The organism is Oceanobacillus sp. NCCP-135, assembly GCF_059698015.1.
This window is the reverse complement of sequence record NZ_BAAKSZ010000008.1, coordinates 1-57,671: the sequence shown is the minus strand read 5'-3', so window position 1 is coordinate 57,671 and position 57,671 is coordinate 1. Positions and strand designations below refer to the sequence as shown.

Annotated in this window: 60 protein-coding genes, 1 other RNA gene and 1 other annotated feature (1 of these 62 running past the window's edge); of the genes, 13 read left to right on the top strand and 48 right to left on the bottom strand. The window is 35.0% G+C overall.

What is annotated here, in order from left to right:
• A protein-coding gene (locus AC6HVZ_RS07730; RefSeq protein ID WP_497557579.1) for an acyl-CoA thioester hydrolase/BAAT C-terminal domain-containing protein crosses the window boundary here: on the top strand, window positions 1-618 show its final stretch. It extends 645 nt beyond the left edge of the window; only the last 618 of its 1,263 coding nucleotides appear in the window; its start codon lies off the left edge, out of view; its stop codon occupies window positions 616-618.
• An 89-nt stretch (window positions 619-707) separates the two neighbouring features.
• Here the strand turns inward: AC6HVZ_RS07730 and AC6HVZ_RS07725 are convergent, their stop codons facing one another.
• On the bottom strand, window positions 708-914 hold the full coding sequence (locus AC6HVZ_RS07725; RefSeq protein ID WP_497557578.1) for an alpha/beta fold hydrolase: 207 nt from the start codon (window positions 912-914) through the stop codon (window positions 708-710).
• Between the two features lie 450 nt (window positions 915-1,364).
• Here AC6HVZ_RS07725 and AC6HVZ_RS07720 point away from each other — a divergent pair, with 450 nt between their 5' ends.
• Complete coding sequence (locus AC6HVZ_RS07720; RefSeq protein ID WP_497557577.1) at window positions 1,365-1,676, top strand: hypothetical protein; 312 nt, start codon at window positions 1,365-1,367, stop codon at window positions 1,674-1,676.
• 297 nt (window positions 1,677-1,973) lie between these two features.
• Here the strand turns inward: AC6HVZ_RS07720 and AC6HVZ_RS07715 are convergent, their stop codons facing one another.
• The 12 genes from AC6HVZ_RS07715 to AC6HVZ_RS07660 all read right to left on the bottom strand — a co-directional run bounded on the left by AC6HVZ_RS07715 (window position 1,974) and on the right by AC6HVZ_RS07660 (window position 13,141).
• Window positions 1,974-3,914 (bottom strand): SEC-C metal-binding domain-containing protein, encoded by a 1,941-nt coding sequence (locus tag AC6HVZ_RS07715; RefSeq protein WP_497557576.1) that lies wholly within the window; start codon window positions 3,912-3,914, stop codon window positions 1,974-1,976.
• Between the two features lie 221 nt (window positions 3,915-4,135).
• Window positions 4,136-6,418 carry a DNA internalization-related competence protein ComEC/Rec2 gene (locus AC6HVZ_RS07710; protein ID WP_497557575.1) on the bottom strand — a complete coding sequence of 761 codons (2,283 nt, stop codon included), beginning with the start codon at window positions 6,416-6,418 and terminating at the stop codon, window positions 4,136-4,138.
• A gap of 15 nt (window positions 6,419-6,433) precedes the next feature.
• Window positions 6,434-7,000, bottom strand: a complete 567-nt coding sequence (locus AC6HVZ_RS07705) for a ComE operon protein 2 (RefSeq protein WP_497557574.1) — start codon at window positions 6,998-7,000, stop codon at window positions 6,434-6,436.
• A gap of 339 nt (window positions 7,001-7,339) precedes the next feature.
• Window positions 7,340-7,936, bottom strand: coding sequence for a helix-hairpin-helix domain-containing protein (locus AC6HVZ_RS07700; RefSeq protein ID WP_497557573.1), 597 nt, complete (start codon window positions 7,934-7,936; stop codon window positions 7,340-7,342).
• A gap of 119 nt (window positions 7,937-8,055) precedes the next feature.
• Complete coding sequence (locus AC6HVZ_RS07695; protein ID WP_497557572.1) at window positions 8,056-8,808, bottom strand: class I SAM-dependent DNA methyltransferase; 753 nt, start codon at window positions 8,806-8,808, stop codon at window positions 8,056-8,058.
• Window positions 8,809-8,811: 3 nt separating this feature from the next.
• Window positions 8,812-9,168 carry a ribosome silencing factor gene (gene rsfS / locus AC6HVZ_RS07690; protein WP_497557571.1) on the bottom strand — a complete coding sequence of 119 codons (357 nt, stop codon included), beginning with the start codon at window positions 9,166-9,168 and terminating at the stop codon, window positions 8,812-8,814.
• 59 nt (window positions 9,169-9,227) lie between these two features.
• The gene (gene yqeK, locus AC6HVZ_RS07685) at window positions 9,228-9,794 is read right to left on the bottom strand and encodes a bis(5'-nucleosyl)-tetraphosphatase (symmetrical) YqeK (RefSeq protein WP_497557570.1); all 567 of its coding nucleotides are present in this window, start codon (window positions 9,792-9,794) and stop codon (window positions 9,228-9,230) included.
• Window positions 9,781-10,350 carry a nicotinate-nucleotide adenylyltransferase gene (locus AC6HVZ_RS07680; RefSeq protein ID WP_497557569.1) on the bottom strand — a complete coding sequence of 190 codons (570 nt, stop codon included), beginning with the start codon at window positions 10,348-10,350 and terminating at the stop codon, window positions 9,781-9,783. The genes yqeK and AC6HVZ_RS07680 overlap by 14 nt, the downstream gene beginning before the upstream one ends.
• Before the next feature lie 24 nt (window positions 10,351-10,374).
• Window positions 10,375-10,665, bottom strand: a complete 291-nt coding sequence (yhbY, locus tag AC6HVZ_RS07675) for a ribosome assembly RNA-binding protein YhbY (RefSeq protein WP_497557568.1) — start codon at window positions 10,663-10,665, stop codon at window positions 10,375-10,377.
• A gap of 1 nt (window position 10,666) precedes the next feature.
• Window positions 10,667-11,512, bottom strand: a complete 846-nt coding sequence (gene aroE / locus AC6HVZ_RS07670; protein ID WP_497557567.1) for a shikimate dehydrogenase — start codon at window positions 11,510-11,512, stop codon at window positions 10,667-10,669.
• A gap of 10 nt (window positions 11,513-11,522) precedes the next feature.
• Window positions 11,523-12,623 (bottom strand): ribosome biogenesis GTPase YqeH, encoded by a 1,101-nt coding sequence (gene yqeH, locus AC6HVZ_RS07665; RefSeq protein ID WP_497557566.1) that lies wholly within the window; start codon window positions 12,621-12,623, stop codon window positions 11,523-11,525.
• 2 nt (window positions 12,624-12,625) lie between these two features.
• Window positions 12,626-13,141 (bottom strand): YqeG family HAD IIIA-type phosphatase, encoded by a 516-nt coding sequence (locus AC6HVZ_RS07660; protein WP_497557565.1) that lies wholly within the window; start codon window positions 13,139-13,141, stop codon window positions 12,626-12,628.
• Window positions 13,142-13,580: 439 nt separating this feature from the next.
• Here AC6HVZ_RS07660 and AC6HVZ_RS07655 point away from each other — a divergent pair, with 439 nt between their 5' ends.
• From AC6HVZ_RS07655 to sigK, 8 genes are all read left to right on the top strand, one after another.
• A complete protein-coding gene (locus tag AC6HVZ_RS07655; protein ID WP_497557564.1) occupies window positions 13,581-13,727 on the top strand; it encodes a sporulation histidine kinase inhibitor Sda in 147 nt (48 codons plus the stop codon).
• 233 nt (window positions 13,728-13,960) lie between these two features.
• Window positions 13,961-16,279, top strand: coding sequence for a Na+/H+ antiporter subunit A (locus tag AC6HVZ_RS07650; protein WP_497557563.1), 2,319 nt, complete (start codon window positions 13,961-13,963; stop codon window positions 16,277-16,279).
• Window positions 16,280-16,618 (top strand): Na(+)/H(+) antiporter subunit C, encoded by a 339-nt coding sequence (locus tag AC6HVZ_RS07645; protein WP_497557562.1) that lies wholly within the window; start codon window positions 16,280-16,282, stop codon window positions 16,616-16,618.
• Window positions 16,611-18,092 carry a Na+/H+ antiporter subunit D gene (locus tag AC6HVZ_RS07640; RefSeq protein WP_497557561.1) on the top strand — a complete coding sequence of 494 codons (1,482 nt, stop codon included), beginning with the start codon at window positions 16,611-16,613 and terminating at the stop codon, window positions 18,090-18,092. Before AC6HVZ_RS07645 ends, AC6HVZ_RS07640 begins: the two co-directional genes overlap by 8 nt.
• A gap of 6 nt (window positions 18,093-18,098) precedes the next feature.
• Window positions 18,099-18,575, top strand: coding sequence for a Na+/H+ antiporter subunit E (locus AC6HVZ_RS07635; protein ID WP_497557560.1), 477 nt, complete (start codon window positions 18,099-18,101; stop codon window positions 18,573-18,575).
• The gene (locus tag AC6HVZ_RS07630; protein WP_497557559.1) at window positions 18,572-18,883 is read left to right on the top strand and encodes a Na(+)/H(+) antiporter subunit F1; all 312 of its coding nucleotides are present in this window, start codon (window positions 18,572-18,574) and stop codon (window positions 18,881-18,883) included. The genes AC6HVZ_RS07635 and AC6HVZ_RS07630 overlap by 4 nt, the downstream gene beginning before the upstream one ends.
• A complete protein-coding gene (gene mnhG / locus AC6HVZ_RS07625) occupies window positions 18,864-19,244 on the top strand; it encodes a monovalent cation/H(+) antiporter subunit G (RefSeq protein ID WP_497557558.1) in 381 nt (126 codons plus the stop codon). Before AC6HVZ_RS07630 ends, mnhG begins: the two co-directional genes overlap by 20 nt.
• A 145-nt stretch (window positions 19,245-19,389) precedes the next feature.
• Complete coding sequence (gene sigK / locus AC6HVZ_RS07620) at window positions 19,390-20,097, top strand: RNA polymerase sporulation sigma factor SigK (protein ID WP_497557557.1); 708 nt, start codon at window positions 19,390-19,392, stop codon at window positions 20,095-20,097.
• Window positions 20,098-20,218: 121 nt separating this feature from the next.
• Here the strand turns inward: sigK and mtnN are convergent, their stop codons facing one another.
• From mtnN to AC6HVZ_RS07525, 19 genes are all read right to left on the bottom strand, one after another.
• Window positions 20,219-20,908, bottom strand: coding sequence for a 5'-methylthioadenosine/S-adenosylhomocysteine nucleosidase (gene mtnN / locus AC6HVZ_RS07615; RefSeq protein WP_497557556.1), 690 nt, complete (start codon window positions 20,906-20,908; stop codon window positions 20,219-20,221).
• 24 nt (window positions 20,909-20,932) lie between these two features.
• Window positions 20,933-21,631 (bottom strand): YrrS family protein, encoded by a 699-nt coding sequence (locus AC6HVZ_RS07610; protein WP_497557555.1) that lies wholly within the window; start codon window positions 21,629-21,631, stop codon window positions 20,933-20,935.
• 430 nt (window positions 21,632-22,061) lie between these two features.
• The gene (locus AC6HVZ_RS07605) at window positions 22,062-23,435 is read right to left on the bottom strand and encodes a type VII secretion protein EssB/YukC (RefSeq protein ID WP_497557554.1); all 1,374 of its coding nucleotides are present in this window, start codon (window positions 23,433-23,435) and stop codon (window positions 22,062-22,064) included.
• A gap of 24 nt (window positions 23,436-23,459) precedes the next feature.
• Window positions 23,460-24,272, bottom strand: a complete 813-nt coding sequence (locus AC6HVZ_RS07600) for a serine/threonine-protein kinase (protein WP_497557553.1) — start codon at window positions 24,270-24,272, stop codon at window positions 23,460-23,462.
• A gap of 2 nt (window positions 24,273-24,274) precedes the next feature.
• On the bottom strand, window positions 24,275-25,135 hold the full coding sequence (locus AC6HVZ_RS07595; RefSeq protein WP_497557552.1) for a PP2C family protein-serine/threonine phosphatase: 861 nt from the start codon (window positions 25,133-25,135) through the stop codon (window positions 24,275-24,277).
• Window positions 25,135-26,589, bottom strand: a complete 1,455-nt coding sequence (locus AC6HVZ_RS07590; protein WP_497557551.1) for a DUF6382 domain-containing protein — start codon at window positions 26,587-26,589, stop codon at window positions 25,135-25,137. The genes AC6HVZ_RS07595 and AC6HVZ_RS07590 overlap by 1 nt, the downstream gene beginning before the upstream one ends.
• Window positions 26,590-26,664: 75 nt before the next feature.
• Window positions 26,665-27,240 carry a DUF4352 domain-containing protein gene (locus tag AC6HVZ_RS07585; RefSeq protein WP_497557550.1) on the bottom strand — a complete coding sequence of 192 codons (576 nt, stop codon included), beginning with the start codon at window positions 27,238-27,240 and terminating at the stop codon, window positions 26,665-26,667.
• Between the two features lie 91 nt (window positions 27,241-27,331).
• Complete coding sequence (locus AC6HVZ_RS07580) at window positions 27,332-27,850, bottom strand: A24 family peptidase (RefSeq protein ID WP_497557549.1); 519 nt, start codon at window positions 27,848-27,850, stop codon at window positions 27,332-27,334.
• A gap of 11 nt (window positions 27,851-27,861) precedes the next feature.
• Window positions 27,862-28,461, bottom strand: coding sequence for a TadE/TadG family type IV pilus assembly protein (locus AC6HVZ_RS07575; RefSeq protein WP_497557548.1), 600 nt, complete (start codon window positions 28,459-28,461; stop codon window positions 27,862-27,864).
• A gap of 137 nt (window positions 28,462-28,598) precedes the next feature.
• Complete coding sequence (locus AC6HVZ_RS07570) at window positions 28,599-29,186, bottom strand: DUF4352 domain-containing protein (protein WP_497557547.1); 588 nt, start codon at window positions 29,184-29,186, stop codon at window positions 28,599-28,601.
• Between the two features lie 15 nt (window positions 29,187-29,201).
• Entirely contained in the window at window positions 29,202-31,439 is a 2,238-nt protein-coding gene (locus AC6HVZ_RS07565; protein WP_497557546.1) for a hypothetical protein, read from the bottom strand.
• Between the two features lie 69 nt (window positions 31,440-31,508).
• A complete protein-coding gene (locus AC6HVZ_RS07560) occupies window positions 31,509-32,156 on the bottom strand; it encodes a DUF4352 domain-containing protein (RefSeq protein ID WP_497557545.1) in 648 nt (215 codons plus the stop codon).
• A gap of 15 nt (window positions 32,157-32,171) precedes the next feature.
• Window positions 32,172-32,807: a TadE family protein gene (locus tag AC6HVZ_RS07555; protein WP_497557544.1), complete on the bottom strand. Its 636-nt coding sequence runs from the start codon at window positions 32,805-32,807 to the stop codon at window positions 32,172-32,174.
• Between the two features lie 222 nt (window positions 32,808-33,029).
• Window positions 33,030-33,251, bottom strand: a complete 222-nt coding sequence (locus AC6HVZ_RS07550) for a TadE/TadG family type IV pilus assembly protein (RefSeq protein ID WP_497557543.1) — start codon at window positions 33,249-33,251, stop codon at window positions 33,030-33,032.
• Between the two features lie 19 nt (window positions 33,252-33,270).
• Window positions 33,271-33,450, bottom strand: a complete 180-nt coding sequence (locus tag AC6HVZ_RS07545) for a Flp1 family type IVb pilin (RefSeq protein WP_497557542.1) — start codon at window positions 33,448-33,450, stop codon at window positions 33,271-33,273.
• Window positions 33,451-33,479: 29 nt separating this feature from the next.
• Window positions 33,480-34,346: a type II secretion system F family protein gene (locus tag AC6HVZ_RS07540; RefSeq protein ID WP_497557541.1), complete on the bottom strand. Its 867-nt coding sequence runs from the start codon at window positions 34,344-34,346 to the stop codon at window positions 33,480-33,482.
• Between the two features lie 27 nt (window positions 34,347-34,373).
• Complete coding sequence (locus AC6HVZ_RS07535; RefSeq protein WP_497557540.1) at window positions 34,374-35,303, bottom strand: type II secretion system F family protein; 930 nt, start codon at window positions 35,301-35,303, stop codon at window positions 34,374-34,376.
• A gap of 17 nt (window positions 35,304-35,320) precedes the next feature.
• Window positions 35,321-36,505: a TadA family conjugal transfer-associated ATPase gene (locus AC6HVZ_RS07530; RefSeq protein WP_497557680.1), complete on the bottom strand. Its 1,185-nt coding sequence runs from the start codon at window positions 36,503-36,505 to the stop codon at window positions 35,321-35,323.
• 109 nt (window positions 36,506-36,614) lie between these two features.
• On the bottom strand, window positions 36,615-37,718 hold the full coding sequence (locus AC6HVZ_RS07525) for an AAA family ATPase (RefSeq protein ID WP_497557539.1): 1,104 nt from the start codon (window positions 37,716-37,718) through the stop codon (window positions 36,615-36,617).
• Between the two features lie 610 nt (window positions 37,719-38,328).
• On the opposite strand from AC6HVZ_RS07525, the gene AC6HVZ_RS07520 reads away from it, so the two are divergent.
• On the top strand, window positions 38,329-39,762 hold the full coding sequence (locus AC6HVZ_RS07520; RefSeq protein ID WP_497557538.1) for a TcaA second domain-containing protein: 1,434 nt from the start codon (window positions 38,329-38,331) through the stop codon (window positions 39,760-39,762).
• Window positions 39,763-39,938: 176 nt separating this feature from the next.
• On the opposite strand, the gene greA is transcribed toward AC6HVZ_RS07520, so the two are convergent.
• The 15 genes from greA to cymR form a co-directional block, all read right to left on the bottom strand.
• The gene (gene greA, locus AC6HVZ_RS07515) at window positions 39,939-40,415 is read right to left on the bottom strand and encodes a transcription elongation factor GreA (protein WP_497557537.1); all 477 of its coding nucleotides are present in this window, start codon (window positions 40,413-40,415) and stop codon (window positions 39,939-39,941) included.
• 140 nt (window positions 40,416-40,555) lie between these two features.
• The gene (udk, locus tag AC6HVZ_RS07510) at window positions 40,556-41,191 is read right to left on the bottom strand and encodes a uridine kinase (RefSeq protein WP_497557536.1); all 636 of its coding nucleotides are present in this window, start codon (window positions 41,189-41,191) and stop codon (window positions 40,556-40,558) included.
• 17 nt (window positions 41,192-41,208) lie between these two features.
• Window positions 41,209-41,850 (bottom strand): O-methyltransferase, encoded by a 642-nt coding sequence (locus AC6HVZ_RS07505; protein WP_497557535.1) that lies wholly within the window; start codon window positions 41,848-41,850, stop codon window positions 41,209-41,211.
• A gap of 68 nt (window positions 41,851-41,918) precedes the next feature.
• The gene (gene mltG, locus AC6HVZ_RS07500) at window positions 41,919-43,037 is read right to left on the bottom strand and encodes an endolytic transglycosylase MltG (protein ID WP_497557534.1); all 1,119 of its coding nucleotides are present in this window, start codon (window positions 43,035-43,037) and stop codon (window positions 41,919-41,921) included.
• Between the two features lie 254 nt (window positions 43,038-43,291).
• Window positions 43,292-43,579, bottom strand: a complete 288-nt coding sequence (locus tag AC6HVZ_RS07495; RefSeq protein ID WP_497557533.1) for a DUF1292 domain-containing protein — start codon at window positions 43,577-43,579, stop codon at window positions 43,292-43,294.
• Between the two features lie 12 nt (window positions 43,580-43,591).
• Window positions 43,592-44,005, bottom strand: coding sequence for a Holliday junction resolvase RuvX (ruvX, locus tag AC6HVZ_RS07490; RefSeq protein WP_497557532.1), 414 nt, complete (start codon window positions 44,003-44,005; stop codon window positions 43,592-43,594).
• Window positions 44,006-44,275 carry an IreB family regulatory phosphoprotein gene (locus AC6HVZ_RS07485; RefSeq protein WP_497557531.1) on the bottom strand — a complete coding sequence of 90 codons (270 nt, stop codon included), beginning with the start codon at window positions 44,273-44,275 and terminating at the stop codon, window positions 44,006-44,008.
• Window positions 44,276-44,439: 164 nt separating this feature from the next.
• Window positions 44,440-47,082, bottom strand: coding sequence for an alanine--tRNA ligase (gene alaS, locus AC6HVZ_RS07480; protein ID WP_497557530.1), 2,643 nt, complete (start codon window positions 47,080-47,082; stop codon window positions 44,440-44,442).
• 194 nt (window positions 47,083-47,276) lie between these two features.
• Window positions 47,277-47,485: a binding site (T-box leader), on the bottom strand.
• Window positions 47,486-47,537: 52 nt separating this feature from the next.
• Window positions 47,538-48,605, bottom strand: coding sequence for an AI-2E family transporter (locus tag AC6HVZ_RS07475; protein ID WP_497557529.1), 1,068 nt, complete (start codon window positions 48,603-48,605; stop codon window positions 47,538-47,540).
• Between the two features lie 52 nt (window positions 48,606-48,657).
• Window positions 48,658-48,849, bottom strand: coding sequence for a YrzR-like zinc ribbon domain (locus tag AC6HVZ_RS07470; RefSeq protein WP_497557528.1), 192 nt, complete (start codon window positions 48,847-48,849; stop codon window positions 48,658-48,660).
• A 106-nt stretch (window positions 48,850-48,955) separates the two neighbouring features.
• Window positions 48,956-51,277 (bottom strand): SF1B family DNA helicase RecD2, encoded by a 2,322-nt coding sequence (gene recD2 / locus AC6HVZ_RS07465; RefSeq protein WP_497557527.1) that lies wholly within the window; start codon window positions 51,275-51,277, stop codon window positions 48,956-48,958.
• 22 nt (window positions 51,278-51,299) lie between these two features.
• Entirely contained in the window at window positions 51,300-51,965 is a 666-nt protein-coding gene (locus AC6HVZ_RS07460; RefSeq protein ID WP_497557526.1) for a tetratricopeptide repeat protein, read from the bottom strand.
• 38 nt (window positions 51,966-52,003) lie between these two features.
• Window positions 52,004-53,116, bottom strand: a complete 1,113-nt coding sequence (mnmA, locus tag AC6HVZ_RS07455) for a tRNA 2-thiouridine(34) synthase MnmA (protein WP_497557525.1) — start codon at window positions 53,114-53,116, stop codon at window positions 52,004-52,006.
• A 16-nt stretch (window positions 53,117-53,132) separates the two neighbouring features.
• Window positions 53,133-54,275, bottom strand: a complete 1,143-nt coding sequence (locus AC6HVZ_RS07450) for a cysteine desulfurase family protein (protein ID WP_497557524.1) — start codon at window positions 54,273-54,275, stop codon at window positions 53,133-53,135.
• Window positions 54,276-54,496: 221 nt separating this feature from the next.
• Window positions 54,497-54,916, bottom strand: a complete 420-nt coding sequence (gene cymR, locus AC6HVZ_RS07445) for a cysteine metabolism transcriptional regulator CymR (protein ID WP_497557523.1) — start codon at window positions 54,914-54,916, stop codon at window positions 54,497-54,499.
• Window positions 54,917-55,109: 193 nt separating this feature from the next.
• Between cymR and AC6HVZ_RS07440 the strand changes: the two genes are divergently transcribed.
• Together AC6HVZ_RS07440 and AC6HVZ_RS07435 are read left to right on the top strand one after the other, a co-directional pair.
• Window positions 55,110-56,393: a replication-associated recombination protein A gene (locus tag AC6HVZ_RS07440; protein WP_497557522.1), complete on the top strand. Its 1,284-nt coding sequence runs from the start codon at window positions 55,110-55,112 to the stop codon at window positions 56,391-56,393.
• Between the two features lie 77 nt (window positions 56,394-56,470).
• Window positions 56,471-57,136 (top strand): RsfA family transcriptional regulator, encoded by a 666-nt coding sequence (locus AC6HVZ_RS07435; protein WP_497557521.1) that lies wholly within the window; start codon window positions 56,471-56,473, stop codon window positions 57,134-57,136.
• A 185-nt stretch (window positions 57,137-57,321) separates the two neighbouring features.
• Here AC6HVZ_RS07435 and ssrS read toward each other — a convergent pair.
• Window positions 57,322-57,515: non-coding RNA, 6S RNA (gene ssrS, locus AC6HVZ_RS07430), on the bottom strand.
• Window positions 57,516-57,671: the final 156 nt, after the last annotated feature.

Here is a 57,671-nt window from a genome sequence, read left to right as displayed (position 1 = left end):
ACAGACAGACTTGGTATAATGGGGACTTCAAAAGGAGGAGAACTTGCTCTCTTAAGTGCTTCGATGTTTCCGAGCATTAAAGCTGTCGTGGGTTATGTACCTAGCTCCGTTGTTTATCCTGGAATTGGAAAAAAAGGACTGAAGCTCTCGTCATGGACTTATAAAGGCGTTGAAATTCCCTTTGCAGCTGGGAAAGTTTCAAATGATGAACTACAACAATCACCAAAAGAATCGAAAAGGGATCGTCTGATTACATATAAAAATTTCTATTTACAAGTAGCAGAAGGGGAAGAACAAGCCGAGATTCCTATAGAAAAAATCAATGGATCAATTCTATTACTATCAGGTGGAGATGATCAGCTCTGGCCTTCTACTGAGCTTTCTGACAGAGCCATTGATCGTTTAAAGAAATATGGACATCATTTTGCTTATGAGCATATCACCTATCCTCTTGCTGGTCACTCGATTGGCACACCTGGTTTGCCGACGACAAAGTCAACGAAAACTCCATTTGGTCAAGGAGTGAAATTATTACTTGGTGGAACACCGAAAGAAAATGCCCATGCACAGGCAGATGCCTGGGAGAAAGTGAAGGCGTTTTTTAAAGAAAACCTTTAGTCTGAATTTATTTTGTTTAGGAAAAGGGTGGGAGTGAACAGCAGCTAAAAACAGGCATATGTCTCTCCCCTTCTGGATAAAAAACTATCTTATAATACTAACTGCTGACTGCTGACAAAATTAAGGATTGCCTTCCTAAATTCCAGTTGATTTTCGATATATGGATGATGGCTGCCTTTTAATACGCATACTTCAGCGTTTCTAAATTTAAACAACTGATGATGATTTGGACCAACGGCATTATCATATTCTCCTACTATAACTAACACTGGTTTGTCAGTATATACTGGCTTCATATGGTTGGTGTGGACGTAGAATAGTATGTCTGAGACCATATGCCAATTCTGGTTTAATTTTACTAACCTTTAACATTTTTTCCTCCTAATTAAAGGGAATTATTTGCTATTCATTCAATCTAACAATATCTAACTGATCTGTTGTAGACAAATCTATTGTATGATTTCTGTTATAATATATTCTCCACAAAATACAGATTATCCTTCTTTAATCAATATTTAGGGGATTATAGTATCAGTATGATTGAATAGGAAAGATAATTTTAAAAAAGTTTATATCTAAAATAAAAGGTTTTTACTTATTTTTTCATCTCAAAATTTAATTTTCAATCTCTGTTTTACTAATATACAAGACTTTTCACCATTAAAAAAACAATTTTCACACTATTCGCCTACTCTTCCCCAAAAATTTGTTATCATTTATACTGTTTGTATGAGGAGGTGAAAAGTATGGAACAAGAAACCATTTTAAAAGAAATGTTAAACGCTTTTAAACTTCATGGAGAACATATGGATAGAAAATTTGAAGCTATGAACAGGAAGTTTGATACCAAATTTGAAGCTATTGATAAGAAATTTGATGATTTGAATTCCAAGATGGATGAGGGATTTTCCAATGTCAACCTGAGATTAGACCGCTTAGAAAAAAAGGGGGATGGTATGAGAGTGGAATTAACCGAAAATCAGGAAAATATGGATTTTGTCTTAAAAAAAACGGTGCAACACGAGGAAAAACTTCGCAAATTTGCTGAACAGTGTTAGTGAAATCCACATAGTTACTTAAAAATCCCATAATGTACTGTAATCATACTACCGAACAGTGCATAACACTGTTCGGTTTTACTTGTCATTCTCTAAAATTTGAATATATCCTAAAATGTATTACCAAGCAGAACAAAGCCCGTTAAATCTCCTTGGGAAAAGGGGTAAGATTTCTTGATCTATTTCCCAATTTTATATTGAACCGAAACAAGATACCTGTGACCATCCCAATCTTATCGTTCACATTTTTTTTTATGTTATTTACCACTTTTGTCAGCCAGTTTGCATACCCATGCTTCATCGTTTTAATAATGCTTTCGCTTTTTTCCATAAATGGATATGTTCCTGTGCGTACACGATAGCTTCTGTTTCATCACCAATACCCATATAGTTATACTTGCGTTTTGGAATTGGTTTCCTTCCGGTCAAATAATCTATTACAAATGGATTCTGTTTTTCAGCCTTTGTTAACAAGGATTTTGTTTTGGATGTGATCCCGTCTCTGAGATAGTGTAATAATACATTATTAAAAAGGAAGTTGGCTGTAATCTCTTCTTCAAATTGGTGAAGCAATTCTATAGCCGCTTCATATTCTCCTTCTTCCAAATATACAGGTAATAACTGATACCTGATTCCCTGATTATCATTTGGATTTAGCTCCAATAATTCTTCGTACTGCTCGATTGCAGCGGTTTTGTCACCTATATTATATAGGATGGTTGCATAATCAGCTTTTGCCCGCATATAGGGCCTAGTTTCGGTCATTAGCCAGAAATGCCCTTTGTTCTCTCTAAAGAATTCTTTACCCAAATCCTTTTCTCCAGCCAAGACTGCCTGATGGTAAAGTTGATATTGTTCATTAATCGTTTTGGCATCTTCAGCCATTAATGTGTAAGCATCAGGACTGTTCGGATAAATTTCCAACGCTTCCTTCACCAGTTTTTTTCGTTTGGCTCCTTTTACTTGCTGTGCCTCATAAAGCTTGTCCTGTGCAATGTCATGGGATGAGGTAGAAACAGGTAAATCGAATTCTTGGTTCATTAGCAGATCATCCAGAAATTGCTGTAATTCTTCGTCGGAATCAAAATCTTGCTCTTCAACTGCCTTTTGAATATCTCGCATTTTCTTCTCCATAGATAAAGGACTTTTACCAAGTATTTCTTCATTCATACCAACATCATCACCCAAAAAATCATCTGCTTCTTCAGGCCCCCCTTCTTCCATCATTTCAGCAACAAGCTTTTCTAAATCCTCATCCATTATTGTTTCTCTAATTTTTCGCACATTTTTTGATACAGAACTGGGAGTTGTATCATATTCTTTCGCTAGTTCACTTTGTGATCGAAATGTATTTCTTAAAAGGGTGTTGTGAACAACGTATTCGAGTGCTGCTGCATAGGGCCCGATCTTTTTGATGGAAGGATTGGCCATTTCACTATATATTTTCCAAATAAGACTACCTGTTGTGATTATTTCCTCATCCGTTCCTTTTTCCCGCATATGTATTGCGAAAAGCTCAGAAACCATTCCATGCACTGGATTTTCCCATTCCAGTTCCAAAGTTTTCATTTCCATGGTCAGTGCTTTTGCTAAATAGTCCGGGTAGTCTTCTGTAAATTCTTCATCATTAAGCGCTACCATCATATCCATCAATTCTTCATTTACATTGGATAATTCAACTGCTGAAAGCAAAAATTCATGTTGATGTATAAATGGGAGCAAAATTCCAATCACCATATTTCCTTCCTCGAAATCACTTTCTTCATAAACACTGATACTGTATTTTTCCTTTGTTGAAACATCTTCTATGATTGCTTTTTCTTCAGAAACAGATAGAATCTCGTAAACAGAAGGGGTAGCACTTGTCCATGCTGCAAATGCTTTTCTTACTCTTTCATGCCTGATTTTTCTTTGTTGCTTTTTATAAAACATATCAAATATCGTTTCGCCATCCATTATTGGTTCATACAAGATAATCCAGGCAGTTAAGCCTGCCATATAGGAATCCATTCGTTCCTCATCATTATGCAATGATGGTTGTCGATGTTGGACGATTACTTTTTCAAATTCAAATTGGAATTCATCAATTGCAAAAGCAAGAAGGGCCGAATGAAGGCGCTCCAATTCAGCATTATACCGATCTGGACTAATTTCAACCACATTTGATGCACCATGGCATTTCTTGTATTTTTTTCCACTTCCACATGGACATGGATCATTTCTTCCTACTTTATCCATAAACATTCTCCTCGTATAAACGTGTATTTTCTATTTATTATGGAGGCAATATATATATTATTCAAACATTATACACATAATACAAGGTGTTAGGTTCCTACCTGTCTCTGTGAATTTATACGAAAATCTTAAAAACACTATTCAGTTTTTTGAAAATAGGAAAGAATAATTAAAAGTAACCGAAAGAAACTGTAACTACAGTCTCTTTCTTACTTCAGTTCCTAAGGCAAAAATTTAAAAAATGATCCATCACCATCCTTAAACCGAAATTGCACGGCACCATCCTTATCTGTTCGCAGTATATGCACATTTTCTGATGTAAGTATTTCAATCACTTCTGCATTAGGGTGGCCATATGAGTTTTTCTCTCCAACCGAGATTAACCCATAGGCTGGTTTTAATTGATTCACAAATTCTTTATCAGTGGATGTTTTACTGCCATGATGGGCAACTTTGAGAATATCAACCGTTAAATTCGGATAGGTTTTTAGTATTTCTTTTTCTTCATTTACTCCGATATCACCAGTAAATAACCAGTCTCTTCCTCCTAAACTTGTGTGTAGCACGAGTGAATTTTCATTTGCAGAATTATTATCTTTATAGGGGGCCAATATAGTAAAGGATTGACCTCCAATAATCAAATTTTCATTTCTCTCCACTTGCAGTAATTCAATATCATTCTTTTTCCATAATAGTTTCGTTTCATCTGCTGTCTCATAGAAATCGCTTGTTATTATTTTTCCAATATTCAATTCCTGTACCATGTAAGATACACTACCATCATGATCCATATCCTCATGTGTTAAAAATAATGCATCGACATCACTGATTCCCCTTGAATATAAATATGGCTTAATAACCTGTTTAAACACATTATCCGTTGGTTCCATGTTTTCAAAAGAAAACCTGGCACCTGCGTCAATAAATATCACAGCTTTACGATAAGGCAGTTCGATCACAAAGGCATCTCCCTGTCCTATATCCAGCATAGTAACAAACCCAACCGGAGAGAGATATGGGCGAATTGCAAAACACATCATAAAAATAGTTATTCCAATACCATATTTTAATGCCTTTTCCAATTGCTCCTTTTGCAGTTTATTCATAAATATTAAGAATAATAAATAATACAAACCAACCAGTAAAACAGGTAATGGGCCAATAATCAAAGGATAACTGAGGATGCTGTCAATCCATTCAATAAACTGAATAACAGCTTGGTGAATTTGGATAAATATAATATCAAAAGCCTTCGTTACTACTGGTAATGGGGAAAAAATTAATAACAGAAACATGAACGGAATTACAATTAGTGAAAAATACGGGACAATAATAACATTCAACAATATAGATAGTGGCTGAAATAAAGAAAAATAAGCGAGTTGAAGTGGTAAAATCATCATTTGTGCAACAAAGCTGATTTTTAGAACCTGGATTAACCTTGAACTTGGTGAGGAAATCCACTTTTTGGAAAGGATTAAACCAAATGTAACGATAAATGATAACTGAAACCCTACATGATATACGATATATTTATCAAACAAGATTAGTAGCATGAATACAATACTGAAAATATCAGTTAGACTGAAATTCAGTTTGCTCTTCCTTAATAGGATAAAGATGAGCACCATCGTACTTGCCCGCCAGACAGATGGTTCTCCCCCTGCAATTAGTGCATAGACTGGTAGAAATAAAATCATGATCCATTCTGCTTTTTCTTTCGTAAATATAGTTAGCTTGATGAGCAAGAAATAAATTAAGCTGACGACCAAACCAACATGCAAGCCTGAAATCGCTAGTATATGCGAGAGGCTCCATCGTTGAAATAATTCAACGGTCTCCTCGTCTAAAAGGGAATCATCTCCGAGAACTAAGGCACTTAACCAGGCTCCAGTCTCCTTACTTACATTTTCCTGCACATAATTCAGCAGATAATTTCTTGTAGTGAAAATTCTATTTAAAAATGTTGCTCCCTCGCACTGGACATCATGCAAGGAATCGACAATTATCTGGTGGGTAATTCCTTTTGTTAATAAATAATTTCGATAATCAAACTGCCCAGGATTGCGACTTTTGTCAGGCAGTCCTATTTCTCCATTGATAACACATGATGCACCATATTTTATATTAGGGTGATTTTCTATTGGATTTTCTTCTTTATTAGGAAAGTAAATAACGAGCAGTTTAGTTTCTGATGAATAATCATGAAGTATGAAGTCCAGTTTTTCACTTGAGGAATTAATATTTCCAATAATCTGTCCGGTAAGCTGATTCGCACCAGGTACATAGGTTTCAACAGTTTCCCCATCAATTACAGGTATATAATTCATAAAAAAGAGGGAAAAGGTTAAGGAAAGTATTATCGGAATTTTCCCTAACCGTTCATAATAATATAAATAAAATAACCATACCAGCAAGGCAAACAGGACCAAATAATTGTTATAATAGAGGCTTAAAAATCCGCTTGCTACTGAAATTGCAGTAAAGTGCCAATATCCTTTCACTTTTCATTTCACCTTTTATTTTAATTTAAATAACGCTTCTGCTTCATTTTTCAATAAGGCAAGTTCCTTTTCACTAGCTGAAGTTGATTCCATTTTATTTAGTAAATTTTTTACAAAGTCTGTTTTTTTCTGATAATTTGTATCAACAGCTAAATAATTTAATTCCACTTTTTTTGTCTCAACACCTGCTTCTTTAAATAATTGAACAGCATATTCATGATTTTTATAATCCTCAGCATAATATACTGTATTTATTCCACTTTGTATCAGTTGTTTACAGCACTGCAAACATGGATAATGTGTTACATAGATGTCGGCGTTTTCTGTCGGTACTCCAAATTTCGCACATTGCAGTAAAGCATTTGCTTCTGCATGAACAGTACGTACACAATGCCCATCAATTACATAACAGCCCTCATCAATACAATGAACACTTCCTGAAACACTCCCATTATAGCCACCTGCTATAATTCGCTTGTCACGTACGATAGTTGCACCTACCATAAGTCTCATGCAAGTACTTCTCAATGCCAATAAATGGCTCTGCGCCATAAAATATTGATCCCAGGATATTCTTTCCATCTTCCAATCCCCCAGTAGTAAATGTTCAAAAGTCCGGTAAAAATGACCCATCGATGTGTTTCTAATTGGCGACTTTGGTGATTGCGAATCTTCTAAGATCACCCACGTCCTGGGATTACGGGTCAATAGTTCCTCCTCCCATCAAACAGATTTGTTGAGCAACGTAGAAGTCAGCACAACAAGCACAAGCCAGTTCCTCATGTATTAAAAGCATACATTCCAGTACCGAAAACTATGCCGCCTCGAACTTCTCGATCCTTTTTATCCCCCTTTTGAACACGTTTTTTATAATAGTATAAACTCTAGTTTACATTTCCTATTTCCACTTCGTCAATGCTCCTAAGGAACCTGTATCTCATCTTTAAGTGTTTCAAGTGTTTTCTCCCCAATCCCAGATACTTCCAGCAAATCTTCCACCGTTCTAAATAATCCATTCTCTTCCCTGTATTGAAGAATTGCCTGTGCTTTAGATGGACCAATACCTGTAATACTTTCAATTTCCTCTTGCGTTGCATAGTTTATTCTTACTTTTCCTGAACTATCAGAAATGCCAACCACTCCCAGTCCTTGCTCCACGGCTCCGGCTTTTGGTATAAGTATAATCATCTCATCCTGTACTTTTTGGGCAAGATTTACCTGTGACTGATCTGCATTTTCCGAAAATCCACCAGCAATTTGGATCACATCATTTACACGGGCATCCGGATCAATATCATATACCCCTGGCTTTGCCACTTCTCCTTTTACATCCACAATTACTTTCATATCGCTTTTTAAGCTTTCATTTTGTTCTGTTTTATCTAAAGCTGATACTTCTACAGAATTAAGCTCGGAACTGCCTTTTTCAATATTTTCATCACGGCTTACAAATAAAAAAATAACTATGCCAGCTCCTAGCACTATAAAGAAAGAACTTTTCTTGAGTAAATCAAACAATGGGGGATCACATCCTCATAAATTGTAGTAAGTAATACGGGGCAATTAGCTGTGTTATATTATATTTCGACATAAATCATTTAATTCCTTTTTAAAAATTAAAGATCGGGAATTTTATATTATCCCGATCTTTTTTTTGCTATAAAGAAAATTCTCTCTGCTTGATCATGTAGACTTTCCTCTTTCGTAGAAAAATCTGCTGTTATTTTTGGTTTTTCGAATCCAGTATCTATTAATAATTGCCGATAAAAATCAATTGTATAGGTTCGCTGATGATGATATTCATCAAATCTTTGATAATTATTTCCTTCTAAAGAAAAAAATGTTAAGTCGTGGAACATTTCCCCAGGTTCTTCCCCTTCCATACAGAACCATATAAAGGAAGCATCTTCGGTAACATCAGCAAATGTTTGATTTATAAAATGATGCTCGACATGAAACATTGAATGAATATCAAAAAGAAATAATCCTCCAGTTTTTAAGGAATCAGCTATTCGTTTGAAAACATTTCTCAATTCTTCTTCTAAAGTAATGTAGTTTATTACGTCACAGTAGCTGATAGCAGCATCAAGGTTCGAAAGTCCCTCGAGTTCCCTTAAATCCTGATGAAGCAATTGAATCGATGCTTTTCTTTGATCAGCTTTATGTGCTGCATATGTGAGCATTTCCTCAGAGTAGTCGACGCCAGTTATTTCATATCCTTCATGTGCCAATTTTGTGGTAATTTCACCAGTACCACATCCCAAATCAGCAATTCGCTCTATTTTTTTGCCTGATTTTCGAAAAGTCTCTAACGTGAATTCTATCCACTGATCATACGGAGCATCTGCCATCAACCTATCATATAGATTAGCCATTTGTTCGTAAGCCATATTTTATCCTTCTTGACTAATCTGCAAGGAAACACGTACGGCGTCTCCCCATAGTCGCTCCAGGTTGTAATAACTCCGTTCATCCTTATGGAAGATATGGCAGACGATATCCCCCAAATCGACCAAGACCCAACGTGCCTGATCAAATCCTTCAATCCGTTTAACATGTAATTTTTTTTCATCCATAGCCTCTTTAATACCTCTTGCAATTGCCTGAACTTGACGTTCATTACTTGCATGACAGATTAAAAAATAATCTGCTACTAAAGAAACGTCATTCATGTCCAAGACCACAATATCTTCGGCTCTTTTGTCGTCACATGCTTCTGCCACGAATTGAATAATTTCTTTATTTTCCATCTATAAATTACCTCCAATAAATTGTTTTAATAAAGTAACCTAGCCTTAAAGTAAAATAGTCACTGCCTATTTAATCGAGTTAAATCATTATATGCATAAAATGTATCCGGGTATATTACTGCATTTTTTTGCATTAAAAATTGAATTGTATTTCTAGATGCCATTAAACACGCATGGATTAAATCCTGTTTAGCCATTTCTCTTACTTCTTCTACCCCTGGAAAACTTCTTCCCGGTTCAATATAATCAGCTAAAAATATAATTTTTTCCAATTTACTCATATGTGCTCTTCCAGTTGTGTGATAACGAATAGCACTTTGAATTTCAGGATCTTTTATACCATATTCCTTTTCAATTAATATTGCTGCAACTGGACCATGCCATAACTCATGATGATACTGCAGCAAATCTTTTGACAGACGACTGCTTACGATCCATCTTTCCATTTCATCCAATGGACGATATTTTGCATAATCATGAAATAGTGCCGCCAGTTGCGCTTTCTCCTTTGATTCATGATATAATTCTGCAAGGTTTACCGCTGTATCTGTAACCCTCAACGTATGCTCAAAGCGCTCCTTCGTTAAATGTGCTTTCACATGCTCGATGGCTTCATTTATTTTCATATAATTGCTTCCCCTTCATATAAGAATAAACCGATTCAGGTACCAAATATCGGATTGACTGCTTGTTAGCTACTCGATTTCTAATACATGTGGAAGAGATTTCAATCATGGGTACTTCAACCTTTATAATCGGATAAATAGTATGCAATTCATAACCAGGCCTTCCAACACCAACAAATTGAACAAGATTTATAAGTTCATCGATTTTGTTCCAATGAGGCAAATATTCAACCATATCTGCACCAATGATAAAATAAAAATCATTTCCTGGAAAGTCTTTGCGTAGTGTGTTGATTGTATCATATGTATATGATACTCCTAACCGTTCTATTTCAATTGTATTCATTTGAAATAAGGGATTATTCTTAATTGCTATCTGAAGCATTGTCATTCGATCTGTAGCACTAGTTCGAGCTTGCTCCTTATGTGGAGGTGTAAAGGAAGGTATAAACCATATCTCCTCCAAGTCGAGAGTTAGTCGAACTTCTTCAGCTATAATCAAGTGTCCCAAATGAGGCGGGTCAAATGTTCCCCCTAAAATTCCGACACGTTTCATAATAAACTCCTTTATCAGCAACAATTATGGTAATTGAATTTTCTTATTATTCTCCGATCTCTTGTACAGAACAATATTTTTTCCAATAATTTGAGGAACCTCCGCCCCAGTTCCCTCAGCTAACTGCTTAGCAACCGTTTCTTTATCCTCCGAACAATTTTGCAGGATGCTTACTTTTATAAGTTCACGTTTTTCCAAGGCTTCATTTATTTGTGTAAGCATATTTTCGTTTACACCATCTTTTCCAACCTGAAAAATAGCATTTAAATGATGTGCTTCAGCACGTAAAAAACTTTTCTGTTTACCTGTTAACATATTATCTTCCTTCCAGAATGAGTTGTAACTTTTGATCCATATCATCGATTGGTACTTTCTTGTTTGTCCAGATTTCAAATGCATATTGCGCTTGATATAAAAGCATTGTATGCCCAAAATGAATCAATGCACCAGAAGCCTTAGCCTGTTGTAAAGCCTTTGTTTTTAACGGCTGATAAATAATGTCGCTTACAATACTTTTCTGTTTGACATATGCTAAGTTAATTATAGACTGATCCATAGCTGGTTTCATTCCGACAGAAGTAGTTTGAATAATAAGATCATACTCCTGAATATTCTGTTCAGCTTCTTTCAATGACAAAATAGCTGTATTTGTATCTGGACTTTTAAGCATCGCTATTTCCGATGCACTCTGAGCAGTTCTATTGGTAATATCTATCTGCTTAAAACCAACTAAATCCAGTGCACAAAAGATTCCTCTAGCAGCACCACCAGCACCGATCACTAAGATTCGGTTCTGCTTATTTAAAAACAAAGCAGGAAATTTACTTTCCAATGACCGCAAATAACCTACTCCATCTGTATTATAGCCTACCCATTTTCCGGCTTTGTTAGCTACAGTATTAACTGCTCCCATCTTTCTTGCCATCCCATCTATTTCATCTAGATGTGAAATGATTTTTTGTTTATAAGGTACCGTAACATTAAATCCATTAATTTGGGCTTCTTTTAACTCACTTATTTTTTCTTTTAAAGAAATAGCTGGATGTATTTCATTTATCGTGTACGTCCCTTGTAATTTAGTTTTCTTTAAAAATTGTTCATGTATCCATGGTGATAATGAATGTTCTATTGGATAACCAATAAGAGAAAAATGATAGTCCATAAACTCCCCCCTAAAGCAACGATTTTCTAACAGATACAGCTACTTTCTTTGGACTGTGTGCAACGACTGTTATATCTTTTCCAGAAATACTGACCCATCCTAATCCCGGAAAAACAATATCTGTTTTCTCCTCCGTAATCCGAAATGAATTCTGTGTGAATTCGGGTAATATTTCGAGTGTTTTTTCGTTCGGTGGTGATAATAGCTTAGCAATTTGATTGTTATATAACTCATCTGCGTTTTCCAATTTAGTTCGGTGAATTGGGAGCTGATTAGAGAAATAACAAACAAATGACTGCCTGTCTCCTTTGATAAAATCGAGTCGCGCTAAACCTCCAAAGAATAAAGTTTGTTGATTATTCAATTGATAAATTCTTGCTTTAATCTCTTTATTCGGTGAGATTAACTTTAAATCCTGTTCACTTATATAATGAGCTATTTGCTGTTTGTTCACAATTCCCGGCGTATCAATTAAAGAAGCGCCATCATCTAATGGTATTTCAATAAAGCCTAATGTTGTGCCAGGAAAATAGGATGTTGTAATCACATCACTGTGGCCGGTTGCTTGTTTTATTAAGCGATTAATAAATGTGGATTTACCAACATTGGTAGTACCAACGATATAAACGTCCTGATCATTTCTTAATTCTTCTATTTTTTCTGTTAGTTCCGCCATCCCATGTCCTTTTATGGAGGAAATTAAAAATACATCTTTCACTTTAATACCTGCTTCTTTAGCAGATAATCTCAACCATTGTATAAGTTTATTTTTATTCGTGGATTTCGGTAATAAATCTACTTTATTACCCACGAGGACAATTGGATTATTACCGGTAATTCTCGGAAGACTTTTAATAAGACTCCCATTTACATCAAAAATATCAATTATATGCACGACTAAACCATCCGCATCTCTTATACTACTTACCATCTGCAGGAAATCATCATCCGTCATGGAAACATCCTGAATCTCATTGTAATGCTTCAATCTAAAGCATCTTTGACAAAGAATATCTTCTTTTTCGAGTGAAGATTTCGGAGTATATCCGAGTTCCTCGCGGGATGATGTTTGGATAAGAACACCACAGCCCTGGCAATTTATTTTTTCCAACCTTATTCCTCCCAGCTTATCTTACCTTTTCTACGCATATAATTTAAGATCCTTCTTTCTATCTTCCGGTTTATCTTTGTTATTTTACCATCAGTCTGTACAATTGGAACAACTAAAATCGTATAAAAACCAGCAAAATTTCCTCCAAGAACATCTGTTAATAGCTGGTCTCCAATTACAACAACCTCTTCTTTTTTTAACTCCATCTGCTTAGCTACCGTTTTAAAAGCACGGCTTAGCGGTTTTCTTGCACTAAATACAAATGGGGTACCCAATGGCTCTGAAAAGATTTTAACGCGCTCTTGTTTATTATTTGAAATAATCGTTACTTTAATATCATTTTCCTTCATAAGTCTAAACCACTGCGTTACTTCCGGTGTAGCATCTTTTACATCCCATGCTACAAGTGTGTTATCCAAATCCGTAATAATGCCTGTAATTCCTCTTTGTTTTAAATTTGCAGGCTGAATATCAAACACACTCTTAACATGTTCATTTGGCAAAAATAATTTCAACAACCATCACACCTCATTACAATCAATCAATAACTTATTAACTAGATTATCATTCTAATCCTATCCTATAATAATCTTCTTTAATAATAAAGCAATTATAAATACATGAAAAGAAGAATCAATAGTTATAGGTACTAATTTTAACGATAATCAATAAAAATGACAAAAAATAACAATTATATGCTTTTAAATAGTAAAATGATGCATGAATCCGATAACTTTTACAAGAATCGTTCGACAAATAATCGCATTTTTCGCACTGTGGATAACTTTATTCACAATTTCAATGCTGCTATATTAGTCATAACATTATTATTTCAAAGAATATACACAAGTTATCTACAGCTGCCTGTAGATAACTTATCCCTTGTCCAGCATGGTTTATCGTGTTATTTTATAAATAACTTCAAAATATGAAGGAATTTTTAGGAGGGCAGTATGCATGAAGCAATTATCAGACGAGTTATTGCTGGAATCGTACCATAAAGCATATGAATTGGAATTAAGCCCTGATTTTCTTTCTCTGATAGAAGAAGAAATTCAAAGAAGGTATTTATCACATAAAATTAAATGTTCCAAATCAAGTTAATTTTCTAAGACTATATAATAGGAAAGCAAATTTCAACTCCTTGCTGTGATTAATTTAGCAAGGGGTTATTTATTTTTCTAATCACAAATTTATGTTAAACTACTTATTGTATATTTTTCATCTTTATATCTATATAAACGGAAGTATATTATGATCGATATGTGCTAATATATCTACGAATCCCATTGAGACACTAATATATTTCAATTAAAACGAAGGAGGACTCCCAATAGATGATTTATGCAGTATTAATCCCACTACTTATTGCTTGTTTTATTCCATTAATAAGTAAAATAAAAGATAAAATACATACTGGTTATTTTGTTTTTTTCGTCCCTTTTTTGATATTTCTATATTTCATCCAGTTTATAGGGGATGATTTCAACCCAATTAGACATACATATAACTGGATCCCTTCATTAGGAATTAATTTTGATTTTTACTTAGATGGATTAAGTTTATTATTTGTTCTACTTATTAGTGGTATTGGGGCACTTGTAGTACTATATTCTATTTTTTACCTAGATTATCAAGAAAGATTGGGTCATTTTTATGTTTACTTATTAATGTTTATGACCGCCATGCTTGGTGTTGTATTATCAGATAACATATTTGTTCTTTACACCTTCTGGGAATTAACTTCGATTTCCTCTTTCTTATTAATTGGCTATTGGCATTTTAAAGAGCGCTCCAGATATGGGGCATTAAAGTCGATGATCATAACGATTTTTGGTGGACTCAGTATGTTTGGTGGATTTATTCTATTATCCGTCATTACTGGTACTACCAGTATTCAGGAAATGATCACACAGACTGATGTTATTCTGGCAAGCGATTATTTGCCTCTGATTCTAGGTTTTATCCTTTTAGGAGCATTTACTAAATCTGCTCAATTTCCATTCCATATTTGGCTACCGGATGCAATGGAAGCACCTACTCCTGTTAGTGCATACCTTCATTCAGCAACCATGGTTAAAGCTGGCTTATTCTTAGTTGCACGATTTTCACCAATTTTTTCTTCATATGAATGGTTCTTTATTATTGTAAGTTTAGCCGGGATCATCACTCTGTGTTGGGCATCTTATATGGCTGTCAGACAGACAGATTTAAAAGCAATTTTAGCATTTTCTACGATCAGTCAATTAGGTATGATCATGGCTATGCTTGGGTTTGGAACACAGGCTGCGGTATTTGCTGCGGTATTTCATATTTTAAACCACGCAACGTTCAAAGGAAGCTTGTTTATGGTTGCAGGTATAATAGACCATGAAACAGGTACACGAGATATCCGAAAGCTTGGCGGTTTACTAACATTTATGCCGATGACTGCAACACTCGCTCTATTTGGAACATTTTCAATGGCCGGTGTTCCTCTACCGTTTTTGAACGGCTTTTACAGTAAAGAATTATTTTTCGATTCTACACTAGGCTTAGATGGAGCAAATGCACTTAGTCAGGCAATACCTTATTTAGCAGTATTAGGAAGCATTTTCACCTTCGTTTATTCTATGTATTTCTTTTTTGGTGTATTTACAGGAGCGAAACAATTTAACCTATTGCCAAAAAAACCACATGAGGCACCAATCGGAATGCTCATATCCCCTATCATCCTTGTTATAGGTGTGGTAGTAATAGGTTTATTTCCAAGTTTAGTTAACGCACCTTTTCTTCTCCATGCTGCTGAAGCTGTCAATAGCACAGTAGAATTTGAACAGATTAGCTTTTGGCATGGGTTTAAAACTCCATTATTCATGTCGTTAGCCGTGGTAGGTATTGGTACATCCCTATTTCTAACACGAAAGAAATGGTATTCTGTATATCATATCTTACCTGGAAAACTCAGCTTTAATAAAGTTTATGACAAACTACTTGAGAAAGTAGATCGTTATTCAGCCTATATTACAAATTATTATATGAATGGCTCTTTAAAAACATATATGTCACTCATATTAGGAACGACACTAGTCGTAACATTCAGTTTTATGTTGTTGACAGATGGATTCACAATGAAATTCGATAATCTGGCTGACATTACAATACTAGAATTATCAGTTGTGCTTATTATGATTATTGCAGCTGTTGCAACTATCTTTATGAATCATAATGTTGCTGCGATTTTAGTACTGGGAGTTGTTGGCTTCGGTGTAGCCATTTTATTTGTAATATACAGAGCTCCTGATATTGCACTTACCCAGCTGATCGTTGAGACAATTTCAGTTGCATTATTCTTACTATGTTTTTATCATCTACCTAAATTAAGGAAATCAACTGATTCATCAAGAACCAAAATTGTAAATGCGACAATTGCCATTGGTTTTGGTGCATTAATGACAGTTATCGGTATATCTGCACACAGCAGTAATTGGTTTGATTCGATTTCTGAATACTTCCTTGAAACAGCTTATACACTTGGTGGCGGAGACAATGTTGTAAACGTCATATTAGTCGATATGCGTGGTTTGGATACATTATTTGAAATTGCCGTGCTCGGAATTGCAGCACTCGCCATTATCGGCCTCATTAAACACAAAATGAAGAAGGGGGCGGAATAATTGGAAATCATTATATCAGTATTAGCAGGGATTTTATTTGCAACAGCAATTTATAACATTTTGCAAAAGCAATTACTGCGGATTATAATTGGAACGGCATTATTATCACATGGTGCACATCTATTTATTTTCACGATGGGTAAACTTAAAACGGGACAACCGCCTGTATTAACAGATGGGATTTCAGAGTATACGGATCCATTACCGCAAGCATTAATTCTGACATCTATTGTTATCAGTTTCGGAGTTACCAGTTTTCTTTTAGTACTGGCTTACCGGACATCAAAGGAAAACAATACAGATAATATGGAACAGTTAAGGGGTGGCGAAAATGAATAATTTAGCTGTTTTACCAATTATCATCCCATTAATAGCAGCTATCATTCTGATATTCTTTAATACGAAAGTTACGATTTCCCGTGGATTAACAAAGCTGTTTTCATTAATTAATTTAGGGGTAGTTGGATACATTACTTGGTATGTTTTAGAATATGGCTCAATAATTTTGGAAACTGGTGAATGGGCAGCACCTTATGGAATTATCTTGGTTGTTGATCCACTTGCTGCCATTCTCGTTTTTACAACAAATCTAATTGGAACGGCATGTGCTTTTTATGCACCACATGCCAGACTGGAAAAAAAAGAAAACTTTTACTTTTATCCTTTATTCTTCTTTCTAATAACAGGAGTTTCCGGAGCTTTTATAACTGGTGATCTCTTCAACCTGTTTGTATTCTTTGAAGTATTTTTGATGGCTTCATATGGGTTGATCGTATTGGGGGGAGATAAAGTTCAATTACGAGAGTCACTTAAATACCTATTGATCAATCTCTTCTCTTCCATGCTATTCGTTACAGCAATTGCCTTTATCTATGCTGTTGTAGGAACAGTTAACATGGCACATATTGCAGAGCGTGTTCAAGAGGTAGAGCAACAAGGTATCCTAACCACAATTGGAATACTGTTGTTTTTCGTTTTTGCTACAAAGGCAGCACTATTCCCACTCTATTATTGGCTGCCAAAATCGTATGTGGTACCAAATCCGGTAGTTTCTGCATTATTTGGGGCTCTATTAACAAAGGTAGGAATATACTCCATCCTACGAGTGTTTTCTTTAATATTCGTGTATAACATTGAATTAACACATGAATTATTTATTTGGATTGCTGGTCTATCCATGATTTTTGGTGTTATTGGTGCCCTGTCAACGAATAATATAAAATTAATTATTGCATACAATATTATTCCTGCAATTGGTTTTATCATTTTAGGGATTGGTGTTTTAAATCAGGATGCATTAAGTGGTTCGATATATTATTTGGTTCACGATATGATTATTAAATCAGCGTTATTTTTATTGGTTGGCGTAGTTGCTTATGTTGCTGGAACCTCGGATCTCCGAAAGATGGGTGGATTGATCCATTATTATCCTTTTCTTGGATGGATGCTATTTGTGGCAGCATTTGTACTTGCTGGTATTCCACCCTTTAGTGGATTCATCGGAAAGTTGTTATTATTAAAAGGTGCTTTTGCAGAAGGAGAAGTAGCAATCGTCATTATTGGATTGCTCACAAGTCTACTGATTTTATATTCCATTATGAAAATCTTCATTAATGGCTTTTGGGGAGAAAAAGATACCATAGTGGATGTTAAAAAGAAATCGACAAAAGGGTTAATTGCACCGATCGCATTTTTACTTTCTTTATCTGTAATTTTAGGGATTGGAGCCGAATACTTTTACCCTATAGCAGATTCCATTGCAGTCTATTTATTAGATCCAGAAATTTATATTGATTCTGTATTAAAGGAGTAATCGACTATGGCCTTTCAGATCGTTATCAACTTAATTATTGCAATTATGTGGATGTTTTTGAGTGAATCTTATTCTGCCGCAAGTTTTATTGGTGGATACATACTGGGGATACTCTTACTCCTCCTGTTAAACAGATTTATTCCAGGTACTTTTTATTTACGACGATTGATAAAGATATTTAGCTTAATAATACTATTTATTAAAGAATTACTTTATTCCAATATCGATATTGTGAAGGTTGTTTACACACCTAAGCCTAATGTTGAGCCAGGTATATTTGCACTACCAATTGAGGTTAAAAGCAATTGGGAAATAACACTCTTGGCAAATCTTATTTCTTTAACGCCTGGTACATTATCCGTAGCTGTTTCCAATGATAATTCCAAGTTATTCATCCATGCCATGCACATTGATAATATAGAGGAATTTATTTACTCGATTAAAAATACATTTGAAAAAGCTATTTTGGAGGTTACAAGATGACAGATTTCCTAGCAATCACAGAAAATATTCTTGCTACCACAATAATTATCTGCTTTATCGGTATTTCGATATCACTTATCTTATTGCTGTATCAAATCATCAAAGGACCAACGCAGCCAGATCGTGCGGTTGCACTGGATACGATAGGTATTAATTTAATGGGAATTGCTGGAATCTTAACTATTTTCCTGGCGACTACTAAATTGACTGACATCGTTTTGTTAATCGGGATATTAGGATTCCTTGGAACACTTGCAATTGCAAAATATCTGGAAAAGGGTGTTATAATTGATAGAGACTTGGATTGAGATTATCATCAATATTATTATTATACTCTTTTTACTAGTGGGTACATTTTTCATTCTATCTACGTCTATAGGCATTGTTCGTTTTCCGGATGTCTATACAAGACTGCATGCAGCAACTAAGGGATCTACCCTTGGGATTGCATGTATATTAATTGGAGCATTTGTATATCTATTTTCAGCGCATTCCATAATAAGTGGAAAATTATTATTAGCCATTGTGTTCATTCTTTTAACTGCACCGGTATCTTCACATATGATATCGAGAGCTGCTCATAGCAATGGGATCAAACCATACCTTAAAAATAGAAATGACGAATATGAAGAAGCACTTAAAGAACATTATACAAATAAATCAAAGTAGCAAAGTTATTGATGGATGTTTCAATCAGATTGGGACATCCTTTTTTTATATATCTTCACTCGGACAGACACGAAACCGGCAAATCCCTCATAATGATGTTATATAGGCAAAAGCCTATTGCAGCATTCAGAGGAGGTGTATTTACTTGTCCGGAATTTTAACAGTACTTGGACTTCTAATTAAAGAAGCCCTATTTTTTGTTTCTTATGTTAAAAATCATGCCTTCCCTCAGCCGTTACCATCAGATGAAGAAGCAAAATACATTAGAGAAATGCAAAACGGAAGTGAAGAAGCCAGAAATAAGCTGATCGAACATAACTTACGATTAGTGGCACATATCGTTAAAAAATTCGAAAATACCGGGGAAGATGTAGAGGACTTAATATCCATCGGCACGATTGGCTTAATAAAAGGTGTGGAGAGCTTTTCTGTTGATAAAGGGACAAAGCTTGCAACCTATGCTGCCCGCTGTATTGAAAATGAAATATTGATGCATTTACGAGCTCTAAAAAAGATAAAAAAAGATGTTTCCCTGCACGATCCAATTGGTCAGGATAAGGAAGGTAATGAGATTAGTTTAATCGATATACTGGAAGCCGAAAATGAAAATATTATTGAATACATTCAACTGAATATGGAAATAGCAAAAATGCAGGATTATTTTTCGATACTTGATAACCGAGAACGTGAAGTGATTGTGTATCGTTATGGCTTAAATAATTATAACGAAATGACGCAGCGGGAAATTGCCAAAAAATTAAATATTTCCAGAAGTTATGTATCACGAATAGAAAAAAGAGCTTTAATGAAGGTATTTCACGAATACTATCGGAAAGAGAGAAAAGGAAACTAAAAGGAGCGTATATGTGGTTTACACATAAACGCTCATTCTATAAATTATATTGCTAAAGCTACACTCCCCTTCCTCTTCCTGAGTTTTTATCCAAAGTGATGGAAATGGAGTGTAAAAAACATTATATTTCTTTAATTACCTGCATAATTAACTGTGCTGCATGCTTAGCGGCCTTTTCTAAAAATTCATCAAATGAAATGGAAGATTTTTTTCCTGCAATATCAGATAACGCACGGATAACTACAAATGGTTTATTATATTGAAAACAAACCTGAGCGATCGCAGCAGCTTCCATATCTGCAGCAATCATTGCAGGAAATTTATCCTGAACGAATGCTGTACGCTCTGGATCTTCCATAAATGAATCACCTGTAGCAATCAATCCTTCTTCACAATTGATTGGTAATTTTTTTACTGCATTAGTTGCTTTTAAAATTAAATCTTTATCAGCTGGATACATTGCCGGCATACCAGGCACTTGTCCATAAGCATAATCAAATGCTGTAACATCTACATCATGGTGAACAATCTGAGAGGATATAACAATATCCCCAATTTCCAGATTTTTCGAGAAGCCACCAGCAGATCCTGTATTAATCACTTGTGTTGGGTTAAATCTTTCATGCATGACCGTTGTTGCCATAGCCGCATTTACTTTGCCAATTCCCGATTTTAATAATACAATATCTTTTTCATGAAGCTTTCCTTTAACAAACCAGCAGTTCGCTACAGTTATTTCTTCTTTTTTTGTTATATTTTCCTGTAATAATGCCACTTCTTCATCCATTGCTCCAATGATGCCAATTGTCATGCCTATGCCTCCATTCTGAATACCTTATCGGTTCTTTCTGTCATTCTCAATTAATTCTTCTACTTTTGTTGGTTGCCAACCTTTGTTATCAATCCAAGATAAATAAACACGGTAGATTTCTGTTTGTGCATTATTGGAAACAGTTGCAATTACTTTTTGCTCTCCACCATTTTCGTACCACCATTCAATTATATCATTTTCGGCTAAACCAGTTGCTAGACTTACTGTTTGTTTCAATTCTTTCCGGTCTGCAGTACCTTCATCATAGGTCGTCGTATGCGGCCCTTCTTGTTCTGTGCCCACTGGTCCCCAGTTCCCTGTATACGCTCTTGACACATTACCATCTGATGATTCTACCTCTTCTGTTTCTATATCCTCATTATGATCCTGATTGTTTTTCTCATCCGAATTTTGGTCATCATTGGAACCTTCTTCTGTTTCAGCTGATGATCCCCCTATATTCTCAGAATCGGACCTTTTCTCATTTGAATTAGAATCCTCATTTGCATCATCATTTTTATTGTCATCATTTATTACAATATCTTCAGAGGCACTGTCTGGCTGTTCTGTTTTTTCTTCATCATCTCCCCCGCCAAATAACCAGATTCCCAGTAATACAATGATCAGAATACCACCAATTATAAGCAAAATTGAAATGCTTTTTGTGTTTTTTCTGCGTTTTTCAAACTTGTCCAAGCGTGAATTTTTGCCATGATCGTTCATACAATTTTCCCTCCCTATGCTTACCTCATTATATTATCATAGTATTGATATATATTTATATTTTAGATGTGTTACAGTATGCAATAATCTGTTTAACTTCTGCTAGTAAATGTTACTTCCATCCATTGGGTTTTCCCCTTATCAACACTGATAATTAGCCTTAATTCTGTCCCAGTACATTGAAACGTAAACTTTATTCACTTAAATTATCCTGGAGAAAAGCTTTATAGTATAGAAAAAGGACTTCAAAAAAAATATGCCTTATAGTTACTAAATTAGTATTATATAAGCACATTTTTGTATTCTTTTCCATATTGTTTTCTTAGCCGCTTCATCCGGTCTAGCCCAGATGAAGTGATCACTACATGTACCCGTAATAAAATCACTACGTATAAAAAATAAAAAAGTTCGGATGAATATCGACTGATTTTTACTCTTTTAGTTCCTTAATTTGTTTATCTAATTTTTCTACAGCATCTTCTTTTTCATCATCTTCCATTTCTTTATTGGCATTTATTTTATCTTTTTGTAATTCCAGACTTGCAATTTGAATATCTTTATTTTCAAGTTCTTCCCCTAACTTCATTGCTGCTTCATGATCATCCAATTCAATATAGCTCTTGGCTGCAAGAAACGTTGCCCGATTATTTTCTTCGATCTCTGTAGACAACTCTATTACATTTTCATATTCTCCATTAATCCACGCCTGCTCCATTTTAACCACTGGATCATTTGATTTGATTTGCAGAATTGCTTGCTGCGCTTTTTCATTGTTAATTCCTCTTAAACCCTCGACAACTTGTCCATGATAGGCTTCACTCATTTGGGCTGCCTTTGTTAAGCTTTCAAACGTATTTAATTTAATATATTGCTCTATTAGAGTTTGTTCAGTACTTTCATCCAGGGTGCTCACACCTTCAAAGATAGAAATAGCTTCTTCTGTTTCCCCGGTAACTGCAGCTCGATATGCATTCATTATTTTACGGTTATCATCAAGCAGGGATTGCAACTCTTTGTTTTCCTTTGTTAAAATCTCTTGTTTTTCATTTTGCTGCTCTGCCGCAGCTGTAGTTTCTTGAGTGAATGGGACAATCTTTATTGCATAAAGTAATATCATTCCAAGTGCTATTCCGATCAAAAAACCAGCAGGAAGCAGAAATTTATTTTTAGCATTTTCTTTTTGTTCAGTTTTTTGTTTATCTGAGATATACGTTTTACGTTGGAACAAATTAGGAGTATTTATGATTTCCCTTAATTGATTTATTGTTGTAGCTGAATTTATCTTTTTAATAAATGATTCTTTAGCTTTTTTTCTATCCTCTTTTCCCGATGCAGCAAAATTAGATGTTATAAATAGCGATACAAGAAGCGGCTTCAATTCCTTAACCAGCTGGGATGAAGTCAGTTCCTCTGTCGGTAATACGGAACGAATGCCTCTATGAGCAAATTTAACGCTACCGTGTTCATTAACATATATGTTGTCGGGATGAACAAGTGTTGTATATTGTGTGCCAATTAATTTTTCAACGATTAATAGATTATTAGCGATTATCTGCTTTAGTTCATCCTTTGTCAGCGGAAGGTTGTTTAAAGATTTGTAATTCTGCTCCTTTTTATAATAAATACGCACATATTTCTCATCAACAATATAGCGCTTGAAATCAAAAAAGTAGGAATCCTGTTTATTCAACTCATCAAGCTGTTCTGTTTCGACTATGTCGGTTTGTACTTTAGGGATTTCATATATGATTACATCATCATTCTCTTTAATAGTTCCATGCCTTAATGCAAAATGTCCTTCCATCATAATCACCTCCGAAAATTTGATCTATTTATTGGAATGTAATAATTTTTGAAATCGTTCTTTAATATTGAGTTTTACATTTGACAAAGCACATACCAGCTCATCAATATTGTTATACCTTCTATCCGGGTCTGTTTGCGTCAATTTTATAATGACTTCTGCAAAAGCTGAAGGAATGACTTCCTTCAGCAATGAAGCATCATTATTTGTATAAATATTTAGACCATTGCTAGTCATATAAAATAATACGGCACCCAGTGAGAAAAAATCTGAACGGAGATCGACTGTTCCGTTTTCAAACTGTTCCGGAGCTGCATAGCCGATTGTTCCAAGTGCTGTAATATTTCCCGTATCCTTTAGTGTGACAGCTACTCCAAAATCAATCAGATATACATCATTATTAGTCGATAACAATATATTCGATGGTTTAATATCTCTTATTACAATGGAAGGAATATTGTTATGAAATACCTCAATGATTTTGGTTATCTGTTTAGCTATATCCACTATTTCCTGCCAAGTGAATGTCCTATTTTCTTTTTCTATTAAATCAGATAGACTCACTGCTTCTATTTTTTCTATTACAATTGCTTTATAATGTTTATTTATGGTAAATTTATCAAATAGCTTAGGGAGTTGATCATGATTAACTGCTGCAAGAATCTTTGCCTCATTATCAATCTGGTTATTAAATAATGTACTCGCACTTTTTACAACCTTTAAAATGGCCTGCTTTCCACCGCTCACTTCCACCTCGTATAGAAGTGATGTACCACCCTCAGATAAATAATCCACTATTTTATATTTGTTATTAATAACCTCAAGCTTCTGAAACATTTTTATTCCCCAGTTCTTCCAGTGACATTAACAGTGAGTATTGATACATCATCATGAAAGCTTTCGGTTTTTACAAGGTTATAAAAGTGATCGCTGACTTCCTGCACAGACCCCTTTTCTTCTAGTTTCATCATCCATTGTTTTTTTAACTCATCTTCGGTAAACAGCTTATAAAGACCATCTGTACATAATAAAAAGTAATCAGCCGTTGTGAATTTACCTGAAGCGGTATATGGTTCTATATCTCCCTTTACTCCTACACATTGTGTCAGGTAATGAGCCTTATCATGAGATCTTGCTTCCTCTGCAGTCATTACACCATTTTCAACCTGCATGGATGCAAACGAGTGATCAACAGTCAGCTGGAGAAATGATTTCTCCTCATTCAAATCAATCGTATCATCATTAGGTTCTTCCAATGTGAGTACCTGCTCCCGATAACGATAGATCCTTGTATCACCAATGTGGCAGATGAAATATTCATTGCCCACTAGGATAAGAACACTTAATGTTGTTCCTATTTCCTTCTTCTCACGTCTCCCTATTTCAATCAGTGTTTGGTTAATTTCATGAAATATATCGATAAGCCCTTCCTGACACTCCTTTAAGAATTCTTTTGATTTTTCATTCATCCATACGTTGCTTTTCCACCATTTAAGTAAATAGTTCACTGCAAAATAGCTTGCAGCATCACCCATGGAATGGCCACCCATCCCGTCAGCAATGATAAAGATATGAACAGCCTGATCTGAATTCAAGGTTTTTGTTGAATGTGCAAGAGAATCCTCATTTGCTTTTTTAGAGGAAGGTTTTATTGTGAACTTTCCTATTTGGGTATGTTCATTTTTAGTCGTATTACTCATTATGACACCTTATATGTGTAAATCGTTTTTCCGATTTGAATCGTATCCCCATCTGATAGTTCATGGATTTTATATGGAATGATTTTATCATTGTTAACATAGGTTCCATTTTTAGCACCTAAATCCTTTATTCCATAGGTATCGGACAGTTTAATGAATTCAACATGCAATCTAGATATCCCTACACCTTTTTCAACAAAATTAGTTTCTTTATCTGCACGACCGATAATAAAATTATCTGTATCCAGTTGTATTTTCTCTTCTGCACCGTCCCGGTCAATAACTAGATAGTTACTGATTTTCTTCCCATTGTTTTTCGGAAGCATTTCATTCTCATCGAGCAGCATTGTCTGATCATTCAGCTGACTTCCAAAACTATCTGTACCTGTTGTTTCGGGATAAACACTGTTCATAGCAGCTGCACTTTCAGCATCTGCAAAACGAATTTCTTCTTCAATCTGTTGATAATCCTCCTGTATGAATGGCTGAAGTTCCATTTCTTCAGGTTTCTCATTATTTTTATTCACTTGTTTTGACTGGACCTGCTTCATTGGCTTTTTCTTCACTTTTACCTCTTTTTCTGTAATGGTAGGTTCAACACCAGGGCGCCAAACAAACCAATATACATAAACCCCAGCAATTATTACAATGGACAAAATACTTGAAACAGTAAGCATTGCCGTATTTGTAGAAACTTCATATAATTTCCAAGCCATTGCAAGTAAGAGCACACCAATAAGTGCAGAGTAAATTTTATATTTACTGCTCAAAGGTGGAAGCTTACGTGTTTTTTTAATTTTTATCATATCTTCCTTTTTATTATCAACTTCAATTTGCCTATCTGAATCTTCTTCTGTGTTCTGTCGACTGCTTTTCTGCAAACGGCTAAGCAGCTGTTTTATTCCTTGAAGACTGAACCCCGGATCCTTAATATAGCTCAGAATCATTTTGAATTGAACCCCTTTCAATCCTTGAACCTCACTAGCCATATTCAGCAATAGCTTTTTAAGGCTTTCATATACGGTATTATTGTTGTCTACTTCTTTTAAAGGCAAGTAGGTTAAATAGACCTGATGATAGCCATTTCCAATAAAGATAAAATCCTCATGAAGAATGAATCGATGATCACTAAGCATGTTATTATTGGAATCCTGCAATGCCTGAATGATATTAATAAATAACGAATAATATTCCTGCATTGTCAGTGGGCGTTCTTTTGCAAAGGGACGTAATCTGCGCAATCCTTCCATTTTATAAAATACTGTTATTTGATCATTCACTTCCTCAAAACTTATTGGTAAAAGTCGAGGTATATTATTGGATTGGATCATTTTCAGCTGAAGTTCCTGAAAATCCTTATACTTAAACCCTGTTTCACTTGTTTTTTTCAGTTTCATATAAACCCCGTTTGATTCAGTATAGCTTATATAATATTCATCCAGTGGATTAGACAATTTTATTCCTCCTCGCTTAAAAACATAATAATCAGTAATTACACTTGGTATATCAATAGTTAACGTTTTATCCCATTAACTTTCGGGGTTAGGTAATTCGAAGTGGGTTTCTTCGTCGGATTGAATTTCATATTTTAATAAGAATATATCCGCATAACTTACTCTAGTTGTATATACCAAATGTCCAGTTAATTCCTCACCTGGCACTAGTTCTTCATCCCCTTCAGTAAAAAATTCATCGATGGAAGTATGACCGCTTAAATCTTCGCTGCCAGCAAAGTTTGCTGAGAACATTTCATTTGGTACGTAAGCCTCATCACTAATATTTTTAATAATAATATCAATAACTGCAAATCTATCTTCTTCTTTTGCCCCAGAGAGATAATCACCAATGGCCGTCCCATCAATTTCCTTTGTTAACTGAAAGTCGTTAACAGTTACCTCATAATCAAATTCATAGATATCACTAGTAATTACCGCTGTTTCACCAATTTGATATACTTTCTTATCTTCTGAAACTTCATCATTATCAGTGGAAGTATCAGTAGTTGTTTGATTATTTTCTTCTACATCGCTATCACTATTTCCTTTTTCATCACTACATGCTGCCAGTAATAATCCTATCAGAAAAATAATTAATATCTTTTTCATATGCATATCGCTCCTGTTAATCATTATCACTATTGTTTTCTTCCAATCGAATCGAAAAACCTAAAAAGATTCGTCCAGTGGGTTAGTCTGTTTAAGCTAAATGGATATAGTAAAAAGCAGTAGCAACCCCTGGTATTACAGCATATATAAATGGAAATCGATTTGAAATATTATTTTTAAACTCATCCAATGGAGTTAATGATCTTTTCTGCACGGTTTCTTTAATATGTAGGAGTGCTAATGTCATATTTATAAAAAATGTTTTTGTAAAAAGCAAAACAATAATTCCAATTACACCCGCAAAAATAATAGAATACATAATTGAATAAAGAGTAAATAATAAGCCAGTAATTGCACCGATTGCTGCAAATAACTTAACATCACCAGCACCAATGGCCTTAAATATATATAATAGTAAAAGTATGACCCCACCTGTTATTGCGCCAAAAGAAGCATACAAAAAGCCATCTATTTGAGATACAACAAGATGATATATTATTCCTACTAGTACACCACTTGCATTCAACCAATTCGGAATACGGTGTTGGAATGCATCATAGTAGCATACAGCGATTAAAAAAATAATCAAAATTATAAAATGACCAGCCATCTGATCCCCCCTCACTTCCCGGTCCAGGCACGTTCAACCGCAACTTTTTTTATAGTTACAGTTCTTTCAATAAATGGGAGTATGATGCTCAGTTCATTCTTAGCCCCCACTACTACATCAGAATCATCTCTTGTATTAGGGTAAGAATAATCAACGATAGTTATATTGTCAGCATTAAAAAAAACTGAATTACCTACCCTGTTCTTGTATTTGTCTATAACTACATTTTGATATAAATCCTTGGCAATGTGACCTTCTATTAACTCTCCTGAAGTTGGTATTAGCTCTTTCCCAGCAACACCAATTTCACTGAGTAATCCTTTTGCAATATCACTGTTTCCCAGAGCTTCACCAGCTTTATCTGTAACCCCATCCACAAAACCATCTGTTGTTTCTTGTATTTTCTTTTCTGCAACCATGGAAAGAAATGTATAATGTGCTACTGTTTGAGCTGTATCACTAACAGCTTCCTGCAGAGCCATTTCAGCAATAGATATTTTAACCAATGTCGTTAAAAACAGGATAAATGTCAATACTATCGGAATTAAGAACGCTGCCTCAACTGTAATACTGCCATCTTCTTTTCTTATTTTGGATATTAATTTATTCATTCAATCTCACAATCCTCCTACCATAGAAAGTAGAATAAGAAATATACTCACCCATGCTATTCCCTGAGATGGGTAAGTATTGAGGTATTGATTGATTATCGAACTCAGGGAGTAGCATAATTAGCTTTGGTTTATCTTTATTCTGTAACAGGTAATTCAAATTGAATTTCTTCTTCCATTGCTTTCGCTTCATAAGTTAGGTATAAGAATTCATCGTCCAGAAAGTAACTACTAACATACACTAAATCACCTGTTATCTCTTCACCAGGGGCTAGCTCTTCATCTCTTTTAGTGAAAAACATATCATATGAAGATTCACTTGAACTAGATTCTGATATTATTTGTGCAGAAATTTTATCATTGGGTACAAACGGATCTTTCGACGTATTCTTTATGGTTACATTTACAATAGCAAATCTTCCATTTTCTTCGGGATTATAGTTATAATCTTCTAAAGAGTTTCCTTCATAGTCCTCGGTAGTCAATTCAAAGCTATTCACAGTGATTTCATAAGGAAATCCAAATGAGCTGCTCGTAGTTTGTGCTGTCTCTCCAATTTGATAAATACTTTTACTTTCTTCAGATTCTTCCGTATTTCCTTCAGTATTTTCAGACTCCGTTTCCTCTTCTGTTTCTTTCTCCTGCGAGTCTGTATTGTTTTCACCATTGTCACTGCAACTGGCCATAAAGATACCAGCCAGTAATAGGATTAATATCTTCTTCATCTGTATTCCTCCTCGTTAATATGAATATACTTTTTTCTTATTTATCGTGTATGTACTTCCCGATAAATCACCCGAATCTAAAGGCAAAAATTCTGTCAGTCCAGGAATAAACCAGAGTTTAATTTCACCGGTAACTTCGCCTTCCAGATAAGATGGGGTACTATCCAGTTTTACCTCAGTATCCTTTGTTATAGTGGCTTGCAGCCTTCTTCTCTTATCGTTATTATAATCTTCTCCAGTTGATTTCATCATCATAAATAACCTTAAAAATAACGGCATAGTCATTTCAATTTTTCCTTGCATATTAAAAGGTTTCCAATCAAGCTGATACTTGCCATTTTTTTTAATCGTTAATTTGGTAATATCTTCAGCAGTGTCAGCGAATGCAAAAACAACTGCCCTCAAGAAACCAATTGGACCAGCAAACCCTGCTTTAAACAGTATATTTTCTAATAGATATACTACAAATAAAACCAATGCAATATCTTTAATAAATAAAAGATAGTTTACTCCTGCAGTATGACTACCATATACGATGTATTGTGCCTGTTTCGTGTCATATAAGAAAGATCCTGCATCTGGTGAAAGCTCATATGGCTCTTTCGTACCATAATTTGCAAGGATATATTCATTAACATATATTTCATTTCGAAATTCATTCGGAAATCCCTGTACAAAATCAATAAATTGACCAAATCTATCAAAGGCTTCTGTAATGAAATCTGATTTGCCTATATTTTCACGAAATGTATTCTCACCTACCGCATCGTATTGTGTGACTATGTCGTTTAACTTATCATAGTTGTCCTGATCATTTGCCAGGTTCTCAATTCCAGTAAAAATACTCCATAAAGTTTCAAATCCCTCATCTGATTGACTTTCCTGCTCCTGAAATTCTTCATCATTAATCAATTCATTGGATTCAGTAAAATCAGCTAAAGGTTCTTCTAACGATTCTACATAATTATCTTTCATACTATTTTCTTTGTTTTTTAATTCATTTTTTATTGCTGTTGCAGGGATTTCATTTTCCTCTATGATCATGTGGAACCCTTTTACCAGCTGAACCACCCTAAATTCAGAGTAGGAACCACTGTTTAGAGCATCTCCCATAGACATTGATCTACTTGAATCAAATTGTTCATCCAAATATTCAATACTGCTTTCAATTTCAGTAAAAAATTCTTCTTCTAACGGCATTTTTAATAATTGGTCAATCTCCTCCTGGGATTCTTCATTCACTTCAATCCCTTCAAATTCCAGTGAATCGACCAGTTCTTTTATTTCATCATTATAATATTTTGCACTCATTGCTGCTGGTTGTTCAGATGAACCCATTAAACCAAACAACGGGATGAAAATATTTGACTTAGATCCACTAAAGTTTGTAAATAATCTTTGATGATTTGTTTTCAACTTATTTAATTGATCCTCATAATTTTCTATTTCCTGTTGCTCTTCTTCGGCTTGCTCAGGCTCTTCTTCTGTCGCTTCTTCTCCCTCTCCTTCCGAACTATTTTCATCATCATTTTCATACTTATCTATTAGTTTGTGATAACGAGCATTGTAGAAAACTAATCCTTCCATTCCTTGAATGGTTTCAGGTATTTTCATATTAAATGGTGGTGAGGGACCAATCATTTGTTCCAAGTCTTCTATTAATTTAATATACTTATCTATATCCTCTTTTGCCTTTTCAATTTTTTCATTTCGCTTTTTTACAAGTTCAAAGATTTCTTCATATGTTTCAGCAATATTTTCTATCTTATCTGCATCGTTTTTACTGAAATCTTTTAAATTTGAATTTAGTAGAGCAAACAATTCCTGGCCTAATTGTGCAGGAGCTTGATATTTCATGCTTTCCAATATTTGATGCTCAAACACATCTAAATCAACTAAATTTCTTGAATTATCAAACGTTATAGATTTAGTATTTATACTGGGATTTGAAAGGTTTAATATACCATTGAGTTCATCTTCTTCATAGAATTGCTTATCAATATATTCGTTAAAGTCTTGTCTTGCACTATTTTCGTCTCCGGCATAACTGAATAATCCTACACTGGCCAACTTCTCATTAAATTGTGCCATTGTGGAGCGAAGTGCTGCATCCATCGCATTTTCAATTTGTCTCTCTGCAGAAACTATTCTTAATGTATCAATAAACAATGCATTAAGAAGAAAGATTGGCAAAATGATAATAATGGCAAAAATAGAAACCGAACCACCATCCTTGATAAAAAACTTCTTCATGACTTCACCCCCAATTACAAACAATATGATCCTATTCATTTTTATCTGAAAATAGTTTTTTTAATATGATTAATTAATTTCATCTGCACTAAATTCCCATTCGGCACGGGTAGTTATCTGGCTTGTGGCTTTACCGAATGATAGAATATATCCTTCAGATTGTTCTATATCAAAAACAAAGTCACCCTCTGTGGTCTCTCCGGGTGCTAATTCACCTTCTACCAAGGTAATTTCATTGATTCCCTCTAAATTTTCCTGCTTTTCAGGAGGTAGGGGGTTATCCTCTTGCGCTACTGATAAAACTGGTGTAAAAATATTTGCCAGATCAATGGGTTTATCATCAATATTTTCAATTGTAAAGTTCGTAATAATAAATACATCACCTAATTTAATGAGATCCCCTAATTCTTCTTCCATTCGTATTTCATTAATTGTTAGTCTGTATTTTCCTATTTCACTTTCAACTACTCCAGACTCATCTATACTCAAACCCAGTTGATGTTCAGTTGGAATGTTTGGGTCCTTTTCTTCCTCTCCATCGCTTTCATTTTCACCTTCTGCAGGATCCTCTGAATCCCCATTATCATTTGTATCTACTTCATTGGAATCATTATTGTCAGTTTGATTTTCCTCTGAACTTTCATTATTAGAACAGCCAACAATAAAAATAAGTATTATAATTATTATTGTCATTAATTTAAATTGGCGTAATTTCATTCCTTATCCTCCTCACTATATACTAAAAAAATTGCTAATCGATTCTTTGATCCCATCAATCGCATCTCCCATACCAGATTCTACCCATATATATTTGGCAAAGTTGAAATTCCTAATTAATTCCGGTGTGTCAGTTACAACACGTGTAGAAGTCATTGATAACTCCGAATCACTGATACCTATACCATTTTTTATAATACTGGGCATAAATAAACTGGGTTCTGCTGTCACCACTACTTCACTATATATTATATTGTTTGTATAGTTTACATCAATTGTAATAGCACCATTATATTCGTTCATTGCATTTTTTCTTTTTTCGTTTTTCAAATTACCTTCTGCTTCAAAAAAACCATCCAATCCAAAAATATCTAAAAGGCCATTGTCGGTAATTCTCCAATATAATGGATCTCCGCCAACGCCAGCATAATTTATGCTATCAAATTCCCCTGTACTTAAATCTTTATAGGAATTATTCCAAGTATATGCTACTTGAGTAGATGCCTTATGGGCCACGTAACTTGCTGTACCTAATTGAAATATGACAATGCAAAAAAATACTATTGCAAGCATTAAAAATAAGAAAGCGGGGAATACTAGAGTGGCTTCTATCGTAAAACTGCCCCGCTCATCTTTCATAAAGGGTTTCATATACATTTCTCCCTTAATTTAACTATCATTTTAAATTCCGAGCATTATTAATTCATTATATTTCATTCATTTATTTTATTTCATCCTTACTTAATTCCCACTCAGCTCTTGTTGTAATGTTATCCCACGTTGTTCCAACTGCAAAATGATAGTCATCAGCTTTATTAGTATCAAATACATAGTTTCCTGTTACGGATCCTCCTGGTTCTAATTCACCTTCAATTACGTTTCCCCAAATTCACCTGTAGTCAAATCCTTATATGTATTATTCCACGTATAGGCAACCTTGGATAAAGCTTTTTGCGCCATGTAATTTGCTGTTCCCAATTGAAAAATGACAATGCAAAAGAAAACACCTGCAAGAACAAATAACAACAATGCAGGAAATACAATGGTAGCCTCAACAGTAAAGCTACCTCTTTGGTCTTTTATGAAGGGTTTCATATCCACTCCCCCTTAGAGATTAACCGCCCAGTATTTCACCGTCAATATCTTCAAATAATTTATTAACCCATTCAGTTATTTTACCTTTGAACAAAATTGCAATGGCAATTAGTACTGATAAAATTAGCAGAACCTCTATTGTTTCCAGACCTTCCTCGTCATCCCAAAAGTTTTTAAAAAATGTCTTTACTTGATTCACGCTAAATCTCTCCCTTATTTATTTTTGTTTTAAAATACTGCTAATGCAGGATATATTACAATAAGAAGAACTGCTCCGAATATAAAGATGATTGGAAATACAAGCTTTGAAGATGCTTCCTCACCTTTTATCCTTGTAACCGTTTTTCTTTTGTCCCATAAAGATACGGATAATTCATTTAAAGATTGAACAAGCAATGCCCCACCTTTTCGGTAATTCATCATTACTGTTGTTGTAAACACAGAAACTTCCTGTATACCACAGCGATAATTCAGATCCTTCATTACTTCCTGAAAAGAAGTGTTTGCTGACATTTTGTTTACAGCTTCATTTAATTCAAAATATAGTGGTGAGTCATATATGTTATGTTTATTTTGTTCAACACTTTTTTTAATTGCTCCCTGTACGGTTTCTCCAGCGTTAACAAGAAGTATTATTTTATTTACAAATTCAGGCAACTCTATGATGATGGCTTCTTTCCTTTGTTTCACTTTTTTATCCAAATCTTTAACCAGAAAAACACTTACAACAATCAGCAAAATAAAACCATATATTAAATTCGTGTTACCACCATCACTGGCTTCCACAAGAACAAATGTAAAGAAGGAAAAAACAACCATTAGGGTAATAATTTTCGCCAAATAAATTTTGGTATAATCTCCAGATAATTTGCTCCCTCGCAATATAATCATTTTTTGATGAATTGAGTTTATTAATTTAGGCATCCGCTTGTATAAATTCAATTTATCAATAACAGCAAATGCAAATGGAGCAACAATAGGTAATGTAATATCATCTTTATATTTTGCAATAAATTGCTCATATACTTTTTTATTTTTTATGGAAATAAGCAATGTAGTAACCAATATTATTGCAACTATTATTTTCACTGTCATAGCGCAGCCCCTTTCACTTGCTAACAACTAAATCTCAATGTCCATTATCTTCTGGCTGATCAACAAACTGCAGACAACACAGATTAACACGACTGTCATTACTACTGGACCAGCCGTTCCAAATTTAAACAGTGGAGCAACAAAATCCGGTGATGACAGTTTTAAAAATAATGTTATGCCTAATGGGGCAACAGCCATAATTTTTGACTCAAACTTTTTCTGAGAAACCAATACTCTTATGTCCTGCTGGATTTCAATTTTATCTGTAATGACGTCAGCAGTACGTTTGATTACCTCAACCAGATCCCCCCCGGTCCGTTTACATGTAATAAAAACATCAGAGAAGTTCCTTATATCATCAATATCCGAACGTTTTGCAAAATCATCGATCGCCCGTTCAATAATTTCACCGTTCTCAATCCGGCGATTGATTAATTTAAATTCTTTGATAATGTAGGTTTCATCATCCGGGTAAAGCAGCTTTAAATCCTTTAATACCTCACGAAATGCATTTTCTATCGATTGGCCTGCTGCCAAAGATGATGCAAGCGATGATATTGCTTCTTTAAATTGCAGCGTTAATTCATCTTTGCGTTTATCTCTTAAAGCTTTCTTTTTAAATCTTGGATAGATTACACCAAAACATGCTGCAATAGTGGAAATAATATAATTATCATAAAAGAGATAAGCAATTGCGAAGATAACAGCAGCTGCAAGCAGTGAGTATTTCACCTTTTCCGCAAAAGTCATTTCATATACGGCATAATCAATTAATGTTTCTCCGCCAATCGTACGTTTCCTGATTGCCTGGATGCTTCTTTCTCTACGCTCTCCTTCTTTTTTCTCCAAATCTTTTTCTAGCTGTTTCTCTTGCCTTGCTTTTATCACACGTCTGGTAATAAGAATACCAACTAAAATAACGATGACGATGGAGCTGATTATTTGTTCCGTATTCATAGCCAACCAACTTTCGATTACTTATTAGCAAACTTTTCAAGTACATCATTCTTCCCTGCAAGCTTTAACTTATTGGTATCATGCAAGACATTATCTGTTTTTTTCAGTTTACCGATTATTTTTCCACGGTAATCAACACCTTCCTCTTCAAATTCATAAAGTGGTGTGGTAATGATTTCACCGTTTTTCATCCCACGGACTTCAGAGATCTGAACAACTCTTCTTGAATGATCCCGGAATCTAGTTAAATGAACCATAATATCAATTGCTGAACTGATTTGTTTACGGATAACATCGATTGGTAACTCTGCACCACTTAGAACCATCGTTTCCAGCCGACTTAGCATATCATTGATTGAGTTGGCGTGACCAGTGGACAAGGAACCATCATGACCTGTATTCATTGCTTGCAGCATGTCAAGTGCTTCGGCACCACGAACCTCACCAACAATGATACGAGATGGCCTCATACGAAGGGAAGTTTTTATCAAATCCCGAATGGTGACTTCACCTTTACCTTCCGTGTTTTTGTTCCTAGTTTCCAAACTCACAAGGTTAGGTATCGAGATTTGCAACTCTGCTGAATCCTCAATGGAAATAATTCGTTCGTCATTGGGAATGAAATTAGACAAGACATTAAGAAACGTTGTCTTCCCTGAACCGGTACCTCCACCAATGAAAATATTATATTTTGCTTCAACGAGCTGCTGCAGAAAATAAGCAACCTCTTCATCTAATGCTCCAAATTTAATTAGATCTTCTATCATCAATGGTCTTTCTGGGAATTTACGAATCGTCATTGCAGGTCCTTTTAAGGCAATTGGTGGAAGCACTACGTTAACACGTGATCCATCTTCCAGTCTCGCATCTACTATTGGGCTTGATTCATTGACTACCCGATTGACCTTTGAAACGATTGTTTGAATCGTATCCTCAAGCTTCTGCTGATTTTCAAATTTCACATTTGCATTTGATACCTGACCATCTCGCTCAATGAAAATTTCTTCATAATTATTGATCATAATTTCTGTTATTGTCTGATCATCGAGTATCGGCTGAAGAACTCCCAACCCCCTAAATGCATGATACATTCGATCAACAATCCGTTTAATCATTTGTGAGGTTAGTTTATGCTCCTTCGCATACTCAATAACGGTTCCCTCCACCATTTCCAACAGTTCATCATTCGTGGTGGAATGCATGAAATCCAACGTTTCTCGTAATTTTTCTATCAATAATTTCGTAATCTCATCTTCACTTTTCGGTAATACATCTTCATCAACTTTTGTTTGTTTTTGTTCTGTCAGATTACTAACCTTCAACTAATGACACCTCCGTATAGATGTCTTCACTCGTTTCAATCAGCCTATAAAGCTGCTCACCAATTACAGTATCCTCAAGTACTTTAGTTTGTTCATCCAAAACCAGCCAATCGGGATTAAACGGTACATGTGTTTCAATACTGAAATTGTAAGAATTGAATCCATTAAAAACATTTGATCCGACTTTATTGAGGACATAATGTAGCTTAGTTCTATCCATATTTGCATCGAATATATCGCTTTTTAGCTTATATTGTGATTTCGCAAAACTATTTTCATTTGATCCCAAAACCCAGAACACTTCATCACTTACTGCCAGTGAGGCATGATTACGTTCGTGAATAGATGCATCGAGATCGATAATAATATAGTCATAATCCCCGGTTTCCTTTAATACCTGTATTAATAATTCAACTTCATCACCACTAATACTTTCCATTTCTTCCGGCAGTACAGGTAATGAAAAATAATCGATATTCGTTAAACTGTCACGGGATTTTAATGATTCTATTTTTGAAATTAATTTTTCCGGGTTGTTCTTCAAATAATAAAATATTTCGACAGATGATTCTTTATCCTCTTTAAAAAATAGATATGTACTATGGATTTGCTCCAAGTTTAAGTAAAAAGTTCGTTTCTCCTGCTCGGCCAGGTACTTCGCAAAACATAAAGATAATAATGTTTTTCCAGATCCTGCATTACCACTATAAAAACTGATTACCGTTTCTTTATGCTTTCCGTTTATTATTGCAGCTAGTTTTCCATTCGTTTCATAATAAATTGCCAGTACTTGAGAAAATAGTTCTTTAAGTGATTGATATTTAAATAGCCTTATTTCCTCTTCCATTGGAATGACTTGATCTTCTGACAATCTGATTACTTTATCGAAGTTTTTCGTTTCCTCCTCACGAATATTTATATCGGTCAACAATATATGTTGTTTCTGATTCCGTATATTTTCACGAAACTTATCGGAATCTGTATATATTTTTGCAGCGAACTTCATTCCGTTTTCCGGATTCCTTATGTAACTGGAAAAATATTCAGCATAGGCATTGTCCAGTGTATACAGAACGATTTTAACTTTGTTCAAAACTATCACCTTTTCTTTACCTTTATAAATTACATCCATTTGTTTTACTATCTTTTATAAATACTACTAAAATTGTCACATAATGATAAGAGAAAAAGAAGAAAACAGTTATATATGCCTATTTCAAATTGGTGATTTACCTTTAATTAAGAGTTTTTTCTATTGAATTTATCAATTTAAAGCATAATTACCGAACTTTTAGGGTATTTTCATCAAATTTATATGGAATTTACATTATTTTTCAATTTTGATATTAATTTCTCAATAGGAATATGCATTTTGGTTTTATCAACCAATGAGCGAAATAGTACAAATGAATCGGGATAACAAGAAAATAATTCAATATACTCAGTCATTTATGCCTAATAATCGACTGAATTTCACCAATTTGGCAACTAAAAATGGATATTTACATAGTTTTTTTCAATCCTAAATACAACCTTCTATGTAAGATTATTAGTATTTATCTCTATCTAAATACCTCGTATTCATTTATTACAGACATGATTAATACCCCAAAACCTATTGCTTTAAACAGTCTATTAGTTGGATATTTTTATTTTGTTCCTATGTTACGATTATAATGATGACATTATAAGGGGTGCATTTCATGAAATGTTTAAAATGCGGGAAAGAAAATAAAGAACAGAATCTGTTTTGTGCAGAATGTGGTGCCGATTTATCTGAACAAAAGACTAAGTTCAGTCCGAAAAAGTCAAAGAAGAAAGCTTTTATTATGGCAGCAGCCATTATTGCTTTTCTGGCAGGCTCAATTACGTTTTATATTGTTGGAAAAGGTAAATTTACACCCGAAAAAATTGTACAATCATTTGAGGAGGCAGTTAAAAATAATGATCCTGATCAAATACGTAGCTTGTTGACTTCATCAGAAGAATCATTATCGATAAACATTGACAGTACTTCAAAGCTGGTAGATTTCCTAAAGAATAACCCTAAAAGTTTTGAAAACCTGATCAATAAGTTAAACAATCAGGCTGAGAGAATCAAAACAGATCGGACTGCTGCCAAAAATAATGGGAACTATGGAACACTAAATTTGACAAAAAACGGTAAAAAGTGGCTGCTATTCGATGATTATCAGCTAGAAATTATTCCAGTTTATATAAAATTAGCTGCGGAAAATGAAGCAATTGACTTAACTATCAATGAGGAAAAAGTAGCTACAACGGAAGAAGAAAATGATGAAGAGACTTTTGGACCGTATATGCCTGGAACCCATATTATTGATGCTAGCTATCAGAACAACTATACAAGCACAAATGTTTCGGATGAAATAAACCTATTTGAATTAGCAGAAGATACCTACAGACATGAAATCGAACTTCCTTTAACAGAGGTTTCCATCAGGTCGATGCATGATGATTATCAATTATTCATCAATGGTGAGCAAACCGATCTAACGATTAATGAAGGTGAAAATCCGATTGGGCTTTTCCCTGCAGATTCCTCAACTATAGTCCATATCCAAAAGGAGTTTCCGTGGGGATCTGTAAAAAGTGAGGATCAACCAATAGAATCTGAAACAGTAGAATTTGATGCAATCGACGTATTGACGAGTGATGAGCAAATAGCATTAATGGAGCAATTAAATGAAAGCATCGGCCTGTATCACGAAGCATTGACAACCAGAGATGCATCTATATTGGAAACTGGTGTAACGGATAATATGAAGGATCTATTAAATGAACATATGGAGTTCACGGGTGACTGGAGCCCACCATACAAAGGTAAGCTGGTAAAAGCTCTATATGACAATTCAAGAGTAACTTATCCAGAATATAATGAGGACCTTAAGGGATTTACAATTACATTAAGAGCCCATTACATCTTACATGAGCCTGAGGGACATGCTTATGGCAATTTAAACTGGCTTGGAAGAGACCTGGACAAACAGCAATACAAAGCAAGCAAGGGGTTAACTGTATTCTATGATGAAACAGCATCAGCCTGGAAGCTTCACAATGTGGAAAATGAGTATTTTCATCTATCCGAGAGAAATAAGCAGGAATTTACAATGGAATGATTGGCTATTTTTTATAAGAGGGATTTCTGTTACTCGTCCCAGTTCAAAGACTGATCATTTTGACACAATAGCTATTGTAGACAACGTAACTCTAACGTATTTCTTTTTCCTCATTGTTAAGTGCTAGTGCAACCAATCACCAAAAAAGGGTTTGTCGATTGACAAACCCTTTCCATTTACTTTACATTAACAATTTTAACTTCTATATCTCCACCTGGAGTAGCTACAGAAACCTCTGCACCTATTGCCAGACCAATAAGACTTTTAGCCATGGGCGAATCATTCGATATTTTACCTTCAAACGGATCTGCTTCAGCACTTCCAACAATAGTATATGTTTCTTCTTCCCCATCAGGTAATTCTTTGAACGTTACAGACTTACCCATCGAGACAATATCAGGATTATCATTATCATTTTCAATGATGACTGCGTTACGAATCATTTTTTCAACTTGAGCTATTCGTGATTCTACAAATGCCTGCTCGTCTTTTGCGGCATCATATTCCGAGTTCTCAGATAGATCACCAAAATCTCGAGCTACTTTTATACGTTCAACGACTTCTTGTCGTCTTTCCATTTTTAAATAATATAGTTCCTCTTCTAATTTTTCTTTCCCCTCTTGCGTCATGTAATAACTTTTCTCTATTGCCATTATAAAAAACACTCCTTTTTTATCTTCCCATATATGAATTGAGCTATTACTTTTACAATGCTCTTCGTATAAATATATTAAAAAATATACTAAACATTACTATGGCAGACTTCATTTAAATTTTCAATACTTTTTTATATTTAATTTAGCTGATTCTTCGACAATATTGTTTCTATTTTTGTAGCCATAATATCGATTGCTACATGATTTTGCCCACCTTCTGGAATAATTATATCTGCATATCGTTTTGTTGGTTCAACGAATTGCAGGTGGGATGGTCTAACATTGCTTATATATTGATCAATAACTGAATCCAATGTTCTTCCACGTTCTTGTATATCTCTAAGCAAACGGCGAATTATTCGTAAATCTGCATCTGTATCAACAAATACTTTTATATCCATTAAATCAACCAATCTTGGATCTTCTAAAATTAGTATCCCCTCAACAATCATTACTTCCTTGGGTTCAACTAAAATCACTTCATCAGAACGTGTATGAATTTTATAATCATATACCGGTTTTTCAATTGATTTATGATCCATTAAATGATGAAGGTGCTTAATTAATAAATCATTATCAAAAGCTAATGGATGGTCATAATTCGTATTCAATCTTTCCTCAAAAGGCAAGTGACTTTGATCTTTGTAATAATAATCTTGTTCAATAACAAGAATTGTTTTATCTGAAAAACGCTGACAAATGGAACGAGTTACGGATGTTTTTCCACTTCCACTTCCACCTGCTACACCAATAACAACTGGTTTATTTTTCATGAGAGAGCGTACTCCTTTCAGCTATGTTTTAGACTAATGGCAACCCCGTCACCAATCGGTACGATCGAAGTTGTGTATTCTGAATGGTTTAGCAGCCAATCATTATAAAGCCGGATTTTCTCAACCATTCTTTTATGTCGTGGATGGGCATTGTCCGGTTCAGCTACATGCCCTCTAAATAATACGTTATCTGTAAGAATTAAGCCATTATTATTTAACATAGGGCTTGCAAGCTCAAAAAAACGTTTATATTGACCTTTAGCTGCATCGATAAAAATTAAATCAAAGGTATAATTATCTCTTGCCAAATCACTTAATTTTTCTAATGCATCCCCTAAAATAATCGTTATATTTTCTTCTCTATTTTGTTTATTTATATTTTCAAGTGCCTGGTGATATCGTTGCTCGTCTTTTTCGATTGTAATTATAGTTGTATCTGGATACGCCTCCAACATTCGCAGTGCAGAATAACCTATCGCTGTACCAATTTCCAATATTCCTTTTGGTTTCTTTACTCTTACTAATTGCATGATGAAATTTATGCTTACTGAATCCATGATTGGAATATGATCTCTCTCGGCTTGCTGCTCTATATCCATCACCCAATTTTTATTAGCGGGCAATGAATGCTTTAAATAATTCGCTATTTTTTCATCCATTAAAAAACCCCATTTTCAAATGATAAAAAATGGGAAATGTAAAATTGCTTTCACACTTCCATAAATTTTTAATCAATATATTTTTCTCTGTTTTGCAGATGCTCTTCATGTGTTTCTGCATAGTGTATATTTCCTTCGCTATCATGAAGAAAATATAAATTTTCCGATTCCTCCGGATTAATTACAGCTTCCAATGAACTTTCAGCAAAGTTGGCTATTGGCCCGATTGGAAGTCCATCCACATAATACGTATTATATGGCGATTCGACCTCCAAATCCTCCAACAATGTCTGTTCCTTATGTCCACCTAAAGCATATAAAACAGTTGGATCCGTTTGTAGCTTCATAGGTTCTTCCATTCGATTATAAAAAACGCCGGCAATTTCTTTGCGTTGATCAACTGAACCAGATTCTTTTTCAACGAGTGATGCAAAGGTAACCGCCTCATGGACTGTAAAATCTTTAGCTGTTATCTCATTCATAAAAGGGTCTATAACTTCCTGTGTTTTAAGCAGCATTTTTTCTACCACTGTTTCAATAGTAGGCTCATTTTCGTAAAAACTGTATGTTGCCGCAAACAGATATCCCTCAAGTGGATATTTAATTTCCGGGGCAAGGATCACATCAGATAATATCGTTGGATACCTATTTATTAACTCTTCAACATAACTTTCATCCTTTACTTTTTCCAAAAATTCTTCTTCACTAAAATGCAGCTTTCCAGCATAAATCTTAGCCATTTCTTCAATCGTTTTACCTTCAGGGATCGTAACTGTATAAGTTGGTTCTGCTAGAATTTTTCCGCTTTTTAATGATTCAATAATTTCATCTATTGTCATTGCCGGCGAGAATGTATATTCACCAGCCTGAAATTCAGATTCATTTTTAAATTTTATGTAAAAACGAAAAATACGACTATCTTTAATAACGCCATTTTCTTCTAATATAGCTGCAATACTGGAAGTTGATGATCCAATGGGAATTTCCAACGCTATATTTTCTTCACTCTTCGGATCTACTGGTTCCAATGCTGACTTAACGTACATAAAACCAGAAACACCACCTACTACTAAAATAAGAATGAGTGAAAGGATAATGATTACAACTACTTTACGTACAGTTCTTGCCTCTTCACTTCGAGTCATGAGATTGTCCTTATATTTGCTCTTCTGTTTATCTTTGGACATATGGTATCCCCCTCTCATCCGGTATATTATACTAAAATTCTACAATATATTCCATTATAAAATTAATTGTTTAGTCAGAAGGCTGTTTTCTAAAAAACTGAAAATAGCATTACTCGTTGTGACCTAACAGATATAAACTGCGACACAATGAAGATTATGAGTGCTACCTCAAAAAGAGACACTTAGACGTACAGCATATAATAAGAAAAGCTGATGTCATAGTTTGACATCAGCTTTTCATCTAAAAAACGGAATTACTCTTCATTCTCTTCATCTGCTAATGTATGAAGCATTTCTTCAACCAGTTCCCATTCATCATCTGAATCGATTGGGAAAAGGGACAGATCATTATCATCATTGTCTTTTACCTCATAACGAAAGGCATATACCTCTACTTCTTCATTTTCAGCCTGTTCAACTGGGACTACTGCAATATACGACTGGTTTGTTTCATCAACATCAAAGGTAAATAAAACCTCGAATAAATGTTCTTCTCCATTTTCATCCGGAATGATAATTCTCTCTTTTTCTTCAAGTGACATTCTTTCCCTCCTTTATTTTTGATCGAGATATCCTTGCAATATCATAACAGCTGCCATTTTATCAATGACTTTTTTTCTTTTTTTTCTGCTCATATCTGCTTCCAACAACACACGCTCAGCAGCAATTGTTGTAAGTCGTTCATCCCACATTTCGGTTGGGATCCCTAAAAACACTTCAATATGTTTTGCATAGGTCTCAGAAGCTATACCGCGTTCTCCGATTGTACCATTCATATTTTTAGGAAGACCAACAACGGCCTTCCCTATTTCATGTTCCTTTACAATCTGCTTTAATTCTGCATCTGCAGACTTGATGTCATTTTCATCCCATTTAATTGTTGTTAATCCTTGAGCTGTCCAGCCAAAAGCATCGCTCACAGCAACTCCAATTGTTTTGGATCCCACATCTAATCCAATTATCTTCATCTAATTCGCCTTTTGTTGTTGTTCTAAATAAAATTTCACTAGCTCTTCAATCACTTCGTCTCGCTCTATTTTGCGAATTAAATTTCGAGCATCTTTATATCTAGGGATATACGCAGGGTCACCGGATAATAAATAACCCACAATCTGATTAATCGGATTATATCCTTTTTCTCGCAATGCTTCATGCACTGTAAAGAGGATTTCTTTTATATCCTGATCAAATGGTTCCTCTGAAAAATTAAATTTCATCGTTTTATCAATTGAACTCATAGTGACACCTCGTTCTTAAAATAACTATACTAGTACTAACCGATAGTTTTATTTATAATTTTAACATAAATAATAGGTATTAAAAGCAAATACTATTCTCATCCCATATTCTAACATGTTTACAGGTATTATTATATGTTTTTACTACACAGGATTCAAGTAGGCTACCTTTTAATATTGTCAGTGACATATTGTTTTGCTGATTCAAGTGCTTCGCCTAATTTTTCTGGATCTTTACCTCCAGCCTGCGCCATGTCAGGACGGCCACCACCGCCACCACCACACGCTTTAGCTGCTTGCTTGATTAAATTTCCAGCATGTAGGCCACTTTCCATCAAATTATTAGTAACGCCTGCTGCAAGCTGTACTTTTCCGTTATTTTCAGCTGCAAGTAATATTATACCGGATTCTATCTTTTGTTTTAAATTATCCACCATATTTCGTAATTGATTCATATCCTTTACATTTACCTTTTGTGCCAACACCTGTACCCCACTAATAGTTTCGACTTGATCCAATAGAGAGGATGCTTCTACGTTTGATAATTTAGCACTTAATGATTCATTTTCTTTTTGTAAGTCTTTCATTTCAGTGAATAAACCTTCGATACGAACAGGAAGCTTATCCTCACTGATTTTTGCTACCTGTGCAGATTCCTCAAGCAGGGTTAATTTATTCGCAAAGTATTGATAGGCATATTTACTTGTAACAGCTTCCAATCTTCGTGTACCAGCTCCAATTCCACCTTCTGATACAATTTTAAATAAGCCAATTTCTGAAGTATTCCGCACGTGACAACCACCACATAATTCTATGCTGTAATCACCGATTTGAACAACGCGAACAATATCTCCGTATTTCTCTCCAAATAGTGCCATTGCTCCCATTTGTTTTGCTTCTTCTATTTTTTGATTGTTAATGCTAAGTGTAATAGATGCCCAAATCTGTTCGTTTACGATATGTTCTATTTTCTGTAATTCTTCTGTTGTAACAGGATTAAAATGCGAGAAATCAAATCGCAGTCGATCTGGTGTTACAAGTGACCCAGCTTGATTGACATGGCTTCCTAAGACGTCTTTTAACGCTTGATGCAATAAATGCGTAGCTGTATGGTTTTTTATGATCAATGTACGGAAATGTGAATCAACTACTGCCTTTATACTATCTCCGTTCTGAAGCTTTCCTTCCTTCACCCGAACGCGGTGAATATTTTGCCCTTTTGGAGATTTTTGTACATCTTCCACATATGCTGAAGCATTATCGGTATAAATCCACCCATTGTCTGCAACCTGGCCACCACTTTCGGCATAAAATGGTGTTGCTTTCAGGATTATAAACACTTCACTATCAGCTTCAGCGATTTCTACAACTTCATTTCCGCTTATGATTGTTTCGATCGTTGTTTCGACCTCCAGTTTTTCATATCCGATAAATTCACTATCCACATTAGTATCGCTTAAAATACTGTCCTGTACTTGCATTGAACCAACTCTTTGACGTGCATTTCTAGCTCGCTCTCGCTGTTTATCCATTTCCTGATTAAATCCATTTTCATCAATCGTAAACCCTTGCTGCTCGACATATTCCTCTGTTAATTCTTTGGGAAATCCGTACGTGTCGTATAAGCGAAATACCTCAACACCAGGGAAAATCGTATTTCCTTTATTTTTTTCCTTGTTCATAATAGAGGATAGTATTTCCAATCCATCATTTAAGGTTTCATGAAAACGCTCTTCTTCTACTTTCACGATATTTGTAATAAATTCCTTCTTTTTTAATACTTCCGGGTAGAAATTCTTCATTATTTCGCCCACAGTATCTACCAGTTTATACATAAATGGTTGTTCTATACCGATTTCTTTAGCAAATCTAATTGCCCTTCTTAACAGCCTTCTCAGTACATATCCTCTTCCCTCATTGGAAGGAACTGCCCCATCTCCGATTGCAAAGCTTACTGTTCTAATATGGTCTGCTACAACCTTAAATGCTGTGTCACTCTCTTTCGTTCTACCATATCTCGTGTTAGCTAATTCTTCTGTCTTATGGATAATTGGCATAAATAAATCAGTTTCAAAATTGGTAGGAACACCCTGAATGACAGAAACCATTCGTTCAAGCCCCATACCTGTATCAATATTCTTTTTCGGAAGAGGTGTGTACGTATCATCTGGATTATGATTAAATTGTGAAAACACTAAGTTCCAAATTTCCAAATAACGGCTATTTTCTCCACCAGGATATAATTCAGGATCATTTGGATCATTGCCATAATCTTCACCCCGGTCATAGAAAATTTCTGAATTAGGTCCACTTGGTCCCTCCCCAATATCCCAGAAATTTTCCTCCAAACGAATGATGCGTTCTTTTGGCAATTTGATTAGATTTAACCATATATCATACGCTTCATCGTCTTCTGGATGAACCGTTACAGATAGCAATTCAGGATTAAAGCCAATCCATTTGTCACTCGTTAAAAATTCCCATGCCCATTCAATCGCTTCTGCTTTAAAATAATCTCCAATGGAAAAATTGCCAAGCATTTCAAAAAACGTGTGATGTCTTGCCGTGAATCCTACATTTTCAATATCATTGGTACGTATTGACTTTTGAGCATTAACCATCCGAGGGTTGTCTGGAATAACACGCCCATCAAAGTATTTTTTTAATGTTGCTACCCCACTGTTTATCCACAATAATGTCGGATCATCCTTAGGTACAAGAGACGCACTCGGTTCAACCCGATGACCTTTTCCCTTAAAAAAATCGATAAACATTTGTCTTACTTCCGCTGACGTTAACTGTTGCAATTTGCATCCTCCTTTTAGCTCCTGAGTATTAGAAAACTTGGCCTGTTTTAACACCCTCTTAAGGGATCCTTGAAAGTGTATTTCACTTTCTTTGAAACCCTTAGACTCTTTGGATTTCAAGCCACCTATACTGATTTTCAAAAAAAGTTATACTTTTCTAGTAACGAAATAAAAAAATCCCCTCTCTGCAAATATGCAGGGACGAGATATCATCGCGGTACCACCCTCATTATGAATAATACAAATTATCCATCACTTGAACATGTTAACGGTATGACACCGACGGGTATTAACCGTACTCCAGTTTAGCTTCCATGACTCTGATTTAGGACTTCTTACAGCCTGTGGAAATCCCTTTCTGAAAAATCGAATATCATATACTCATAACCTTCAACATTTTTAACGTTATTTTAATTTTAAACCTAGCGATATTATAAAAAACTTCTGTTCCATTGTCAATTATAACGCCGAAAAGCAATGAGGTGGTTTATAATAACTCTAAGAATGGTTAACAAAGGTACCGCAAGAATCATACCCATTACGCCAAATAATTTCCCACCAAGTAAAAGTACAAATATTATAGCGACTGGATGAATGTTAATACTTTTACCAACAATATATGGTGATAATAAATTACTTTCAATTAACTGAATAACAAAGATGGCTATTAATACAAATATAACTAGCTTTCCAGACATTGTAATTGTGATAGCTACAGCAGGAATCGCTCCAATAATCGGACCGAAATATGGAATAATATTTGTAACTCCCATAAAGATCGCTAACAATAAGGCATATTTAATATCTAATAAATGGAATATAATTAAAGTTGTCATACTAACAAAGAAACAGACAATTAATTGACCTCGAATATAGCTCCCCAATCTTTCATCAATGGCACGACACATTTTACTTGCCTGGGGTTGATGTTTTTTAGGGATGAATTTTTTAAAGTATTCTTTAATATTATTATAATCTTTCAGAAAGTAAAATACTAAGACAGGAATAACGGTAAGCAATACGATCATGTCAAAAATCTTGGTAAAGCCGCCTATCAGCTTTTCCAGGAGGTTATTTAATGTGTTTTCAACATTTATTATTACTTGATCGATCTTATCATGAACGGCTTCTGGTAAAAACGAAGTGTAATCGTATAGAGTATAAACCAAATTCTCATACATACTGATCAATTGTGGTAACTGCTCATTCAAATCTCGCAGTTGATGAATTGTTGTTGGATAAACACGATAAATTAAATAAGTCACACCACCAAAGAACATAAGGTAGATAAAAAGAATCGCCAATCCACGGGGGATACTATAGCTATGCAATTTATTAATAACAGGATATAGCAAATAGGCAATGAAACAAGCAATGAAAAAAGGTGAAAATAAACTCCAAAGAAAAGAAAAAACAGTTCCATATAACGGGAACAGTTTAACAAGTAAAAATACAAATAAGAAAATAAAAATACCAATAATAAGTGAGTATAGAAAAAGTAGTACTTTCTTATCTTTCAGCATTTACGATTTCCCCCTTAGTACAAAAATTTATTTCTCCTTTTGCAGCTAAGGTTTACCATTCAATTTTTCTTTCGTCCTCCGAAAATAGATCATCAAGCGAACTTAAAGAACCATCTGCTTCCACTTGATGAACAGTTAATTTATCTTCATCCACATTCATTTCAATAAAGCACGTCCAGCAATAATAGTTCTGTGCGCCAATTTTGCCAATATCCTTCCCATTACAATTCGGGCATCGCATCATAGATAAAGCTCCTCTTTCTATTGAGTTTTCAAAAAAGTGGATAAATCCTCTTTTTAGCATTATTATGTTATGCTAACCCGAAATTTAATAAAATATACATGGTTCATTACATAAAGTCATATGGTGTTAATTCTTTTTCCTCTAGCCCTTTATCTTTTAATTGCTCGGGTAGATTTTGCAGCCTTTCCATTAATTGTTCCTTCAAAGAAGTGTATCGCTTATTTGTATCAATGGTTTTAACCCCTCGGAGGAATGAATGTTCCTCCCCACAAATAATTAAGGATTCCTTACTTCTAGTAATCGCTGTGTAGAGTAAATTTTTTCTTAGCATCCGATGATAGGTTGAAACAACGGGAAGTATCACAATCGGAAATTCACTTCCTTGGGATTTATGGATTGATATGCAATAGGCATGCATAATATTTGAATAATCCTTCCGTTCATAAACCACTTCTTTTTCTTCAAATAGGACAACTAACTGTTCCACATTTTCTGTGTTCTCATCCTCTTTGAATATTGCAACCACTTGACCAATATCCCCATTATAAACACCGTCTTCAGGCTGATTAACGAGCTGAAGGACTTTATCACCAACTCTAAATACGGCATCACTTGTTTTCACTTCCCGTTTTTGTCTCGTTTTAGGGTTAATTAATTCCTGCAGCTTTTTATTAATCATCGTTATTCCTGCCTGTGAACGGTACATCGGTGCAAGCACCTGAATATTTCTAAGATCAATACCTTTTTCCTTCGCTTTTAAAAATACTTGAGTAATTACATCGATCATATGGTGTTCATTACAAGAGATAAAACTAAAATCCTTTTCATTCTTTAGCTTATCGCTAGTACAAGTGCCATTCTTTATATCATGAGCAAGATGAATAATTTTTGATCCTTCTTTCTGACGATATACTTCACTAAGGCTAATAGAAGGGATTAATCCACTGCTTAATAAATCAGATAATACCTGTCCTGGTCCAACTGAAGGCAATTGATCTTCATCACCTACAAGCAAAATTTGCATATTATCTGGTATTGCCTTAAATAAGCTATTAGCAAGCCAAATGTCTACCATAGAAAATTCATCCACAATTATTAACTCTCCAGTCAGCTGCTCGTTCTGATCCTTCTCAAACCCATTCTGGCCGTTCCATCCTAAAAGCCGATGAATGGTAACTGCAGGGAGTCCGGTTGATTCATTCAGTCGTTTAGCAGCACGACCTGTTGGTGCAGTTAAAATGAATGGAAAGTCAGATTTATTGTCATAATCTCCAGGATCTAACGACAACTCATGGATAGCTGCATATGCTTTTAGGATACCATTTACTACCGTTGTTTTGCCAGTTCCCGGACCACCGGTGACGATCATGACATTAGAATGTAATGCTTGATTAATTGCATTAAATTGCTCTTTTCCATAGCTTAATACTTCAGTTTCCTCTATATCTCCAATTATTTTCATCAATTCTGCCAATGGGGTTTCATGTTCAACCTGTTTGGTAATAACTCTCTTGATATGGGAAGCGAAACCATCCTCTGCATAATAAAGAGAAGGTAAATAAACATTACCATGATGAACAATAATTGTCTTCGCTGTATTTAATTCTTCCAATCTGTCAGTAATAACTGTTCGGGAAATGGAATGGTTTGATAATAGATCCAGTACTTGAAACACGCAAGTATCTAACGGAAGAAATACATGCCCATCCTGGATGCTTTTTTGTAATATATAAATACACCCCGCACCAATTCGATTTGGATGTGTTAAAGAAAGGCCATTTTGTCTCGCTATCTCATCAGCTGTCCGAAAACCAAATCCTTCTATATCAAATACATATTGATAGGGATCCTCTTCCAAAATAGCTATTGCCTCATCTTTATATTTTTGATAAATTTTTTGCGCCATTTTCAGCCCAATGCTATATTTAGCTAAATAGACCACAATATGCTCGAACCCCTGATTTTCCTGTAGCGTTCTTACAAGTAATTCCGCTGTTTCCTTCTTTACTACTGGTATTTCTTTTAATATATCAGGTGAATTTAAAATTTTGGATATGGCACTTTCTCCTAAATGCTTAACAATCCGGGCAGCCGTTTTTTTTCCTACTCCATAAAATAAATCACTGGATAGATAGGCAACTAAACCATCTTTCGTATCTGGAATAAATGTTTGATAGGAATTAACCCTATACTGTAGGCCATATCTGGCATGTTTCTCAAAGTCACCGTAAAAATAGTAGGTTGTTTGTTCCTGGAGGTTTGTAAAATAGCCCTTTGCGACAATTTCGTTCTCTTTAAAATCCTCATTTGTCTCTTGGACTTTAATTTTAGCAATTGAAAAGTGTTCTGTTTCATTATGGAAAATCGTATAAAGTAGTTCACCCTTTATAAAACCTTGCTCTGTATTAGATTGTCGATTCCACTCCATTCTAAACAACCCCAATGTCCTACTATTCGTTATCGGTTAATATTTTTTCTATACTTTTTTTACCATTTGCTGCTAAAAGGTGATCAGGCTGTAGACGTAATGCCTCATCAAAGTGGTTTATTGCTGCATCTGCATTCTCATGGAACAGTGAAATGATACCTAAATTATAATGTGCATCACTATGTTCCGGGTTTTTCTTCAATACCTTTCGAAACACCGACTCTGCATCTGTAATATGATCACTCTGTGCTAGCGTGAGTCCATATTGAAATAAAATTGCTTCATCATCCGGATTAAGTTCTGTTGCACGGAGTAAATACGGTAATGCGAGTTTAAATTGTTCCTGATTTTGTAAAGTCATTCCAAGCATGAAAAACACATCAGCTTCCTCTAAACCTAACTCGATAGCTTTTTGGAAATTCTCCTTTGCCTTTAGATAAGATGACTGTTCAAAATGTAGATTTCCCAAACCGTAAAAGCCTGTTGCTGCATGCTTGTCTAGTTGAATTGCTCGTTCAAAAAAACGCTCGGCACGCGGGTAATCTTTCACATGCAACAGCAAGTTACCAAAATTTATAAACCCGAGTGGTTCATTAGGCTGTTCTTCGATTACCTCTGCGAAAATATTTGCCGCCTCTTCAAATTTATTTTCTTTCATTAAATTGATTGCCTGCTTATTTTTATCCATTATCTAAAACTGCTCCTTATTCGTGGATACTCGCACTATTAACCAACATAATCAAGTACTTGATCATTTTTAATTATTTCATCAATTGTTCCACCGCCCAAACAGACTTCACCATCATAAAAAACAACTGCCTGTCCTGGCGTAATCGCTCTTTCTCTGTCGGCAAATACCACGTTTACTTTACCATTCTCGAGTAAAGTAACGGTTACTGCACTATCCTTCTGGCGATAGCGGAATTTAGCAGTACAAGTAAACGTATCGTCAATGGTATCAGGGTTAATCCAGTTAACATCAGTTGCTACAAGTCCGTCTGAATAGAGGGATTCATTTGAGTACCCTTGCTCAACATAAAGGATATTATCTTTTAAGCTTTTCCCTACAACAAACCATGGATCACCCGCTCCTCCGATTCCAAGTCCTTGGCGTTGACCGAGTGTGTAATACATCAATCCGTCATGCTTTCCTTTAACACTGCCATCCAATGTTTTCATTTCCCCTGGTTGTGCAGGTAGATATTCGCTTAGAAATTCCTTGAAGTTTCGCTCGCCAATAAAACAAATTCCTGTACTGTCTTTTTTAGTTGCAGTAACAAGCCCATGTTCTTTTGCGATTTCTCTTACTTTTGATTTTGGCAAATGACCTAAGGGAAATATAACTTTTGCCAGCACATCTTCTGTTAATTGATTAAGAAAATAAGTTTGATCCTTGTTATCATCAACACCACGAAGCATTTCATAGCGACCATCATTATTTCTAACCTGAGCATAATGGCCTGTCGCTAAATAGTCAGCTCCTAATGATACGGCATGATCAAGAAATGCTTTAAATTTAATTTCTTTATTACACATCACATCAGGATTTGGTGTTCTACCAGCTTTATATTCATCCAAAAAATACGTAAATACTTTATCCCAATACTGTTTTTCGAAATTCACTGCATAGTAGGGAATATCCAGTTGATTGCATACCCGAACAACATCGTCAAAGTCCTCTGTTGCCGTACATACACCAAACTCATCCGTATCATCCCAGTTTTTCATAAAGATCCCGACCACATCATAGCCTTGCTCTTTCAATAATAACGCCGCAACAGATGAATCAACACCACCACTCATACCCACTACTACTCGTATATCTTTATTGCTTTTCATTTTTACTCCCTCTCCTTTATGAGGTTAATCGTTTTACAATTTTTGCAACGCGCTTGGCTGCCTCTTTAACATTTTCTGTTGTATTGAATATACCAAAGCTAAACCGAATGGAGTTAGTTGTACATTCATTATTCTCTCCGTACATGGCAGTTAATACATGTGAAGGTTCTACAGAGCCAGCTGTACATGCACTGCCACTTGATGCTGCGATTCCGCTCAGATCAAAATTAGTAAGCAATGATTCCACATTTGCACCTTGAAAACTGACATTTACTATTGAAGCAAGAGCTGATTCGTGATCCCCATTTATTTCGAAGGAAACTCCATTCTCCCCAAGCTCCGCCAAAAATAGCCTTTTAAAATGTAGATACAAACTTCTCCGTTTTTCTTTATTCTCCATCGCTAATTCTACTGCTGTCTGAAAGCCGACTGCACCAGCCACATTTTCAGTTCCCGGACGGCGTTTACGTTCCTGTTCTCCACCGAATTGCAGTGCATTTATTTTAACATCTTCCGCAGCATACAAAAATCCAATCCCCTTTGGCCCATTAATTTTATGTGATGACACTGTTAACAAATCAATACCGATTTCTTTCACATTAATATCCAATAAACCAAAAGCCTGAACTGCATCTGAATGAAAATATGACTGATGTTCTTTTAACAACTGACCAATTGCCTTAACCGGTTGAATAATTCCTGTCTCGTTATTAACATACATAACCGAGACAATGATCGTTTCATCTGTTAATGCTTCTTTTAAGTCGTTTATAGCTATTTTACCATTCTCATAAACAGGCAAATAGGTAATATCAAACCCCTGTTTTTCTAAGCTTTCTACTGTATGCAGTGTTGCATGATGTTCCATAGTTGTTGTAATAATATGGTTTCCTTTATGTCGATTAGCCATGGCTGTACCGATAAGCGCTAGATTATCTGCTTCAGTTCCACCACTCGTAAATATAATCTCTTTTTCATTTGCATGAATACTTTTAGCCATTGAACGTCTTGCTTCATCCAGAAGCTGTCTTGCCTTTCTGCCAAATGAGTGGACACTGGATGGATTTCCAAATATTTCATTATACACTGGAAACATTGCCTCAATTACTTGACTATCCATTGGTGTAGTTGCTGCATGATCCAAATAGATTTGTTCCATAATATATTATTCCTTCCTATGATTTAACCTTAAATATAGGCTGTTTTGTAAAAGTTTATTTTTTTGACGTTATACATATAAAAGACGACGTATGCGCTAGGTTGATTTCCGCTGCGGATCGTTGATTTCCGGAGCACTCGATGAGACCGACTACCATTGATTTAACATCGCCTTTTAAATCCACTACGATGTTTAAAAACCACAATACCTGCGCAAAGTTTCTAAATATAAAACATGTATGCTTCTTGTGGTTCATCGTCATTATGATGTGATAAATCATCGAGTGTTGTTGTATCAAGCACATCTTTTACCGCATCACGAATTCGTAGCCATAGTGCCTGCTTTGCCGGCTCCTCATCTTCTATGCCTTCAACCGGAGTAATTGGCCCTTCAAGTACTCTAATAATATCCCCAGCAGTAATATCCTTTGGTTCTCTTGCCAATACATATCCACCGTATGCTCCGCGAATACTCCTAATTAGACCGGCATTTCTAAGTGGTGAAGCGAGCTGTTCTAAATAATGTTCCGATAAATCATTCTCACGCGCAATTGATTTAAGTGATGTTGGACCATCTCCGTGTTTTTTTGCTAATTCAATCATTATTGTTAATCCATATCGTCCTTTAGTTGAAATCTTCATTCCATACACCTCTATTTTTAAATACATTTCATGTTTTATAGTTGATTTAAATCAGTCGGTTAATATGCAGTTAAATCCCATTGTACCTTTAATACATGATATTATAGCATGAATGGCAAGTAACTTGCATTTTATCCGTATCACAATTACGCTAAAGTAAACAATCAATTATTCTAACAAAAGGACGATCAAAATGAAACAAAAACCGCTCGCTTATCGAATGAGACCAGAAAGAATTAATCAAATTATCGGGCAAGAACATCTTGTTACTGAAGGGAAAATAATAAATAGAATGGTTAAGGCTGAGCGTTTAGCTTCCATGATTCTATTTGGACCACCCGGAACTGGTAAAACGTCAATGGCAGTAGCATTAGCCAAAACACTTGGTATTCCGGTAAAAATGCTCAATGCAGTAACCGATAAGAAAAAAGATATGGAAATCGTGATTGAAGAAGCAAAAATGATGGGACAGGTAGTACTCATTTTAGACGAGGTTCATCGACTGGACAAAGCTAAACAGGATTTCCTGCTTCCACATTTGGAAAGCAATCTCATTACACTCATAGGCTGTACAACAAGCAACCCTTATCATTCCATCAATCCTGCGATAAGGAGCAGATGTCATCTGTTTGAATTGCATCCATTGACGGATACTAATGTAAAAACTGCAATAAAACGTGCGTTAAAGGATAACATAAATGGTTATGGAACGAAAGAAATAACAATTACTGATGACGCCCTAGAACATCTCGCAACAAGTAGTAATGGAGATATGCGATCTGCATTAAACGGTTTGGAATTAGCTGTTTCATCCACACCAAAAAACAAAGAGAATCAAATTATCATTAATCTTGAAACAGCTGAAGAATGTATGCAAAAGAAAAGCTTTTCGCATGATAAAAGCGGTGATGCACATTATGACGTTCTATCAGCCTTTCAAAAATCGATCCGCGGTAGTGACGTTGATGCTGCACTTCATTATTTAGGTAGATTGATTGAAGCTGGAGATTTAGATAGTATCGCACGCAGAATGATTGTAATAGCCTATGAGGATATTGGTCTGGCAAATCCCCAAGCCGGTCCACGTGCTATTGCAGCAGTGCAGGCAGCAGAACGTTTAGGCTTTCCAGAAGCTCGTATTCCGTTAGCTGTAGCAATTGTTGAGCTTTCTTTATCGCCAAAATCCAATACAGCTTATACGGCACTTGATAGTGCCTTAGCAGATATTCGCAATGGTAAAAGCGGAGAAATCCCTAAACACCTGAAGGATTCCCACTACCACGGTGCAAAGGCATTAGGCAGAGGAATTGATTATAAATATCCACATAACTATGATGGTGCTTGGGTCAATCAGCAATATTTACCTGATTCTATAAAAAACAAACACTATTACAACCCTAAAACTTCAGGAAAATTTGAACAAGCTATTAAACAAGTTTATGAAAAAATACAAAATGATAAAAACAAGCAGGTATAATTCCTTTTTCCTAAGGTAATACTAAATATAAACTATTAAATCTAGTGTATTTGTTACCGAAAAAGGAGTTGAATCATATGGTGAAAGTTAGACAGGATGCTTGGTCACATGAAGATGATCTACTATTAGCAGAAACAGTTTTACGCCATATCAGAGAAGGAAGCACACAATTAAATGCATTTGATGAAGTTGGTGATAAATTAAATCGTACATCAGCAGCATGTGGATTTCGCTGGAATGCCGAAGTTCGTACAAAATATGATAATGCTATTGATCTTGCAAAAAGACAGCGTAAAGAGAAAAAGCGGGCATTAATAGGGAATTCACAAAAATCTGGAAAACCGGTTATTACAATCCCGCAAAATTACGAACCGCATGTAGAAAGCGAAGAGAAAATTATTCCTCCGTTAGTTGAGGAACCAGCTATTTCAATGGATATGGTTATACAATTTTTAAAAAATGTTAAAAAAGACTATCATGCTTCGAATCAATCAAAAGCATCTTTAGAGCAAACACACAAAAAGAATCTTGAATTAAAAGAACAAGTGGAAAAGCTTGAAAAAGAATTAACATATACCAAGCAGCAGCTATCAGCTATTCAGGAAGATTACCAGGTATTTATTCAAATAATGGATAGAGCAAGAAAAATGACAGTTCTTGATGATCATGGGACAATGACGCCGCCAGCCTTTCGTATGGATAAAAATGGTAATCTCCAACAGCTCGCTCAAGGCTCAAATTAATGTTGAATATGTAAAAAACGCTATAGCGTCTTTCCAGAGGTCAGAGACCAGAAGTCAGATTTGAAGAGATCGGCGATAAAGCCAATTTCGTTTACACATTCTTACAACTCTAAAAAAACTGACTCGATGATTTATGATCGAGTCAGTTTTTTTAGACGCAGTTTCAGCGCTATGTTTATGTATCTATCAATCCCAATCGTGCCGTCTAACTATAAGCTTTGATCCCGCTTCAGGCAGGTGGGCGCTCTGTTTTATGTATGTTATGCTTCCCCAGATATAATAAAATGGGGCGTGCACGCAACATAAAAACCTATTCAAGCTCCCAAGTATACAGTTGTTCGGTCAAAACACTTTTAATAGACGAACACATCAGGATTGTTAGTTCTTTAATTGATTGTAAATTTATCTTAACACAGAGAATACACTTTTTCAATGATTACAAAAATATAATTTTATTCTATTTTTACACTTGACAGTCCAAAGTTCTCCCCCATATAATTCAAAAAAAAGCCTACAAAAGCCGGTTTTTGCTGGA

Excerpts from the sequence above, each read along its gene's own strand:
- AC6HVZ_RS07595 (WP_497557552.1), bottom strand. The coding sequence starts at position 25,135 with ATGAGTAATACGACTAAAAATGAACATACCCAAATAGGAAAGTTCACA.
- mtnN (WP_497557556.1), bottom strand. The coding sequence starts at position 20,908 with ATGACAATTGGCATCATTGGAGCAATGGATGAAGAAGTGGCATTATTA.
- AC6HVZ_RS07530 (WP_497557680.1), bottom strand. The coding sequence starts at position 36,505 with ATGCATTCCACCACGAATGATGAACTGTTGGAAATGGTGGAGGGAACC.
- AC6HVZ_RS07610 (WP_497557555.1), bottom strand. The coding sequence starts at position 21,631 with ATGAACGATCATGGCAAAAATTCACGCTTGGACAAGTTTGAAAAACGC.
- recD2 (WP_497557527.1), bottom strand. The coding sequence starts at position 51,277 with ATGGAGTGGAATCGACAATCTAATACAGAGCAAGGTTTTATAAAGGGT.
- AC6HVZ_RS07540 (WP_497557541.1), bottom strand. The coding sequence starts at position 34,346 with ATGACAGTGAAAATAATAGTTGCAATAATATTGGTTACTACATTGCTT.
- AC6HVZ_RS07495 (WP_497557533.1), bottom strand. The coding sequence starts at position 43,579 with ATGTCACTTGAAGAAAAAGAGAGAATTATCATTCCGGATGAAAATGGA.
- yqeK (WP_497557570.1), bottom strand. The coding sequence starts at position 9,794 with ATGAAAATAAATGAAGCCATCGAGCATGTGAAAGCACATTTAACGAAG.
- AC6HVZ_RS07695 (WP_497557572.1), bottom strand. The coding sequence starts at position 8,808 with ATGGCTTACGAACAAATGGCTAATCTATATGATAGGTTGATGGCAGAT.
- AC6HVZ_RS07435 (WP_497557521.1), top strand. The coding sequence starts at position 56,471 with ATGGTGAAAGTTAGACAGGATGCTTGGTCACATGAAGATGATCTACTA.
- AC6HVZ_RS07575 (WP_497557548.1), bottom strand. The coding sequence starts at position 28,461 with ATGAATAAATTAATATCCAAAATAAGAAAAGAAGATGGCAGTATTACA.
- AC6HVZ_RS07440 (WP_497557522.1), top strand. The coding sequence starts at position 55,110 with ATGAAACAAAAACCGCTCGCTTATCGAATGAGACCAGAAAGAATTAAT.
- AC6HVZ_RS07605 (WP_497557554.1), bottom strand. The coding sequence starts at position 23,435 with ATGGAAGGACATTTTGCATTAAGGCATGGAACTATTAAAGAGAATGAT.
- AC6HVZ_RS07565 (WP_497557546.1), bottom strand. The coding sequence starts at position 31,439 with ATGAAGAAGTTTTTTATCAAGGATGGTGGTTCGGTTTCTATTTTTGCC.
- AC6HVZ_RS07640 (WP_497557561.1), top strand. The coding sequence starts at position 16,611 with ATGAATAATTTAGCTGTTTTACCAATTATCATCCCATTAATAGCAGCT.
- AC6HVZ_RS07475 (WP_497557529.1), bottom strand. The coding sequence starts at position 48,605 with ATGCTGAAAGATAAGAAAGTACTACTTTTTCTATACTCACTTATTATT.
- AC6HVZ_RS07450 (WP_497557524.1), bottom strand. The coding sequence starts at position 54,275 with ATGGAACAAATCTATTTGGATCATGCAGCAACTACACCAATGGATAGT.
- AC6HVZ_RS07555 (WP_497557544.1), bottom strand. The coding sequence starts at position 32,807 with ATGAAACCCTTTATGAAAGATGAGCGGGGCAGTTTTACGATAGAAGCC.
- AC6HVZ_RS07715 (WP_497557576.1), bottom strand. The coding sequence starts at position 3,914 with ATGGATAAAGTAGGAAGAAATGATCCATGTCCATGTGGAAGTGGAAAA.
- AC6HVZ_RS07635 (WP_497557560.1), top strand. The coding sequence starts at position 18,099 with ATGGCCTTTCAGATCGTTATCAACTTAATTATTGCAATTATGTGGATG.
- AC6HVZ_RS07520 (WP_497557538.1), top strand. The coding sequence starts at position 38,329 with ATGAAATGTTTAAAATGCGGGAAAGAAAATAAAGAACAGAATCTGTTT.
- aroE (WP_497557567.1), bottom strand. The coding sequence starts at position 11,512 with ATGGACTATCATTTTTCTCTTATTGGTTATCCAATAGAACATTCATTA.
- AC6HVZ_RS07725 (WP_497557578.1), bottom strand. The coding sequence starts at position 914 with ATGAAGCCAGTATATACTGACAAACCAGTGTTAGTTATAGTAGGAGAA.
- AC6HVZ_RS07470 (WP_497557528.1), bottom strand. The coding sequence starts at position 48,849 with ATGATGCGATGCCCGAATTGTAATGGGAAGGATATTGGCAAAATTGGC.
- AC6HVZ_RS07485 (WP_497557531.1), bottom strand. The coding sequence starts at position 44,275 with ATGAGTTCAATTGATAAAACGATGAAATTTAATTTTTCAGAGGAACCA.
- AC6HVZ_RS07680 (WP_497557569.1), bottom strand. The coding sequence starts at position 10,350 with ATGAAACGTGTCGGAATTTTAGGGGGAACATTTGACCCGCCTCATTTG.
- AC6HVZ_RS07560 (WP_497557545.1), bottom strand. The coding sequence starts at position 32,156 with ATGAAATTACGCCAATTTAAATTAATGACAATAATAATTATAATACTT.
- AC6HVZ_RS07505 (WP_497557535.1), bottom strand. The coding sequence starts at position 41,850 with ATGGATGAAAAAATAGCGAATTATTTAAAGCATTCATTGCCCGCTAAT.
- mltG (WP_497557534.1), bottom strand. The coding sequence starts at position 43,037 with ATGTCCAAAGATAAACAGAAGAGCAAATATAAGGACAATCTCATGACT.
- AC6HVZ_RS07550 (WP_497557543.1), bottom strand. The coding sequence starts at position 33,251 with ATGAAACCCTTCATAAAAGACCAAAGAGGTAGCTTTACTGTTGAGGCT.
- AC6HVZ_RS07655 (WP_497557564.1), top strand. The coding sequence starts at position 13,581 with ATGAAGCAATTATCAGACGAGTTATTGCTGGAATCGTACCATAAAGCA.
- udk (WP_497557536.1), bottom strand. The coding sequence starts at position 41,191 with ATGAAAAATAAACCAGTTGTTATTGGTGTAGCAGGTGGAAGTGGAAGT.
- rsfS (WP_497557571.1), bottom strand. The coding sequence starts at position 9,168 with ATGGAAAATAAAGAAATTATTCAATTCGTGGCAGAAGCATGTGACGAC.
- AC6HVZ_RS07630 (WP_497557559.1), top strand. The coding sequence starts at position 18,572 with ATGACAGATTTCCTAGCAATCACAGAAAATATTCTTGCTACCACAATA.
- AC6HVZ_RS07585 (WP_497557550.1), bottom strand. The coding sequence starts at position 27,240 with ATGAAAAAGATATTAATTATTTTTCTGATAGGATTATTACTGGCAGCA.
- AC6HVZ_RS07570 (WP_497557547.1), bottom strand. The coding sequence starts at position 29,186 with ATGAAGAAGATATTAATCCTATTACTGGCTGGTATCTTTATGGCCAGT.
- mnmA (WP_497557525.1), bottom strand. The coding sequence starts at position 53,116 with ATGAAAAGCAATAAAGATATACGAGTAGTAGTGGGTATGAGTGGTGGT.
- AC6HVZ_RS07460 (WP_497557526.1), bottom strand. The coding sequence starts at position 51,965 with ATGGATAAAAATAAGCAGGCAATCAATTTAATGAAAGAAAATAAATTT.
- AC6HVZ_RS07535 (WP_497557540.1), bottom strand. The coding sequence starts at position 35,303 with ATGAATACGGAACAAATAATCAGCTCCATCGTCATCGTTATTTTAGTT.
- yhbY (WP_497557568.1), bottom strand. The coding sequence starts at position 10,665 with ATGTTAACAGGTAAACAGAAAAGTTTTTTACGTGCTGAAGCACATCAT.
- AC6HVZ_RS07705 (WP_497557574.1), bottom strand. The coding sequence starts at position 7,000 with ATGGAAAGAATATCCTGGGATCAATATTTTATGGCGCAGAGCCATTTA.
- AC6HVZ_RS07580 (WP_497557549.1), bottom strand. The coding sequence starts at position 27,850 with ATGGCTGGTCATTTTATAATTTTGATTATTTTTTTAATCGCTGTATGC.
- AC6HVZ_RS07650 (WP_497557563.1), top strand. The coding sequence starts at position 13,961 with ATGATTTATGCAGTATTAATCCCACTACTTATTGCTTGTTTTATTCCA.
- cymR (WP_497557523.1), bottom strand. The coding sequence starts at position 54,916 with ATGAAGATTTCAACTAAAGGACGATATGGATTAACAATAATGATTGAA.
- AC6HVZ_RS07600 (WP_497557553.1), bottom strand. The coding sequence starts at position 24,272 with ATGTTTCAGAAGCTTGAGGTTATTAATAACAAATATAAAATAGTGGAT.
- AC6HVZ_RS07720 (WP_497557577.1), top strand. The coding sequence starts at position 1,365 with ATGGAACAAGAAACCATTTTAAAAGAAATGTTAAACGCTTTTAAACTT.
- ruvX (WP_497557532.1), bottom strand. The coding sequence starts at position 44,005 with ATGAAGATAATTGGATTAGATGTGGGATCCAAAACAATTGGAGTTGCT.
- greA (WP_497557537.1), bottom strand. The coding sequence starts at position 40,415 with ATGGCAATAGAGAAAAGTTATTACATGACGCAAGAGGGGAAAGAAAAA.